The organism is Aquamicrobium terrae (genome assembly GCF_040545735.1).
Lineage (GTDB): Bacteria > Pseudomonadota > Alphaproteobacteria > Rhizobiales > Rhizobiaceae > Mesorhizobium > Mesorhizobium terrae_A.
This window is the reverse complement of record NZ_JBEPML010000024.1, coordinates 1-56736: the sequence shown is the minus strand read 5'-3', so window position 1 is coordinate 56736 and position 56736 is coordinate 1. Positions and strand designations below refer to the sequence as shown.

Here is a 56736-nt window from a genome sequence, read left to right as displayed (position 1 = left end):
CGTCGGCGACCGCCTGCTCGAAGCCATGTGGCGCGAGGCGCTGTGGCTGATCAAGGACGGCATCTGCACCGTCGAGGAACTCGACGACATCATGCGTTATTCCTTTGGCCTGCGCTGGGCGCAGATGGGCATGTTCCAGGTCTACCGCATCGCCGGCGGCGAGGCCGGCATGCGCCATTTCATGGCCCAGTTCGGCCCCTGCCTGAAATGGCCTTGGACCAAGCTGATGGACGTGCCCGAGTTCAACGACGAGCTGGTCGACCTGATCGCCGGCCAGTCCGACGAGCAGTCCAGCAAATGGTCGATCCGCGAACTGGAACAGATCCGCGACGACAATCTCGTCGCCATGATGCAGGCGCTCGGCCGGCAGAACGGCGGCAAGGGCTGGGGCGCCGGCGAGCTGCTCAACGACTACGCCGCGCGCCTGTCGCGGCAGGCTTCCGAACAGAAGGCGTAAAGCGATGGATTTCGGCCTGAGCGAGGAACAGCGCGCCATTGTCGAGACCACGCGCGCCTTTGTCGAGAACGAGCTTTATCCGCACGAAGCGGAGGTGGAGCGCACCGGTCATCTGCGCCCCGAACTGATCGGGGAGATCAAGCAGAAGGCCATCGCCGCCGGTCTCTACGCCGCCAACATGCCGGAGGAGGTGGGCGGCGCCGGGCTCGATACAGTCACCTGGCTGCTTTACGAAAAGGAGCTTGGCCGCGCCAATTACGCGCTGCACTGGACCTGCGTGGCGCGCCCGTCCAACATCCTGCTCGCCGGCACGGACGCGCAGAAGGAGAAATATCTCCACCCCTGCATTCGCGGCGAGAAATCCGATTGCCTGGCCATGACCGAGCCGGGCGCCGGCTCCGATCTGCGCGGCATGAAGGCGAGTGCCGTACAGGACGGCGATGACTGGGTGCTGAACGGCACCAAGCATTTCATCAGCCATGCCGACATTGCCGATTTCGCCATCGTCTTCATGGCGTCAGGCGAGGAGGACGGGCCGCGCGGCAAGCGCAAAAAGATCACCGCCTTCTTCGTCGACAAGGGCACGCCCGGCTTCACCGTGCGCGACGGCTACCGCAACGTCTCGCATCGCGGCTACACCAACTCCATCCTGGAGTTCGACAATTGCCGCCTGCCGAAGGAACAGGTGCTTGGCAAGGTGCACAAGGGCTTCGAGGTCGCCAATAGCTGGCTCGGCGCGACCCGCCTGCAAGTCGGTGCCACCTGTCTGGGCCGGGCCGAACGCGCGCTTTCGCATGCCATCGACTACGCCGCCCAGCGCGAGCAGTTCGGGCAACAGATCGGCAAGTTCCAGGGCATTTCCTTCAAGCTGGCCGATATGGCGACGGAATTGAAGGCGGCCGAGCTGATGATCATGGAGGCCGGCTGGAAATACGATCAGGGCACCGTCACCGATCAGGACATGGCCATGGCCAAGCTGAAGGCCACGGAAATGCTGGCCTTCGTCGCCGACGAGGCGATCCAGATCCACGGCGGCATGGGCCTGATGGACGACCTGCCGCTGGAGCGCATCTGGCGCGACGCCCGCGTCGAGCGCATCTGGGAAGGCACCTCCGAAATCCAGCGCCACATCATCTCGCGCGCCTTGCTGAGGGCGGTGGGGGGATGATGATGCAGCCTCTCGCGTTTCATACCTCCACCCCTGACCCCTCCCCAGGGGGAGGGGGACGACTTCGCCGCTGCTGGAGCCAGAACCATCAATGTGTGTGTGGCTCTGTGCAACCGTGTGTCCCCCTCCCCCTCGTGGGGAGGGGTCAGGGGTGCGGGTGCTGGGGGGCCGGAAAATGAACCGCCTCGAACGCCTTCTGCGCCCCGGATCCATCGCCGTCGTCGGCGGCGGGGCATTCGCGCCCAATGTGGTGGCGCAGTCGCTGAAGATGGGCTTTGCCGGTGAAGTCTGGCCCGTGCACCCCAGGCGTGCCGAGGTCGAGGGCGTCAGGGCCTATCCGTCCCTTGCCGACCTGCCTGGCGCGCCGGATGCCGTGTTCATCGGCGTCAACCGCTTCGCCACCATCGACATCGTGCGGGAACTGGCGGCGATGGGCGCGGGCGGGGCCATCTGCTTCGCCTCGGGCTTCCTGGAGGCCGGCGCTGACGACGAGGATGGCGCCCGCCTGCAAGGGGAACTGATCGCGGCAGCCGGCAGCATGCCGGTCATCGGGCCGAACTGCTACGGCCTCATCAACTATGCCGACGGTGCGCTTCTGTGGCCGGACCAGCATGGCGGCCGGCGTCTGAAGCCCGGCGAGCGCGGCGCGGCCATCATCACCCAGTCCTCCAACATCGCGATCAACATGACGATGCAGCAGCGCGGCCTGCCGCTCGCCTATCTGATGACGGCCGGCAACCAGGCGCAGACCGGCCTGTCGGAAATGGCGCTCGGCCTCATCGAGGACGAGCGTGTTTCCTGCCTCGGCCTCCACATCGAGGGTTTTGACTCGGTCGCCGGTTTCGAGTGGCTGGCGATGCGGGCACGCGAGCTGAACAAGCCGATCGTGGCCATGAAAGTCGGAAGATCGGAGCAGGCGCGGGCGGCCACCGTGTCGCATACGGCGTCCCTGGCCGGTTCCGACGCCGGCTCGGACGCCTTCCTCAAGCGGCTCGGCATCGCGCGCGTCAATTCCATCCCATCGCTGCTGGAAAGCCTGAAGCTGGTGCACGCCGTCGGGCCGTTGCCCGGCAGCCGCCTGTCCTCGATGAGTTGTTCGGGCGGCGAGGCCTCGGTGATGGCCGACACGGCCGAGGGCCGTAGCGTCGCCTTCCCGGCGCTTTCACCGGCGCATCAGGCGAGGGTCAAGGCCGTGCTTGGGCCGTTGGTGACGGCGTCCAACCCGCTCGACTACCACACCTTCATCTGGAACGATCGCGCGGCGATGACGGCGGCCTTCGATGCCTTTGTCGCCGGCGGCTTCGATCTCAATCTGCTGCTGCTGGATTTCCCGCGCACAGACCGCTGCTCGGATGCCGACTGGGCGGCGGCATGCGATGCCTTCGAGGCGGCCTTGCGGGCCAACGGTGCGCTGGGCGCCATCGTGGCCTCCCTACCGGAAAACCTGCCGGAACCGCATGCCGAGCGGCTGCTGGAGCGCGGCATTGTGCCCTTGCACGGCATTGTCGAGGCCCTCGATGCGGCCGATGCGGCCGCCTTCATCGGCAAGGCGTGGAGCCGGCCCCCTGCGTCCGCTCTTGGGGGAGTCCACGCCGGTTCTTCCGACAAGGGGGAGGGCAGGGTGGTTCTCGACGAGGCCGAGGCCAAGCGGCTGTTGCGCGGTGCCGGCCTCGCCGTGCCGCAAGGCGCGCGCGCCGCAAGCGTGGCCGAGGCCGTGGCCGCCGCCGAAAGCCTGGGCTTTCCCGTCGCGTTGAAGGCGCTGGGCGTCGCCCACAAGAGCGAACTGGGCGCGGTGCGGCTCAACCTGAAGTCCGCCGGCGAGGTGCGGGATGCGGCCGCGGCGCTGCTGCCGCTCGGGATCGGGCTTTATGTCGAACGCATGGTGGCGGGCGCGGCCGGCGAACTGATCGTCGGCTTCACCCGCGATCCCGTGTTCGGGCAGGCCATGACGCTCGGCAGCGGCGGCGTGCTGGTCGAACTGCTCAAGGACAGCGACACGCTTCTGCTGCCGGCCGCGCGTGCGGAAATCGAGACGGCCCTGCGTGGCCTCAAGCTGTTCCCGCTGCTCGATGGCTATCGCGGCCGGCCGAAGGCGGACATCTCCGCTGCGGTGGATGCCATCCTCGCCATCTCCCGTTTCGTGCTGGAGCATGCGGACCGGATCGAGGAACTCGACATCAATCCGCTGATCGTCTGCAATGAGGGCAGGGGCGCGTGGACCGCCGATGCGCTGCTGGTCTGCACCCCGACATCCCCACAGGAGGGAGACTAAGGCGCGTCATGTCCGATGTCATCAGAACCCGCCGCGAGGGCGGCATCCTCGAAGTCACGCTCGACCGGCCCAAGGCCAACGCCATCGATCTCGCCACCTCGCGGCTGATGGGCCAGACCTTCAAGGCGTTCCGCGACGATCCGGACCTGCGCGTCGCCATCCTCAGGACCGCCGGCGAAAAGTTCTTCTGCGCCGGCTGGGACCTCAAGGCGGCCGCCGAAGGCGACCCGATTGATGGCGACTATGGCGTCGGCGGTTTCGGCGGATTGCAGGAACTGCGCGACCTCAACAAGCCGGTGATTGCCTGCGTCAACGGCATGGCGGTGGGCGGCGGCTTCGAGCTGGCGCTCTCCTGCGACCTTATCTACGCGTCGGAGCATTCCTCCTTCGCCCTGCCTGAAATCCGCGCCGGCACGCTGGCCGACGCTGCCACGATCAAGCTGCCCAGGCGCATGCCCTATCACGTGGCCATGGACCTTCTGCTGACCGGCCGCTGGATGGATGCGGCCGAGGCACATCGCTGGGGCCTGGTCAACGAGGTGCTGCCGGCCGACGGGCTGGAGCAACGCGTGTGGGAGATCGCGCGCCTGCTGGAAAGCGGCCCGCCGCTGGTCTTCGCCGCCATCAAGGAGACGGCCCGCATGACAGAGGGGCTGCCCTTCCAGGAAGCCATGAACAAGGTCATGCGCAGGCAGTTGCCCACCGTCGATATCCTTTACGATTCCGAGGACTATCAGGAAGGCGCGCGGGCCTTCGCCGAAAAGCGCGATCCGGTGTGGAAGGGCAAATGACCACGTGAAGTGCCGGCCGGGTGCGGGAGAAGAGGAGAACCATGGCAGATTACGCAAAGCTCATCAACGCCGAAACCTGGGCCTTCATCGACCGAACCAACAGCTTCTATCCGCCGGACGCGGTCGACCACAGCGTCGAGGAGCAGCGACGAACCTATGACCGCATGTGCCGGGAATTCCACGCCGGCTATCCCGAGGGCGTGAGCGCCGAGACGACGGCCATCGAGACGCCAACCCATGCGATCCCGATCCGCATCTACCGCAATGCCAGGCCCGACGATGCGGCGCTGGTGCTCTATTTCCATGGTGGCGGTTTCATCCTCGGCGGGCTCGACAGCCATGACGATGTCTGCGCCGAAATCTGCCAGCGCACTGGCTATAAGGTCGTGTCGGTCGACTACCGGCTGGTGCCCGAACACACCCACCCCGCCGCCTATGAGGACAGCCGCGCCGCCTTCGAGTGGGCGGCGAGGACCTATGCGCGGCCGATCCTGCTGAGCGGCGATTCCGCCGGCGGCAACCTGGCTGCGGCCGTGGCGCACACCACGCGCGGCCATGAGCGCGCCGCCATCGGCCAGGTGCTTGTCTATCCCGGCCTCGGCGGCAAGCTGGGGCAGGGCTCCTACCTCACCCATGCCGATGCGCCGCTGCTCAGCGTGCGCGACATGGACTACTACCGGGACATGCGGGCCGGCGGGCGCGACATCTCCGGCGATGTCACCTTCGCTCCCTTCAATGACACCGACTATTCCGGCCTTCCCCCGACGGTGGTGATCACCGCCGAGTGCGATCCGCTTTCGGATGATGGCCGCGACTATCGCGACAGGATCGTCGCGGCCGGCGGCAAGGCGCGATGGATCGACGAGCCGGGGCTCGTGCACGGCTATCTGCGCGCCCGCCATACCGTGGCGCGCGCCCGTGACAGCTTCAGCCGCATCGTCGAAGCCATTCGCTCGCTCGGCAAGGGCGAGTGGCATCACCAGTCCTGAACGCAGAAGAAGGGGAACGCACATGTCGGACGAACTGGACTTCCTGAGCCGTTGCGTGGTGGCCAACCGCCTCAGCCGTCGCGCTTTTCTCGGCCGCGCGGCGGCTCTTGGCGTCGCCGCGCCCATGGCCTCGCTGCTTCTGTCGAACGCCGCGCGGGCGGGCGGCCCGGTGAAGGGCGGTGCGCTGAAGGCCGGGCTGGTCGGCGGCGAATCTACCGACGGCCTCGATCCCGCCGCCATCAACAATCAGGTCAAGGGCGCCTTTGCCCGCTGCTGGGGCGAGAAACTGCTGGATGTGGCGCCCGACGGCTCGCTGGTGCCGTTTCTGGCGACCGAATATGGAGCCTCGGCGGACGCCAGGACCTGGACCTTCAAGATCCGCAAGGGCGTCACCTTCCACAATGGCAAGGAGGTGACGGCCGAGGATGTGCGCGCGACGATCGAGCGCCATGCCGGCGAGGACACCAAGTCGGGCGCGCTCGGCGTGCTGCGCGGCATCGAGACGCTGAAGGCGGAAGGCGACGACTTCATCGTCACGCTCAAGGAGGCCAATGCCGACCTGCCCTATCTGATGACCGACTACCATCTCATCATCCAGCCGGACGGCGGCAAGGATGCGCCCGAGGCCGGCATCGGCACCGGACCCTACAGGATCGCCGCGCATGAGCCGGGCGTGCGTGAGATCGGCGAGCGCTATGACGGCTACTGGGCGCCGGATGCGCGGGGCCATGCCGAGCAGGTCGAGATCATCGTCATCAACGATTCGGCCGCGCGCATGGCCGCCTTGCGCTCCGGTCAGGTCCACATGATGAACCGGGTCGAGCCCAAGGTCGTGGAACTGGTCAAGCGGCTTCCCGGCGTCACCATCCAGAACATTACCGGCAGCGCCCACTATGTGTTTGCCATGCAGTGCATCACGCCGCCCTTCGACAACAACGACCTCAGGCTGGCGCTGAAATATGCCATCGATCGGCAGGAGATGGTCGACAAGATCCTTGCCGGCTACGGCACCGTCGGCAACGACATTCCGGTCAACAAGGCCTATCCGCTGTTTTCCGACGACATCGAGCAGCGCGGCTTCGACCCGGACAAGGCGGCGTTCCACTACAAGAAGTCGGGCCATGAAGGGCCGATCGTGCTGCAAACCTCGGATGTGGCCTTCCCCGGCGCGGTCGATGCCGCCCAGCTTTTCCAACAGAGCGCGGCCAGGGCCGGCATCACGCTCGATGTCCGGCGCGAGCCGGGCGACGGCTACTGGGCCGAGGTGTGGAACGTCTCGCCGTTCTCGGCGTCCTACTGGGTCGGGCGCCCCACCCAGGACCAGCAATATTCGACGGCCTACATCTCCAGCGCCGACTGGAACGAAACCCGCTTCCGCCGCGAGGATTTCGACAGGATGGTGGTTGCCGCGCGGGCGGAACTGGATGAAGGCAAGCGCAAGGCCATGTACCGGGACATCGCCATGATTGTGCATGACGAGGGTGGCGCCATCATCCCCGTCTTCAACGACTGGGTGGATGCCGTTTCCGACAAGGTGGGCGGTTACCAGCCGCACCCGGTCGGCGAGCTCATGTCCGGCCTGGCCCTGGCGTCCTGCTGGCTGCAGGAGTGACCCGCCCTTGCCGCCGCACCTATACGCGACGGGTGGGGCGGCTTAGGTCAAACCAGAAAGGGCTTGGCCTTCATGCTGGCCGGTGCGGCAAGGCCAAGCAGATTGAGCACTGTCGGTGCAAGCTGGAGCTGGTCCAGCAGCGCCGTATCGTCGGGCCCCTTGCCTTTGCCGAAATAGTAGAGGGCGAAATCCTGCTGGTCGTCTTCCCGGCCGCCGTGATGGCCGCGGTCGGTCTGGCCATGGTCGGCGGTGACGATCACCTCATAGCCCGCCTCGCGCCATTTCGGCAGGAAGGCTGCCAGCATGCCATCCATGGCATAGCAGGCATGGTCCATTTCCGTGCAGTCGTGGCCGAAGCGATGGCCCATGGAATCCAGCGTGCAGGTATGCAGGATACCGTAGTCGATGCCGTGGCGCCTTGTCAGCATGGTCAGCGTGGCGAACAGGTCGACATCGCTCGGCGTCATCTGGTTGGTGCCGTTGTAGCCGGTCATGGTGTGGAAGCGGCCATGGGTGATCGGCCCGCCCGGCTCGTCATATTCCATGTCCTCGACGAGATCGAAGGGATAGCGGTTGAAGAATTCCGACCAGTAGGAATGGGTCACCGCGCCGGTCTTGCCGCCGGCCTTCGAAATCTCGGAAAACAGGTCGGGCTGCTCGACCCGGAAACGGTTCTCGTTGGAAAGGATGCCGTGAATCTGGGGCGGCGTCCCGGTATGGATGGAGGCGTAGCAGCAGGCCGATGTGGACGGCAGCACCGAGCGCATCTTCCACACCCGCGCGTCCCCCGATTGCACCCAGCCTTCCAGATTGCCGAACAGCCGGCGCCAGTTGCGCCACGGCACGCCGTCGAGAATGATGAGCAGCAGCTTGGTGTTCAGCGCCATGGCAGGCTCCGCAAGTTTCCATGCCGGCTTTGCCGTCAGGAGGGGATTTCGGTGGGGCAGCCCGCCGGCGCCTGCCGACGGGCTCGTCAAGGTGGCGGTTTCTATGCGGCGAGCCAGCATTCGGCCAGCGCATAGCCGTCCATCAACTCGCCCTCGGTGTGCTTGTTGTAACCGCCGATTTTCGAGGTCAGGACCGCGTCGATGAACTGGTTGAAGAAGGGCACGATCAGCCCGCCCTCGTCGCGCATCATGACCGCCATGTCGCGATAGATCGCCTTGCGCTTGCCCTCGTCGAGTTCGGCGCGTGCCGCATAGAGCATCTTGTCGAACTCCGGCCGCTTGAAGCGGGTGTCGTTCCAGTCCGCATCCGAGGCGTAGCCGGTCGAATACATCTGGTCCTGGGTCGAACGTCCGCCCCAGTAGGAGAGGCAGAAGGGCTGCTTGTTCCACACTTCGGACCAGTAGCCGTCGCCCGGCTCGCGGCGGATCTCGATCTGGATGCCGGCCTTGGCGCAGCTTTGCTGGTAAAGCTGGGCGGCATCGACCGCGCCGGGAAAGGCGACCTCGGAGGTCCGCAGCACGATCGGGCCGCTATGGCCGGACTTCTTGTAGAACTCGGCCGCCTTGTCGGGATCGAAGACGCGCTGCTCGACGTCGTCCGAGAACAGCGGATAGGCCGCATTGATCGGAAAGTCGTTGCCGACGGTGCCGTAGCCGCGCAGGATCTGCTGCAGCATCTGCTCGCGGTCCATGGCGAGCTTCAGGGCCATGCGCAGGTCGTTGTTGTCGAAGGGTGCGGTGTCGCAGAACATGTTGAAGGGATAGTAGCCCTTGCCCGACACGTTCTCGATCGACACGCCCGGGACACGCTGGACCAGCTCGACGATCTTCGGCTCCACCCGGTTGATCATGTGCACCTGCCCGCTTTGCAGGGCGGAGATGCGCGCGGTCGGGTCGTTGATGACGATGATCTCGACCTGGTCGGCGAAGCCGAGGCGATCCGCGTCCCAGAAATTGGTGAAGCGTTCGCCGACATAGCGGATGCCGGGCTCGTTCGCCGCCACCTTGTAGGGGCCGGCGCTGATGCCGGCGGCCGGATCGTCCTTGCCGCCATTGGGCTGGATGACCAGATGGTAGTCGGCCATCAGATAGGGGAAGTCGGCGTCCGGCTCGGCCAGCGTGACGATCACCTCGCGCCCGTCCGCCTTCACGGCCTTGATGTTCTTAAGGATGCCGAGTGCGCCGGATTTCGACGTCTCGTCGGCATGGCGTTCGATGGTGGCGGCAACGTCTTCGGCGGTCACCGTCTTGCCGTTGTGGAACTCGATGCCGTCGCGGATCTTCATCGTCCATGTGCGGGCGTCGGCCGAGGCGCCGATATCCTCGGCAATCCGGTTTTCCAGCGAACCGTCGCGGTTCAGCCGGAACAGGAACTCGCCCCATTGCTTGCAGAAATTGAACGGAACCTGGCTGAGATTGAGCGCGGGGTCGAGCGTGTTGGTGGATTCGCCGCCTTGCAGGCCGGCCCTGAGAATGCCGCCGCGCACAGGGGTCTGCGCCAGCGCCTTGCCCATCAGGGCGTCGGCGGCGATGGCCGAGACGCCGAGCGCTGCGGCGCGGCCCAGGAATTCGCGACGGGACATGGCGCCCCGCGCCAATCTTGCGGCGTGATAGTTCAGTTCGTCAGACATGTTTTCCCTTCGGTTTTGCGAACGTCACGATAGCGTTTCCATCATGACGGCGGCGCGACACAAGGGCCCCGCGCCGGATAATGGCCGCCCTTCACATGGCGCGGCCTGTTCGAAACATCGTGCGGCGGCGGCTTCCGGAAGCAGGCGTCAGTTGCCGGCTGCCTCCATACGCCGGCTCGCGATCGCCGTCTCCAGCCAGCCGATCTCCATTTCCGGCACGGAGGACAGCAACAGGTCGGTATAGGCGTCGAACGGCGGCGTCAGCACCTTGCTCTTGGGGCCGTAGCGCACCAGTTCGCCGCGATACATCACCGCGATGGAATCGGCGATGGCCTTCACCGTGGCGAGGTCGTGGGTGATGAACAGATAGGCCACGTCCTCCTCGGCCTGCAGGTCGAGCAGCAGCTTGAGGATGCCGTGCGCCACCAGCGGGTCGAGCGCCGAGGTCACCTCGTCGCAGATGATCAGCTTCGGCCGCGCGGCGAGGGCACGCGCAATGCACACGCGCTGCTTCTGGCCGCCCGAAAGCTCGGCCGGATAGCGGTCGGCGAAGCCCTTGCCCATCTCGATCTTGTCGAGCAGTTCGGCCACGCGCCGGTTGCGCTCGGCACCGCGCATGCCGAAATAGAATTCCAGCGGCCGGCCGATGATGGTGCCCACCGTCTGGCGCGGGTTCATTGCTACGTCCGCCATCTGGTAGATCATCTGGAGCTGGCGCAGGTCCTCCTTGGGGCGGTCGGCCAGCCGGTTGGCAAGCACGCGCCCGTCGAAGCTGACGGTTCCGCTCTCCGGCGGCAGCAGGCCGGTGATGGCGCGCGCCAGCGTCGACTTGCCGGAGCCAGATTCGCCCACCACGGCCAGCGTCTGGCCGGGATGGATGTCGACGCTGACATTCTTCAGCACCTTGACCTTGCCGCCGCCATAGGAGGCGGTGACGTTGTCGACCGAGAGGATCGGCGTCGGGGTCGGCGTGTGCTCGTCATGGTCGATCGCATGAACCGAGACCAGAGCCCTTGTGTAATCCTGCTTCGGCTCCTTGATGATCTGGCGGGTTTCGCCCCATTCCACGGTCTTGCCGTGGCGCAGCACCATGATGTCATCGGCCACCTGGGCCACCACGGCGAGATCGTGGGTGATGTAGAGCGCCGCCACGCCGGTGTCCTGGATCGCCCTCTTGATCGCTGCCAGAACGTCGATCTGGGTGGTGACGTCGAGCGCGGTGGTCGGCTCGTCGAAGACGATGAGGTCGGGTTTCGAGCACAGCGCCATCGCCGTCATGACGCGCTGCAACTGCCCGCCGGACACCTGATGCGGATAGCGGTCGCCGATGTTCTCGGGATCGGGAAGGCTGAGCTGGCGGAACAGGTCGACGGCCCGCTTCTCGGCCTCCTCGCGGTTCGACACGCCATGTTCGAGCGTGGCTTCGACCACCTGCCGCATGAGCTTGTGGGCCGGATTGAAGGCCGCCGCCGCCGACTGGGCGACGTAGCACACCTCCTTGCCGCGCAGCTTGCGCAGGCCCCGCTCGCTCCTGAGGATGTCGCGGCCGTTGAGGATGACCTCGCCGCCGGTGATGCGCACGCCGCCGCGGCCATAGCCCATCGTCGACAGGCCGATGGTCGACTTGCCGGCGCCGGATTCGCCGATCAGGCCCAGCACCTTGCCGCGCTCGACCGTGAGCGACACGTCGTCGACGATGACCACGTTCTTCGGGTCTTCGCCGGGGGGATAGACCGTCGCCTCGATGCGCAGGTTGCGGATGTCGAGCAGCGTTCCGGTGCCGGGGCGCTGCGGGTTCGTCTTCGTCCGTTCAGCCATTGCCGCGGCCTCCCTTCAGGTCGGAGGTTCGGTTCAGCACCCAGTCGGCGACGAGGTTGACCGAGATTGCCAGGAGCGCGATGGCGCCGGCCGGGATCAGTGCCGCCGGGATGCCGAACACGATGCCGTCCTTGTTTTCCTTGACCATGCCGCCCCAGTCGGCATTCGGCGGTTGCACGCCGAGGCCGAGGAAGGAAAGCGCCGACAGGAACAGCACCGCGAAGATGAAGCGCAGGCCGAGCTCCGCCACCAGCGGCGACAGCGCATTAGGCAGGATCTCGCGGAAGATGATCCAGGACCGGCCTTCGCCGCGCAGCTTGGCCGCCTCCACGAAATCCATGACGTTGATGTCGACCGCCACGGCGCGCGCAAGGCGATAGACGCGGGTGGCGTCGAGAATGCCCATGACGAGGATGAGCGTGACCAGTGTCGACGGCAGCACCGAAAGCACCACCAGTGCGAAGATCAGCGTCGGGATCGACATCAGGAGGTCGACGAAGCGCGACATGGTCTGGTCGAGCCATCCGCCCACCACGGCGGCGGTGAAGCCGAGCACCGAGCCGAGGATGAAGGACAGCGCCGTCGCCGCCACCGCGATGAAGATGGTGATGCGCGCGCCGTAGATCATGCGTGAGAGCAGGTCGCGGCCGAGATTGTCGGTGCCGAGCAGATGCGTGGCCGAAATCGGCCCCCACACGTCGCCGACGATCTCGCCATTGCCATAGGGCGCAATCCACGGGGCGAACAGGGCCGCGAAGAGGAACAGTGCCGTCAGGAAGAGGCCGATCAGGGCGCTCACGGGAATGCGTTTCAGGTCAAGCACGCGCGGTCCTCACTTCGGATGCCTGAGGCGGGGATTGGCCAGGATGGCCACGATGTCCGCGATCATGTTGAGGCCGATATAGACGGCGGCGAAGATCAGGCCGACGGCCTGCACCACCGGCACGTCGCGCTTGGAAACGTGGTCGACCAGATACTGGCCCATGCCGGGATAGACGAAGATCACCTCCACGACGACGACGCCGACGATGAGATAGGCAAGGTTCAGCATCACCACATTGACGATGGGCGCCACCGCGTTGGGCATGGCGTGATTGCGGATGATCTCGAAGGCCGACAGGCCCTTCAGCTCGGCCGTCTCGATATAGGCCGATTGCATGACGTTGAGGATCGCCGCGCGCGTCATGCGCATCATGTGCGCCAGCACCACCAGCGTCAGGGTGATCGCCGGCAGGGCGATGGCCTGGATCCTGGCACCGAACGACATGGTGTCGAAGACGGTCGAACTGGCGGGAAACCATTGCAACTCGACGGCGAAGAACAGGATCAGCAGATAGCCGATGAAGAATTCCGGCAGCGAGGTCGAGGCCAGCGCGAAGCCGGAGATCGCCTTGTCGATGACGCCGTTGCGGTAGCGCACGGCCAGCAGCCCGAGCAGGATGGCCAGCGGCACCGAGATCACCGCCGCGCAGGCGGCAAGGAACAGGGTGTTCTTCAGCCGGCCGCCGAGCGCGTCGGCGATGTCGCGCCCGTTGGAGAGCGCGGTGCCGAAATCGCCGGTCAACACGCCGCCCAGCCAGCGGAAATAGCGGATATAGGCCGGGTCGTTGAGGCCGAGGTCGCGGCGCAGGTTCTCCAGCGCCTGCGGCGTCGCCGCCTGCCCGAGGATCGACTGGGCCACGTCTCCGGGCAGGATCTGGGTGCCCGCGAAGATCAGCACCGAGACGGCGAAAAGGAGGAGAACGCCCAGCGCGAGGCGCTGGGCGATCAGCCGCAGAATAAGCGTACTTCCCATCAGGCGCGTCTCAGCCCTGCTTCAGCCAGACGCGGGTGGCGGCCCTGAGGTTGGAGGTCTCGTGGTTCGGGTCGAGGACCCAGCCCTGCACCTCCTCGCGATGGGCATCGATGAAGTCGTTGAACATCGGCAGGATCAGGCCGCCGTCGTCACGCACGATCATCGCCGCCTCGCGATAGAGTTCGGTGCGCTTGGCGTTGTCCAGCTCGGCGCGCGCATCGAGAATGATCTTGTCGAACTTCTCGTTGAAGAAACGCGTGTCGTTCCAGTCGGCGCCGGTGATGTAGGCGGTCGAATACATGGAATCCTGCGTCGGCCGCCCGCCCCAGTAGGACGCGCAGAAGGGCTGTTTGTTCCACACCTCGGTCCAGTAGCCGTCGCCGGGCTCGCGCTGCACCTGGAGCTGGATTCCGGCCTTGGCGGCCTGCTGCTGGAAGAGCTGCGCCGCGTCCACCGCGCCGGGGAAGGCGACATCGGAGGTGCGCAGCAGGATCGGGCCGCTGTGCCCGGATTTCTCGAAGTGGAACTTCGCCTTGTCCGGATCGTAGGTGCGCTGCTCGATGCCTTCGGGATAGAGCGCGTAGCTCTTGCTGATCGGGAAATCGTTGCCGATCGAGGCGTAGCCCTGCATGATCTGCTGCACCATCTGCTCGCGGTCAACGGCGAGCTTGAGCGCCATGCGCAGGTCCGCATTGTCGAACGGCGCGGTGTTGCAGAACATCGGGAAGATGTAGTGGCCCTTCGACGGCACGTTGACGACGACGACGCCCGGTGCACGCTTGAGCAGGCCGACCGTCTTCGGCTCCACACGGTTGATGATATGGACCTGGCCCGATTGCAGCGCCGCCATGCGGGCGGTGGTGTCGTTCATGACGATCACCTCGACCGAATCGACATGGCCGACGTCGTCGCGCCAGTAGCCGTCATATTTCACCGACATGTGGCGCACGCCGGGCTCGTTGACCTCGACCTTGTAGGGGCCGGTGCCGATGCCCGCGGTCGGGTCGTCAAAGCCGCCGTTCGGCTGGATGATCAGATGGTAGTCGGTCAGCAGCAGCGGCAGGTCGGCATTGCCGCGCTTGAGCTTGAAGACGACGTTGTCGCCGTCGACCACGACCTCGTTGATGTCGCCCAGCACGCCCAGTGCGGCCGACTTGGTCTTTTCATCGGAATGGCGGCGGATGGTCTGCGCCACGTCCTCGGGCGTCAGGTCCTTGCCGTTGTGGAAGGTCACGCCCTTGCGGATCTTGAACGACCATTCGGCGGCGTCGTCGGAGGCGTCCCAGGATTCGGCCAGCACCGGCTGCGCGGTGCCGTCTTCCGGCGACTGGAGCACCAGAAGCTCGCCCCATGTGGAGCCGAAATTCTGCGGCACCTGGGTGAGGAACTGGGCAGGGTCGAGGCTGTTGGTGGATTCGCCGCCCACCAGGCCCATCTTCAGGGCGCCGCCCTTCTGCGGCGCCTGTGCACGGGCCGCGCCCGACAGCATCGTGTTGGCCAGCGCGGCGCCCACGCCCAGCGCCGCAGCGCGGCCGAGGAAATCACGCCGGCTAAGTTTTCCCGCAGCAACCGCCCGGCTCAGAAAATGCAGTTCGTCTGACATTTTAGTTTGAGCTCCCTTACTCTGTGGTTCGACCCCAATGGCCGTTTTTATTGGTCAATTACGGTGAATAATGCGGCCAAGGTCAAGCCGGAACCGGACGGAAAGCGACATGGGCTGGCGTAATTTGCATGCCGCTGCTGGAACAAGCCGGAGCTTTAAGAAGTTCGGCGAACTTGTCGCAATCAGACAAGAAACGCCATTTTCAGCGGTGTTGAGGTGGATATCGGCGGTACTCAAACGAAATTTCGCAGCCGGAACAGTCAAATTCCGGCTGCGTCACCACGCTTCGAAATGTCGCAAATAGAAAAGTGCTCAGTTGAGCGGGATATCGTTTTCGTGCTTTCCGGCCTGGTAGGTCGCCGAAAGATCGTCATAGCGGGCGGAAATCGCCGCTATGCGTTGTTCGAGCCGCCGGCGCTCGGCTTCGGGCGCTTCCCGCACCAGTTTGCGGATCGAAAAACTTTTCCAGTAGGCATTCTCGGCATTGTAGCCGCCCGGTTCGAGCGTGAAGACCTCCTTGAGGATCTTCAGGTCGTGGGGAATGGCGAAGCTGTCGCGTGAATCCTCGTGGCTGAACAGATAGTAGAAATTGTCGAACCCGGCCCAGGTGATGGCCGACAGGCACAGCGAGCAGGGTTCGTGGGTGGAAACGAAGATGGCCTCCTTCGTATCGACGCGCTCCGCCTTCGGCATCTCGTAAAAACGCTTCAGGCAGTGCATCTCGCCGTGCCAGAGCGGGTTCTCGACCTCGTTGTTGGTTTCGGCCAGCACCAGCGAACGGTCGGCCTTGCGCAGCAGCGCCGCGCCGAAAAGCTTGTTTCCCTTCTCCACGCCGGCTGCCGTCTTCGGCACGATGTCGTGCTCGATCACATCGAGCAGGCGGTCGATGAGGGACACGTCGCTCATGGCTGGAAACCCTCCGGCAGGCGAACCTCATAGGGATGGGAGAAGTAGAATTCCTCCAGGTTGGAGCCGTCGCCGCCGCGATCCACGATGACGAAGTCCTGCTCCTCGCCCACCGGCGTCAGGACGCCGTGCCACACATTGCGGCGGTAGTTCACGCCCTGTCCCGGTGCCGTCAGGAAGGCCTGCGGGGTGCCCGGCCCGTCCGGCCCGTCCGGGCACACCACCACTACGAAGGGGCGCGGCGACATGGGAATGAAGGCCTGGCTGCCGAGCGGGTGGCGCTCGACCATGGCGAGGGTGAGGGGAAAGCTGTAGGGAGTGCCGCGGGCAATCGAGATCAGCACATGGGCATTGTCGCCGCCCACTTCCGGGCGGGCCAGCGCGTGGTGGCGTTCGCATTTTCCCGCATTGATCGGGAAATGGTTGTCGCCATCGGTGTCGATGACGTCGCCGAAGGGCGCGAAGCTTTCGCGCGTCAGGGGCTGTGCGAGGATGATGCCGCTCATGTCTGCCTCCCGAAGCCGCCCAGCACCGCGTGCCGGTTCACGTCCTTGTAGAGCAGGTAGCGGAAATTGCCGGGCCCGCCGGCATAGCAGGCCTGGGGGCAGAAGGCGCGCAGCCACATGTAGTCGCCTGCCTGCACCTCGACCCAGTCCTGGTTGAGCCGGTAGACGGCCTGGCCTTCCAGCACATAGAGCCCGTGCTCCATGACGTGGGTTTCGGGGAAGGGGATGATGCCGCCCGGCTTGAAGGTGACGATGGTCACATGCATGTCGTGGCGGATGTCGGCCGGGTCGACGAAGCGTGTCGTGGCCCATTTTCCGTCCGTGTCGGGCATGGCGACCGGCTCGATGTCGTTCTCGTTGGCGAAGATCGGCTCCGGCGGCTCCAGCCCGTCGACGAACTCGTAGGCCTTGCGGATCCAGTGGAAACGGGCCGTGGCGGCGCCCGCGTTGCGCAAGGTCCATCCGCTGGCCGGCGGCAGGAAGGCATAGCCGCCGGGGGTGAGGCGGTGCGCCTCGCCGTCCAGCGTCACGGTGACCTCGCCCTCGACCACGAACAGGACGCCCTCGGCGTCGGCATCGGGTTCGGGCCGGTCGCTGCCGCCGCCGGGCTGCACTTCCATGATGTACTGGGAGAAGGTTTCGGCGAAGCCGGAAAGCGGGCGGGCGATCACCCACAGCCGCGTCTTGTCCCAGAACGGCAGATAGCTGGCGACGATGTCGCTGAATTCCCGCCGCGGGATCACCGCATAGGCTTCGGTGAAGACGGCGCGGTCCGTGATCAGGTCGCTCTGGGGCGGCAGGCCGCCGCGCGGTGCATAATAGGTGCGTTCGGGCATGGCGGTCATGTCCATTCTTGGATTCCTAGTGGGGCAGCACGTCTCTGAGCCGCAGCAGGGCGATGCGTTCCACCTGCTTGCAGGCCGTTTCGAATTCGGTGGCGCGGTCGCTGTCGATGCGCTTGCGGAAGGCGTCGAGGATGGTCGCCTTGGTGTTGTCCTTCACGGCGATGATGAAGGGGAAGCCGAACTTCTCCACATAGGCGGTGTTGAGGCGGGTGAAGGCCTCGCGCTCCTCGTCGGTCAGCGCATCGAGCCCGACCGACGCCTGTTCGGCGGTCGATTCGGGGGTGAGGCGCTTGGCCTGCGCCAGCTTGCCGGCAAGGTCGGGGTGGGCGGTCAGCACGCCGAGCCGTTCCGTCTCGCTGGCCGACCGGAAGGCGCGGCACAGTGCGTTGTGCAGTCCGCCGGCGCTGTCGTGGGCCGGGCCGAGCTCCAGCTTCCAGGCGCGTTCGGCGATCCACGGCGAGTGCTCGAATATGCCGCCGAAGGCCTTGACGAAGCTGGCCTCGTCCATGCGCGAAGGGCGCAGCGCCGGGGCCTTGTAGGGATGGTGCTCCTTCCAGTGGCGGGCGATGTCGACGCGGCGCGGCAGCCACACCTTGTCGTGGCTCTTGACGTAGTCGACGAAGCGCTTCAGCGCGGCCACGCGCCCGGGACGGCCGATCAGGCGGCAATGCAGGCCGATCGACATCATCTTGGCCTTGCCGGCCTTGCCCTCGGCGTAGAGCGTGTCGAAGGCGTCCTTCAGATAGGTGAAGAACTGCTCGCCTTCGGAGAAGCCCGCCTGGATGGCGAAGCGCATGTCGTTGGCGTCGAGCGTGTAGGGGATGACGAGCTGCGGCGCGATGGCGTTGCCATGGCCGTCATGGTCGAGCCAGTAGGGCAGGTCGTCGTCATAGGTGTCGGAAATATAGTCGAAACCGCCTTCGGCGGCCGCCAGCCGCACCGACCAGACCGAAGTGCGGCCCAGATACATGCCCTTCGGCCGTTCGCCCACCACTTCCGTATGCAGCCGGATCGCCTCCATCATGTCGGTGCGCTCGGCCTCCTCGTCATGGTCGCGATAGTCGATCCACTTCAGGCCGTGCGAGGCGATTTCCCAGTCCGCGGCCTGCATGGCGGCCACCTGGTCGGGCGAGCGCGCGAGAGCGGAGGCGACGCCGTAGACGGTGACCGGCACCTGTGCCCCGGTGAACAGGCGGTGCAGGCGCCAGAAGCCGGCGCGGGCCCCGTATTCGTAGATGGATTCCATGTTCCAATGGCGCAGGCCCGGCCATGGCGCAGCACCCGTGATCTCCGACAGGAAGGCCTCCGAGGCCTTGTCGCCGTGGAGGATGCAGTTCTCGCCGCCTTCCTCGTAGTTGACCACGAATTGCACGGCCACATGGGCGCCACCGGGCCAGGCCGCATCGGGTGGATTGGCTCCGTAACCACGCATGTCGCGCACATAACGCATCGTCGATAGCTCCAGGCTGGCAATTGCGAATGACAGATTATCGAAAGGGGAGGGCTGACATTCCCCTCAAAAAATTTGAAAGTGTTTTTGGGCCGTTTCCCGCCTGCAGCCCTTATGCCGCGCCGTTAAATGGCGCACAATCCGAGGCTGCAAATTCGACGTACCTGAACGGGAGGCGATCAAGTGGGAGCAAAGGCTGAGGCAGCCGGTGGCCGTCTGACGACGCACGTGCTCGATACGGCATCCGGGAGGCCCGCGGCGGGTCTTTCCATCGAGCTGTTTCGCATTGAAGGCGGCAAGCGCACGGCGCTCAAGACCGTCGTGACCAATTCCGACGGACGGTGCGACGCGCCGTTGCTCGCTGGCGAGGAATTCCGCGCCGGCGAATACGAGCTGGTCTTTGCCGCCGGCGATTATCTGCGCGGGCAGGGCGTGGCGCTTTCCGAGCCGGCCTTTCTCGATGTCGTGCCGATCCGTTTCGGCATGGCGGAACAGACGCACTATCACGTGCCCCTGCTGATTTCGCCATATGGTTACTCCACCTATCGGGGGAGCTGAGTGATGGCCGCAGCAATCCGCAACGAACTTCGCTTCATTCTCAACGACCGCGACGTGGTGCTGACCTCGGTCGCGCCCGACATGACCCTGCTGGACTGGCTGCGCCTGTCGCGGAACCTGCGCGGCACCAAGGAAGGCTGCGCCGAGGGCGACTGCGGCGCCTGCACGGTGCTCGTCGGCAAGCGGGTGGGCGACGAGCTCGTCTATGAGGGCGTCAACGCCTGCATCCGCTTCATGGGGTCGCTGGATTGCTGCCATGTCGTCACCGTGGAGCATCTGGCGCCGAACGAGGGCAGGCTGCATCCGGTGCAGCAGGCGATGGTCGATTTCCATGGCTCGCAATGCGGCTTCTGCACGCCGGGCTTCATCATGTCGCTCTACGGCCTGTGGATGAAGTCGCCGACCCCGTCCGATTTCGAGATCGAGAAGGCGCTGCAGGGCAATCTCTGCCGCTGCACCGGCTATGAGGCGATCATCCGCTCCGCCCGCGCCATTTCCAGCTACGGCCGGGTGGCCGAGGACCCGCTGGCGAAGGAGCGCGCGTCGATCGTGGCGCGGCTGGCGGCCCTTGATGACGGCGCACGCGTCGAGATCGGCGAAGGCGGCCAGCGCTTCGTCGTTCCGGCGAGCGTCGACGACCTGGGTGCCGTGCTGGAAGCGGAGCCCAAGGCCACCGTGGTCGCCGGCTCGACCGATGTCGGCCTGTGGGTGACCAAGATGATGCGCAACATCTCGCCGACCGTGTTCATCGGCGGCGTGAAGGAACTGCGCTCCATGTGCGACGAGGATGGCGTCATCACCATCGGCGCCGGCGTCACCTACAGCGAGGCGTTCGATTTCCTGTCGCGGCGCATTCCGGCGCTCGGCGCGCTGATCGCCCGCATCGGTGGCGAGCAGGTGCGCAACATGGGCACCATCGGCGGCAACATCGCCAACGGCTCGCCCATCGGCGACATGCCGCCGGCCCTGATCGCGCTGGGCTCGACGCTGACCCTGTGCAAGGGCACGACGCGGCGCACCATCCCGCTGGAAGAGTTCTTCATCGCCTATGGCAAGCAGGACCGGCAGCCGGGCGAGTTCGTGGAATCCGTCCAGGTGCCGGTGCCGGCTGAAGGCATCCGCTACGCCGTGCACAAGATTTCCAAGCGCCGCGAGGAGGACATCACCGCTACCCTTGGCGCCTTCCATCTGGAACTGGCCGGGGACGGCACGGTCGCTGCGATCCGCATCGCCTATGGCGGCATGGCGGCAACCCCGAAGCGGGCGAGCGCCGTGGAAGCGGCCCTGACCGGCAAGCCGTGGACGGAATCGACGGTGGAGGCCGCGATCCCGGCCTATGAGCAGGATTTCACGCCGCTGACCGATATGCGCGCCACGGCCGAATATCGTATGCTGGCGGCGAAGAACCTTCTGCGCCGTTTCTACCTGGAAACGTCCGGTGCCGAGGCGCCGGTGCTCGTGTCGAGATATGCCGCAGCCTAGCAGCCGGTTGAACGGCGCTTTTGCGGTGAGGAGGCAAGACCCATGACCAAGCACGCACCAAATCTGAAGGCCGAGAAGATCGTCGGCGGCGTCCATTCCACGCAGCGCCACGATTCCGCCCACAAGCACGTCACCGGCACGGCCGTCTATATCGACGACATGGTCGAGCCGGTCGGCACGCTGCATGCCGGCCTCGGCCTCTCCAATGTCGCGCATGGCATCATCAAGTCGGTGGACCTGTCGGCGGTGCGCGCCGCGCCCGGCGTCGTCGACGTGCTCACCTATGAGGACGTTCCCGGCGTCAACGAGATATCGCCTTCCTACATGGATGACGATCCGGTGCTGGCCGAGGGCAAGGTCGAGTTCCACGGCCAGCCGATCTTCTGCGTCATCGCCGAGACGCGCGAGCAGGCCCGCCGTGCCGCCCGGCTGGCAAAGATCGAGTATGAGGAACTGCCTGCGGTCATCGACATCTGGGACCTCGACGTCGCGACCCACAAGCAGGTCACCACGCCGCTGACGCTGAAGCGCGGCGATGCCGCGACGGCGCTCGCCAGCGCGCCGCGCCGCGTCAAGGGCCGCATGCGCCTTGGCGGGCAGGACCACTTCTACCTCGAAGGGCAGGTGTCGCTGGCCATTCCGGGCGAGGACGACGAGATCATCGTCTATTGCTCGACGCAAGGGCCGAGCGAAACCCAGCACATGGTTGCCCATGCGCTCGGCGTGCCGAGCCATGCGGTGACGGTGGAGGTACGCCGCATGGGCGGCGGCTTCGGCGGCAAGGAAACCCAGGCCAACCAGTGCGCGGCGCTGGCCGCCATCGCCGCCAAGAAGCTCAAGCGCGCCGTCAAGCTGCGCCTCGACCGCGACGAGGACATGACCGCCACCGGCAAGCGGCACGACTTCGCCATCGACTACGATGTCGGCTTCGACGACGAGGGCCGCATCCTCGGCATCGACTACACCTTCGCGCTGCGCTCCGGCTTTTCCGCCGACCTTTCCGGCCCGGTGGGCGACCGCGCGCTGTTCCATTGCGACAATGCCTATTTCTTCCCGCATGTGCATGCCAAGTCGGCGCCGCTCTACACCAACACCGTGTCGAACACGGCGTTCCGCGGCTTCGGCGGCCCGCAGGGCATGGTGGGCGCGGAGCGCGTCATCGACGAGGTGGCCTTCGCCGTCGGCAAGGACCCGCTGGAAATCCGCAAGCTCAACTTCTACGACGCGATGGGCGTGAAGGGCGAGCGCAACCTCACCCCCTACCACCAGAAGGTGGAGGACTGCATCATCCAGCGCATCGTGGCCGAGCTGGAGGAAAGCGCCGACTATGCCGGCCGCCGCAAGGCGATTGCCGAGTTCAACGCCACGAGCCCGGTGGTCAAGCGCGGCCTGGCGCTGACGCCGGTGAAATTCGGCATCTCCTTCACCAAGACGGAGTCCAACCAGGCCGGTGCGCTGGTTCATGTCTACACCGACGGTTCGGTGCACATGAACCATGGCGGCACCGAGATGGGGCAGGGCCTGCACCTCAAGGTGGCGCAGGTGGTGGCCGAGGAATTCCAGATCGATCTCGACCGGGTGAAGATCACCGCCACCACCACGGCCAAGGTGCCCAACACCTCGCCCACCGCCGCCTCGTCGGGCGCGGACCTCAACGGCATGGCGGCGCAGGACGCGGCGCGCCAGATCAAGGAGCGGCTGATCGACTTCGCCGCCGAAACCCACCAGATCCCGCGCGAACAGGTGGTGTTCCTGCCCAACCGGGTGCGGGTCGGCAATGAGGAGATCCCCTTCAACGACCTGGTCAAGCAGGCCTACATGAACCGCGTCCAGCTTTCGGCGGCCGGATTCTACAAGACGCCGAAAATCCACTGGGACCGCGCCAAGGGCCGTGGCCACGCCTTCTACTACTACGCCTATGGCGCGGCCTGCTCGGAAGTCTCCGTCGACACGCTGACCGGCGAATATGTGGTCGAGCGCACCGACATCCTGCACGATACCGGCCGTTCGCTGAACAAGGCCATCGACATCGGCCAGGTCGAGGGCGGCTTCATCCAGGGCATGGGCTGGCTGACCACCGAGGAATTGTGGTGGGACGACAAGGGCCGCCTGCGCACGCATGCGCCTTCCACCTACAAGATCCCGCTGGCCTCCGACCGGCCCAAGGTATTCAACGTGGCGCTGACCGACTGGTCCGAGGCCTATGAGCCGACCGTCCACCGCTCCAAGGCGGTGGGCGAGCCGCCGCTGCCGCTCGGCCTGTCCGTGCTCCACGCCTTGTCGGATGCCATCGCCAGCGTCGCGGATCACAAGATCTGCCCGCGCCTCGACGCCCCGGCCACGCCGGAGCGCGTGCTGATGGCGGTGGAGCGGCTAAAGGCACAGGCCGGAAAGTAGCGCAAGCTGCGTTGGGAACCTATCTTATGGGCATGAAAGGTTTGTCGCTTTGCCGGCTTGAGACGTGTTGGGAGGCATGAGATGGCCTCGACCGTTGACGATCTGAAATCCTTCCTTGCCGGCGCCGGCCGTTTCGCGCTGGTCAGCGTGGCCGGCACGAAGGGTTCCACGCCCCGCGAGACCGGGGCATGGATGCTGGTGTCGCCGGCGTCCAGCTATGGCACCATCGGCGGCGGCCAGCTCGAATACATGGCCATCGACAAGGCCCGGCAGGTGCTCGGCAAATCCGGTGACGGCTCGACCATGCTCGACGTGCCGCTCGGGCCGGAGATCGGCCAGTGCTGCGGCGGCCGGGTGGAAGTGGCGATCCGGCCGGGCGATGCCGCCCTGGCGGCTGCTCTTGTCGGCGCGGCCGAGCGGGAGGAGATGATGCTGCCGCATCTCTACATTTTCGGAGGAGGCCATGTCGGCAAGGCGCTGGCGGCTTCCGTCGCCCTGCTGCCCGTCCATGCCGTGGTGGTCGAGACGCGGGAGAACGAGCTGGAAGGCGTGGCGCCAGGCGTCGAGACGCTGCTGACGCCGGTTCCGGAAGAGGCGGTGCGCGCGGCGCCCGCCGGCTCCGCCTTCGCCGTGCTGACCCACGATCACGCGCTGGACTTCCTCATCGTTGCCGAGGCGCTGAAGCGCGGCGATGCCGCCTATGTCGGCATGATCGGCTCGAAAACCAAGAAGGCCACTTTCCGGAGCTGGTTCCTGAAGACGGCCGGCGGCACGGCAGCGGAATTCGCCCGGCTGGTTTCCCCCATCGGCGGCGAGGCGGTGAAGGACAAGCGACCGCCGGTGATCGCGGCGCTGGCCGCCGCCGAGATGATGTCGGCGCTGGCTTCGCATGCGGGGCCGGGCGTTTCCGAAACGCGCGCGGCGCGGAAAATTTCCTCGAAACAATGAGTTGAGTGATTCCGCGGTTCAAGAACGCGGAAACACTCTAACGGTGAGGGCTTATTCCTTTTCCTGGATGTGGGATTCCAGGAACCACAGGAACTTGTCGAGCGAACGCGAATAGCCGGTGAAGATGTCGGCCGTGTCGGCATCGCCCGCCTCGTCGGTCTCGTCGATGGCGTCGCGCGCGCCCTTGGCGGCGGCCGCATAGGCATCGATCAGCGCGGCGAGATGGTCCTTCGTCTTGTGGATATCGGTCGGATAGGGCTTGAGGGTGCTGTCCCGGGCGACGACCTGCGAGGTGCCGAGCGCGGTGCCGCCGAGCTGGGCCGCCCGTTCCGCGATCGTGTCGACATGGCCGTCGAGTTCGGTGCGGAAAGTGTCGAGCATCTCGTGGATGGCAATGAATTGCGGACCCTTCACGTTCCAGTGCGCCTGCTTGGTGATCAGTGCCAGGTCGATGGCGTCTGCCAGCCGCGCGTTCAGCACTTCGATGGACGACGCGCGCGTGTTGGACTTCAGGTCGTTACGGGTCTGGATCGTTGCCATGGGGAAACTCCATTCGATGGTTGGACGAGCGGCGCGGCAGGAACCGTGCCCCTCGTTCGACAATGTGCGCCTGCAAGATGGGTTCCTCAAGCACCCTGCGGCTATTTGGCCGACAGCGCCTCGCGGATCAGCCGCTGGCACCGCTCCGCCATGAAGTCGAGCAGCAGGCGCACCTTGGGGTCCTGCAGCTTCTTGTGCGGATAGACGGCGGCAAGCTGGACGGGCGTCGGCGGCGTCTGTTGCAGGATCACGCGCAGGCGCCCGTCGCGCAGATAGGGCTCGACCTCGAAGCGTGGCTTGTTGACGATGCCGCGCCCGGCCAGTGCCCAGCCGGTCAGCACATCGCCGTCATCGCTGTCATAGGGGCCGCGGAACTCGAATTTCTGCGGGCCGGTTGGCGTCTGCAAGATCCAGTAGAACTCGCGGGAACCCGGATAGCGCAGCATCAGGCAGTCGTGCTTCTTCTCGATCAGTTCATGCACATCGGCCGGCTCGCCGCGCCGTTCGATATATTCGGGCGAGGCCACCAGCACCCGCTCGCATTCGAGGATGCCGCGCATCCTGAGCGACGAATCCTCGATCACCCCCAGCCGGAACGCCACGTCGATGCCCTCTTTCAGGATATCGACATTGTGGTCGGAAAGCCGCAGCCGAACCTCGATATCGGGATATCTGTCGTGGAATTCGGGGATGCCGGAGGCAACCAGCCGTCGTCCCAGGCCCAGCGGGGCGGTGACGCGGATGGTGCCGCGCGGCTGGCCGGACAGGGTCGCGACCGAGGCTTCGGCTTCCGCCACCGCCTCCAGGATCTGTTTGGCGCCGGTGTAGAACACGGTGCCGTGCTCGGTCGGCATGAGCTGGCGCGTCGTGCGGTTGAACAGCCGCACGCCAAGGTGCTTCTCCAGTTCCTTGATGCGGTTGGAGGCGACGGCGGGGGAAATGCGCATGTCCCGGCCGGCCGCGGACAAATTCCCCAGTTCGACGACCCGAACGAAGACGGCAATATTGTCGAGATAGGCCATGCGATTCCGTGGCTGTATGTGGCTGCGTCGAAGGACAATAGTATTTTCCAAATTTTTTTGAAAGTCATCGGGCCAATGGCCTCTTTTCGTTTGGGAACGAGTCCGTAAAGTCGTTTTCTGCCGACAAGGGGTGGAGCATGCTGGATTTTGCGATTTTCTGGGATTGGTTGTCGTTCGGGGTGCGTTGGCTGCATGTCATCACCGCCATCGCCTGGATTGGTTCGTCGTTCTATTTCGTCGCGCTCGACCTGGGGCTGCGCCAGCGCCCCGGGCTGCCGGCCGGCGCCTTTGGCGAGGAGTGGCAGGTCCACGGCGGCGGTTTCTACCACATCCAGAAATATCTGGTGGCGCCGGAGGCGATGCCGGAACACCTGACCTGGTTCAAGTGGGAAAGCTACGCCACCTGGCTGTCGGGCTTCGCGCTTCTGTGCATTGTCTACTATGCCGGCGCCGACCTCTTCCTCATCGATCCCAGCGTTCTGGACGTCTCGGTGCCGGTCGGCATCGGCATTTCGCTGGCCACCATCGGCGTGGGCTGGCTGTTCTACGACACGCTGTGCAAGCTCTTCCTCGGCAAGAGCGACACCGGCCTGATGATCTTCCTCTATGTCATCTTGGTGTTCATCGCCTGGGGACTGACGCATCTGTTCACCGGCCGCGCCGCCTTCCTGCATCTTGGCGCCATCACCGCCACGATCATGTCGGCCAACGTCTTCATGGTCATCATTCCGAACCAGAAGGTGGTCGTCGCCGACCTCATCGCCGGCCGCAAGCCGGACCCGAAATACGGCAAGATCGCCAAGCAGCGCTCGGTGCACAACAACTACCTGACGCTGCCCGTGCTGTTCCTGATGCTGTCGAACCACTATCCGCTGGCGTTCGGTACCCAGTACAACTGGATCATCGCCTCGCTGGTGTTCCTCATCGGCGTGCTGATCCGCCACTATTTCAACACCGGCCACGCCCGCAAGGGCAACCCGACCTGGACCTGGCTGGTCGCCGCCATCCTGTTCGTCATCATCATCTGGCTGTCGACCGTGCCGAAGGTGCTGACCGGCGAGTCGAAGGCGGCTTCCGCCACCGGCGAGGTCTACATCGCCTCGACCCATTTCCCGGCGGTGCGCGACACGGTGATGGGGCGTTGCGCCATGTGCCATGCATCGGAGCCGTTCTATGACGGCATCTACCACGCCCCCAAGGGCGTGGTTCTCGATACCGACGAGGCCATCGCCTCCCATGCCCGCGAGATCTACCTGCAGGCCGGCAAGAGCCATGCCATGCCGCCCGCCAACGTGACCCAGATGACCGAAGAGGAGCGGGCGCTGCTCACCGCCTGGTTCGAGGACAAGCGCCAATAACCGCACTTCCGGCGGCAGGCACTTCCGACAGCCGCAGCCGCTACGCCCGTGCGCCGGACGATCGCCGGCAAGAGACTGCGAGGACCGATACCATGACCGATACCCTGCTGCGTGGACGCACGCTTTCCTTCGTGCGCTGGCCTGAGGCGATCGACGACCAGGGCGCGTGGAGCTACGAGGAAGACGGCGGCCTGCTTCTCAGGGGCGGCAAGATCGTCGCCGCCGGCGCCTATGCGGATGTCGAAAGGCAGGCCGGCGAGGGTGTGGCGAAGGTCGACCACCGGCCGCATCTTCTGGTTCCCGGCTTCATCGACGCGCACGCCCATTTCCCGCAGATGCAGATCATCGCCTCCTATGGCGCGGAACTGCTGGAATGGCTGAACACCTACACCTTCCCGGAAGAAACCAGGTTCCTCAACGCCCAGCACGGCCGCCGCATCGCGCGCCTGTTCCTCGACGAGATGATCCGCAACGGCACCACCACGGTCGCCGCCTATTGCTCGGTGCACAAGGAATCGGCGGAAGCCTTCTTCGCCGAATCGCATGACCGGAACATGCTCAACATCGCCGGCAAGGTGATGATGGACCGCAACGCGCCGGGTGAACTCACCGACACGCCGCAGTCCGGCTATGACGACACCAAGGCGCTGATTGCCGAATGGCACGGCAAGGGCCGCCAGCACTACGCCATCACGCCGCGCTTCGCCATCACCTCTACGCCGGAGCAGATGGAGATGGCGGGCGCGCTGGCGAAGGAGTTTCCCGAGCTGCACATCCAGACGCACCTGTCGGAGAACCATGACGAGATCGCCTTCACCCGCGAACTCTATCCGCAGGCCGAAGACTATGCCGGCGTCTACGAACATTATGGGCTGCTCGGGCCGCGCACCCTGCTTGGCCACTCGATCCACCTTGCCGAGCGCGAGGCCGATATTATTTCGGAAACCGGTTCGGTCGCTGTATTCTGCCCGACGTCCAACCTGTTCCTCGGTTCCGGCCTGTTCGACTATCAGCGCTTCCGCCGCCGCGAGAAGCCCCTGCGCATCGCGGCCGCGACCGATGTCGGCGGCGGCACCAACTATTCCATGCTGCGCACCATGGACGAGGGTTACAAGGTGATCGCCCTGCAGGGCGAGAAGCTGAACCCGTTCCAGTCCTTCTGGCAGATCACGCGCGGCAATGCCGAGGCGCTGTCCATCGCCGACCGGGTCGGCACGCTGGAAGCCGGCACCGAGGCCGACATCATCGTGCTGGACAGCCGCGCCACTCCGGTCATGGAACTGCGCATGGAGACCGTGAAGTCCCTGGCCGAGGAGCTGTTCCTATTGCAGACGCTGGGCGACGACCGCGCCGTGCGCGAGGTCTATGTCGCCGGCAAGCCTTCCAAGAGCATCGTCGCCGCCTGAGGCCGCCGCCCCTTGACTGTACAAGGCAAGCTGTCCAAAGGGTGCCCATGCCCTCAAACAGGCCGTGCCCTCAAACAGGCCAGTGTCCTCAAACAGGAAGGAACGCATGACCCTCGCGCCCAAGGCTTTCCTGACCTCCATTTTCGAAGCGGCAGTCGCTGCGGCGGACCCGGAACGGACGATCCGCGATCATCTGCCGGAACGGCCCAAGGGGCGCACCATCGTCATCGGCGCCGGCAAGGGCGCGGCGCAGATGGCGGCCGCCTTCGAGAAGGTCTGGGACGGTCCCATCGAGGGTCTTGTCGTCACCCGCTACGGCTACGGCGCGCCGACCAAGCGCATCGAGGTGATCGAGGCGGCCCATCCAGTGCCGGACAAGGCCGGGCTGGAGGCCGGGCAGCGCCTCTTGCGGCAGGTGGAGGGGCTCGGCGAGGACGATCTCGTGGTGGCGCTGGTTTGCGGCGGCGGCTCGGCGCTGCTGCCGGCCCCCGCCGGTTCGCTGACGCTGGAGGACGAAATCGCCGTCAACGAGGCGCTTCTGGCCTCGGGCGCGCCGATCTCCGTCATGAACGCCATCCGCAAGCATGTCTCGGCCATCAAGGGCGGGCGGCTCGCGGCGGCGGCTCATCCGGCCCGCGTGGTGTCGCTGATCGTCTCCGACATTCCGGGCGACAATCCGGCGCTGGTGGCGTCCGGCCCCACGGTGCCTGACGCGGCCAGCCGCGCCGATGCGCTGAAGGCCATCGAGGCTTACGGCATCGAGCTGCCGGAGCGTGTGATTGCGCATCTCAACTCGCCGGAAGCCGACGCGCCGCGCCCCGACGATAAGCGCTTCGCCCGCAACGAGGTGAAGCTGATCGCTTCGGCCGCCGTTTCGCTGGAGGCGGCCGCCGCGGAGGCGAAGCGGCTGGGCATCGAGGCCGTCATCCTGTCCGATTCCATCGAGGGCGAGGCGCGCGAGGTGGGTTCGGTCCACGCGGCCATCGCCCGCGAGATCGCCACCCGCAACCGGCCCTTCCAAAAACCGGTGCTGCTGCTGTCTGGCGGCGAAACCACGGTGACCTTGCGCGCCAAGGGCAAGGGCGGCCGCAACACCGAGTTCCTGCTTTCCTTCGCGCTCGGCATCGACGGCTTCGACGGCATCCATGCGCTGGCCGCCGACACCGACGGCATCGACGGTTCCGAGGACAATGCCGGCGCCTTCTGCGATGGCGAAACGGTGCGCCGCATGCGGGCCGCCGGCGTCGATGCGCGCGCCCTGCTGGCCGCCAACAATGCCTGGACGGCGTTCGATGCGGTGGACGATCTGTTCGTGCCCGGCCCGACCGGCACCAATGTCAACGACCTGCGCGCCATATTGGTGCGTTGAATTTCAGGTTTTGCCGGAAATAGCCCCTCTCCCTCTCCCCGCAAGCGGGGAGAGGGTCCCGGCAGGGGGATGAGGGCAATTTTGCCGGAGTATGAATTGCCCCAACCAATTCAGTAAGCGGATGCTTACATAATTCGCCTCACACCTCGTGCAAATAGAGGTGGTAGTCGAGTTCGCTCACCGTGCGCGCCACACGGAAATACTCGGCCTGCTTGATGGCGGTGAAGGTGTTGTGCAGGTCCGGCCCCAGCGCCCCGCGTAAAAACTCCGAAGCCTTCGCCGCGTCGATTGCGGCGCGCCAGTCGGTCGGCATGGTGCTGTCGCCACTGTCGGCCTCATAGCCGTTGCCGGTCGTCTCGGGGCCGGGGTCGAGCTGTTCCTCGATGCCCTTGGCAATGCCGGCCAGCACCGTTGCGGCGACCAGATAGGGATTGGCATCGACGCCGGAAGGCCGGTGTTCGATGCGGCGGTTCCGCGCATCCCCCGCCGGCACCCGCAAGGCTACCGAGCGATTGTTGACGCCCCATGTCGGCGCCACCGGCGCATAGGATTGCGAGACGAAGCGCCGCCAGGAATTGGCGTGCGGCGCGAACACAAGCATGGATTCGGCCATGGTGACGGCAAGCCCGCCCAGCGCATGAAGCAATAGCGGCGACCATGTCTCGCCGGGCTTTTCGGTGAAGGCGTTCTGCTCGTCGCGGTCGAGCAGCGAAACGTGGAGATGCATGCCCGAGCCGGCATATTGCTCGATGGGCTTGGCCATGAAGCAGGCGGTGACGCCATGGCGGCGCGCCTGCGCCCGCACGATGCGCTTCAGCATCACCAGGTCGTCGGCGGCGCGGAGCACGTCCTTGCGGTAGTTGAGCGTAAGCTCGTACTGACCGGGCGCATATTCCGAGATCACCGTCTCGGCGGGAATGCCCTGTTCCCTTGCGGTCGCATAGATGTCCGAAAACAGCGGCTCCATGCCGTGCAGATGGTCGACGGAATAGACCTCCGTCTTGGCCGAGCGGCGGCCGTCCAGCACCGCGCCGGCCGGCTGCACCTTGCCCTCGGCGTCGCGTTCATTGGCGAGGAGAAAGAATTCCAGCTCGAAGGCGCCGGCCGGATGCAGGCCCTTCTCGGCCAGCTTCGCCACCTGCCGCGCCAGCGCGTGGCGCGGGTCCGAGCTCATCGGCGCGCCGTCGAGATGATGCATGGCCATCAGCACCTGTCCGCGCGCCGGACTGGTGCCGTAGAGCGGCACCAGCGTGCCGGGGAGAGGCCATGCGCGCAGGTCGCCGTCGCCCGAATCCCAGATCAGCCCGGTTTCGTGCACGTCCTCGCCGGTGATGTCGAGGCCGAGGATCGAGATCGGCATGTGCCGGCCGCTTTTGTAGAGACCCATCAGCTCATGCCGGCGGATGATCTTGCCGCGCCCGACGCCGTTGGCGTCGGTCAGCACGATGTCGAAGGCTTCGACCTCCGGATGGGCGTCGAGAAAGGCCTGGGCTTCGCCGGGCGTCGAGCCCGAAGGGGAGGTCATGGTGGGTGGTCTCCAGAAGGAATGCCGTCTGACCGCAAGGGGTAATCGACGGCTGGAAGATGATCAATCGCTGAGCCGACTCACGACGTCGGCGAAGGCCGTGATCAGCCGGTTCACCTGCGCGGGCCGCGTGGCGGGGGAAATCAGCATCATGTTGTGGAAGGGCGCGATCAGCACGCCGCGGTTGACGAGCGCGACATGCAAGGCGGCTTCCAGTCCCGGCGCGTGGGCGGCTTCCGCCTCGCCGCCGTTCCTCAGCGGTCCGGACGCACAGATGAACTCGACGCGCGCGCCGACCCGTGCGACATGCCAGGGCAGGCCGAAACGGTCGATGACGGCTGTAAGGCCCGCATCGAGACGGCGCGCCAGATGCTCCATATGCGCGTAATTCTCAGCCGTCATCACCTCTTCGAGCGTGGCGCGCATGGCCGCGAATTGCAGCGGATTGGCCGACAGCGTGGTGCCCATGCCGGAATAGCCGGGCTCATGGGTGCGCCGGTAATCGGCGTAACGCGAGGCAACGTCCTCGCTCATCCCCCACACGCTGGCGGGCACGCCGCCGGCCACAGGCTTGCCGAGCACGAACAGGTCCGGTTCGAGCCCATGGGCGCGCGTGTAGCCGCCGGGGCCGGTCGAAATGGTATGCGTCTCGTCGATCAGAAGCAGCGTGCCGGCATCGCGGGTCAGGCGGCGCAGGGCGTCGTGGAAGCCCGGATCGGGCAGCACCATGCAGGAGTTGGTCAGCACCGGCTCGGTGATGACGCAGGCGACGTCCCTGTCGGCAAGGGCTGCCTCAAGGGCAGGAATGTCATTGAACTCCACGATCTTCGTCGCCCGCGTCAGGTCGCGGAACTCCCCGGCCAGCCCCGGCCGGTTGATCGGCTTGCCGCCCTTCAGCCGCACCATGGTCTCGTCCACCGCGCCATGATAGCAGCCGTTGAAGACGAGGATCTTTTTGCGGCCCGTGACGGCGCGCGCGACGCGCAGTGCGAAACGGTTGGCATCCGTGGCCGTGGTGGCGATCTGCCAGAAGGGCAGGCCGAATTTCTCCTGCAACAGCGGGCCGACGGCCAGCGCGTCTTCGGAAGGCAGCATGTAGGTGAGGCCGCGTCCGGCCTGCCTGCGTATGGCGCGCGCCACCGGCGGCGGCGAGTGGCCGAACATGGAGCCGGTGTCGCCGAGGCAGAAATCGTCCAGCCGGTTGCCGTCGACATCGGTGATGGTGGCGCCGCGCGCCTGGTCGACCAGGATGGGGAACGGTGTCGGCCAGTCCTTCATCCAGTGCATGGGCACGCCGTCGAGGAAGCCGGCAATGCCGTTGTCCAGCCTGGCGGCAGTCTTCGGCCGGGCCTTGCGGAATACTTCCGCTTCCCCCTCGCGCAGCGCCTCTATGCGTTCCTGCCCTATCCCGCCCTGCGCCTGTCCGCTGCCCGCCATGTCCTGCCCGTCATGAACAACCGGAGCCACTATAGAGGGGCGTTTTCGCGCGGCAACCGGCCGGACGGGGAATCTGCGTTGGCTCAGGCCGGGCTTGACCGGTCGACCTCGATGGCGATCATGCGCCGTTTCGGGAGCAGGTCGCGATGCGTGCAGTCATCTTGTTGATATCCGCGGTCCTGACGGCAGGGCCGGCAGCCGCTTCAGGCGGATTTTCGTGCAGCGCCGAAGACGAAGCCGTGTCGATCGAAGTGAATGGCGGCGTCACGCACGGCATGGGCAGCCCGGTGTTCAGCCTCCAGGGCGAAATCGGCATCCGCGACGATGCCGTGGCCGAGGACCTGCGCAACACAGGCTTCGAGCGCGCGCATCTGGCGCAATACTGGCTGGACGGTTCGGAACTGCGGCTGGTGCTCTATCGCGAACGCGAGGGCGACAAGCCGCATGGCTACGCCGAGCTTACGGTGAAAGCCGTGTCGGAGGGCGGGGCCTTTGCCGGGGACTACACGCTCGAAATGTTCGACATGACCGGGGCGACTTCCGGCGAGGGCAGGACGAAAACCTTCGACGGCAAGATTTCCTGTTCCGTGGAATAGGCGCGGCTCTTCCGGGCGGTTCAGCCAGGGCCACCGCAAGGGGCAAAGTCAATCGCGGGCGTGCGGCATCGCACCCCATCCCTGACCCCTCCTCACAAGGGGAGGGGGATTCCGCAATGTTGGAATCCGGCATCGAATGCCGAAGACTGGGACGGCAACGCCGGGGAAATCGTCCCCCTCCTCTTTGTGGGGGGGTCAGGGGTGGTGGTAATCCAGTCCGCCGCCGCCCATTCAGCCGGCGATGTCGATGACGCCGCAGTCGCCCGCCGCACTGCCGAAGACAATGCGGCGCTCCTCGCTGTCCCATGCCATGGCGGTGATGGCGCCCTTGCCGGGGCGGCGCAGCAGCACCTCCTTGGCATCGGCGAAGCGGGCGGCCAGCACCATGCCGTCATCGTAGCCGATGGCCACGACATCTTCGCTCGGATGGCAGGCGACGCAGGTCACCATGGAATTGCCGCGCGTGCCGAGTTCCAGCGGCGCCTTGCCCATCGGCCCATCCTTGCCCTGGAAGGGCCAGACGATGGCCGCCGGCGCACCCGAACTGGCCAGCCAACGGCCCTTGGGAGACCATGAAAGGCTTTTCACCTTGGCCGGATAGCCGGTCATGCGCATGTGCTTGCCGTCGGCCAGCTTCCAGCCGTGCAGGGCGTTTTCCTGCATGGTGGTGACAAGGAAATTGCCGTCCGGCGAGAAGGTGATGCCGGTATGGGCGCCCGCCCATTCCAGCTCGACAGGCTTGCCCTCGGCGGCGGCGAAATGCAGCGTCGCGCCGTTGTAGCGGGCGACGCCGATGCGCATGCCCTTCGGCGCGAAAGCGATGCCTTCGACCGAGCGCGGATGGGTGAACTCCTTCACCTTGCCGTCGGCGAAGCGCACATAGGCGGTGCGACCGGTTGCGTAGGCGATGGCGCCTTGCGGGCCTGCCGAAACGCTGGTGATCCATTTGCGGCCGGCCTCGGCCAGTGGCTCGACGGCGCCGCCCGCCTTGACGGCGAACACCTTGCCGTCCTCGCCCCCGGTGACGAGGCGGTCGTCGGCGCTGTCGTAAAAGGCGCACAGCAGCCCGTCATTGGCCTGTTCGGTTTTGTGGCCGTGGTCCAGCCGGTGGATGGAGCCGTCGGCGAGCGCGAAATGCGGCACATCGCCGAGAAAGACAGCGGCCACGCAATGGCCTTCGAGATCGAGCGGGGCGACTGTGGGCATGGGATTATCTGCTTGCCTGCTTCATGGCTGAAGATTGCGATGCCTGTCCGTCGCGGGGCGGAACCGGTCATCGGCCCCGGACCGCAGATGGCGGCAAATCGCGTCGGCAGCTTGATCGGCGGAAAGCCGCGTCACGTCAAGCACCAACAGGTCCGGCACGTCGGGCTTCTGGATGCTGTCGGCCGTCAGGAATGAGCGAAGGACAGCCGGATCGGCCAGCTTGCGGCCCGCCCGGTCCGGGCTGCGCAGCCTGCGGGCGTTCTCCTCGAAATCGGCTTCGAGCACGACGGGCACCAGCGGTGCATTGCGTGCTATGGCCAGATCGACGACATGGTTCCATGCCTGCCGTTCGCGCGCATCGTTGGCGCAAAGGGCATTCGTGATCACCAAGGTGTCTGCGTGCGGCCTGTCCTTCAGTGCTTCGTAGGCGGCGTGGCGCACCTTTTCATAGAGCGGCCATCGGCCGGGATCGGCAAGCCCGGTGCAGCGTATGGCGACGTCGTGCAGCAGATGGTTGTCGATCAGCCGCGCGCCGAGCCTGTCTGCCAGCGCGCGCCCGACCGTCAGCTTGCCAACGCCCGGCCAGCCGTTCAGGTGGACGATCAGGCCGCCTGGCACGCCTCGAAGCTCTTCTTCAGCCGTTCGGCATCGAGCTGGCGGCCGATGAACACCAGCCGGCTCTCGTGCTTTTCGCCGTCCTTCCAGGCGCGCTGGTGGTCGCCCTCGATGATCATGTGCACGCCCTGGATGACATAGCGCTCCGGATCGTCCTTGAAGGCGACGATGCCCTTGAGGCGCAGGATATTCGGACCTTCGATCTGCGTGATCTTCTCGATCCACGGGAAGAACTTCTTCGGGTCCATCTCGCCGCCGCGCAGCGATACGGACTGCACCGTCACGTCGTGGATCGGCGAGACGTGGTCATGCCCGTGGTGGCCATGATGATGATCGTGCCCATCGTGATCATGCCCATCGTGATCATGATGGTGGTGATGATCGTGATCGCAGTCGGGACCGCAGACATGGTCATGGTCGTGATCATGCGCCTCAAGGAAATGCGGATCGTTCTCCAGAGCCCGCGTGAGGTCGAAGGCGCCGCGGTCCAGCACCTCGGCCAGATCGACGCCGGAACGCTGGGTGCGGTGGATCTTCGCCGCCGGGTTGATGGCGCGCACCGTGGCTTCCACCGCGCGCAGCTCGTCCTCGCTGACGAGATCGGTCTTGTTGAGCACGATCACGTCGGCGAAGGCGATCTGGTCCTCGGCCTCCTTCGAGTCTTTGAGGCGAAGCGGCAGGTGCTTGGCGTCGACCAGCGCCACCACGGCGTCCAGCTTGGTCTTGGAGCGCACGTCGTCGTCCATGAAGAAGGTCTGCGCCACCGGCGCGGGGTCGGCGAGGCCGGTCGTCTCGACCACGATGGCGTCGAAGCGGCCGGGGCGGCGCATCAGGCCCTCGACCACGCGGATCAGGTCGCCGCGCACCGTGCAGCACACGCAGCCATTGTTCATCTCGTAGATTTCCTCGTCGGATTCCACGATGAGGTCGTTATCGATGCCGATCTCGCCGAATTCGTTGACGATGACCGCGTAGCGCTTGCCGTGGTTCTCCGACAGGATGCGGTTGAGCAGGGTGGTCTTGCCGGAACCGAGATAGCCGGTCAGCACGGTGACGGGGATTTGCGCCGCGGTTTCGCTCGCCCCGGTTTCACTTGTTCGTGTATCGCTCATCTGGGTGTCGCTCATGGGGCCCTCGGAAATGAAATGTGGGTTCCATATAGGATGTGCCGGCCCCGATTGCACGGGGCAAAGCGCAACCTGCCCGGCCTGCCGGCTCGATCTGTCGCAAGGTGAAGATCATTTGTCATCTAACTGAAATAAACATCTGCCATTAGCCGTCATGCGCGCAGCGAAACTTGCCGGCAAAGCTGTTTTGGGCGCGGGTTTTTGGAACCCCGATTGCCAACCGTCCCATGCCGGGCCATGGTTGCGATGCGGGTGCGGTCGAGAGGACGATCATGGCCAAGGCTGACAGAACGGCAACGATGAACCGGCTGCATTCGGCCGCGCGGCTGGCGCGGACCGCGCTTGCGGCGCGTCTGCTGGCACACGGCTTCTATGCAGGGCAGGACCAGATCATGCTGGCGCTGGACCGTGACGACGGGCAGACGCCCGGCGCACTGGCCGACCGGCTGGGCGTTCGCCCGCCCACCATCACCAAGACCATCAACCGCCTGCAGGCGCAGGGTTTCCTGGAAAAGCGGAACTCGAATTCCGATGCCAGGCAGGCTCACATCTTCCTTACCGATGCCGGCCGCGAGATGATCGTGGCCATCGAGAAATCGGTGAAGAAGACCGAGAAGCAGGCGCTCAAGGGCCTCGACAAGAAGGAGCAGAAGACGCTGGCCAAGCTTCTCGCCCGCATCGAGGCCAACCTGTCGAACGAAGAACTCGTCTTCATCGACGACGAGGCTGAGCCGGAGGCGGACGCCAAGCCGGATGCGAAGAGCGCCGCCAAGGCGGAGGCCGACGCGGACGCCTGAGCCCGAAGCCGGCCAAGCGGGGAACCGCGGCCGCAGGGCTGAATGGTGAGGCCAAGGGCCTGTTTCACGACAGGCCAGGCGCTTTTGGGCTTGCAGCACCGCGCCGGCTGGCCCAAAGCTCGGACAGCGGATCAGCTTTCCAGTCTCGGTGTGGTTATTTCCAGTCGTCAAGAAGACATTGCGGCGCCCGTCTCGGCCATTTTCTACATGGTCGCGGCCTATTTCCTGTTCAGCTTTCTCGACACGTCGATCAAATATCTGGCGGTGGCCGGTATCGCGCCCCTGTTCATCGCCTGGACCCGCTTCGCCGGCCATGCGGTGCTCGTGCCCGCCCTGTTCAGGGGCTGGCGCGATCCTGCCCGTTTTCGCGCTGTCAGCCCGATGGCCCATATCGTGCGCGGCGCCTTCCTGTGCGGCTCGACCATCTTCAACATATTGGCGTTGCGTTACCTGCAACTGGCGGAAACGACCTCGATCTATTTCTTCGGGCCGATGGTGATCACCGCGCTGGCCGGGCCGCTGCTCGGCGAATGGGCGGGCTGGCGGCGCTGGCTGGCCATCCTGACAGGCTTCGTCGGCGTCCTCGTCATCACGCGTCCGGGCGTCGGCGTGTTCGGCATCGGCCACGTGTTCGCGCTGTGCTCGATGCTGTCGAACTCGATCTACGTCATCATGACCCGGCGCATGTCGACCTCGGAAACGCCCGAGAGCCTGATCTTCTATTCGGCGCTGGCGCCGATGATCCTGCTGACGCCGACGCTGTGGTTCACCGAATGGCCGTCCATCGGTCCGTTTCACTGGCTGGTGCTGTTGCTGCTCGGCCTGTTCGGCGGGCTCGGCCATTGGTGCCTGATCCAGGCCTACCGGCAGGCGACCGCCACCGCGCTCGCCCCTTATCCCTACATGCAGATGGTATGGATGATCGCCTTCGGCTGGCTGGTCTTCGACCAGTTCCCCGACAACTGGACCCTCGCGGGCGCCGGCATCATCGTGGCCAGCGGCCTCTATATCCTGCATCGCGAGCACCGGCTGCGGGTGAAGAACCGGGCCGCCCCAGACGCCGAAACCGAGGCCGTGGCGAAAAAGCTTTGACTCGGGCTGCCGCGATGGCATAAGCCGCATTTAAAAAATTTAAATGTGACGCGGGGAGCACTAGCTCTGGCTCAGAAGGTCAAGCTTTCCACGATCGCCGACGCACTTGGCGTGTCGACGGCAACGGTGTCGCTGGCGTTGCGCGACAGCCCGCTGGTGGCCGGCTCTACCCGCGAGCGCATCAAGGAACACGCGCGCGAGATCGGCTATATCTACAATCGCCGCGCCGCTTCGCTGCGCACCCAGCGCTCCGGCATCGTCGGCGTCGTGGTGCACGACATCATGAACCCGTTCTATGCCGAGATCCTGCGCTCCATCGAGCATGAGCTGGACCGCTCGCGCCAGACCTTCCTGCTGTCCAACCATTACGACAAACTCGACAAGCAGCGCATCTTCATCGACACGCTGCTGCAACTGGGGGCCGATGGCGTCATCATGTCGCCGGCCATCGACACGCCGGCCGGCGACATCCGCATGGCCGAGGACAACGGGCTGCCGGCGGTGCTGATCGCCCGCGACGTCGAGGGCGCGCATGTGCCGGTGTTTCGCGGCGACGACGCCTATGGCACGGCGCTCGCCACCAATCACCTGATCTCGCTCGGCCACAAGCGCATCGCCATGGTCGGCGGCACCGACCAGACCTCGACCGGCCGCGACCGCTACCAGGGCTATCTGCGCGCCATGCGCGAGGCGGGGCTGGAAGTGCGCCCGTCATGGCGCATCGCAGGGCCGCGCACCAAGCAGGGCGGCTTCGAGGCGGCCAACCAGTTGCTGGCCCTCAAGGACAAGCCGACCGCCGCCTGCTGCTGGAACGACCTCGTCGCCATCGGCCTGATGAACGGCATCGCCCGCGCCGGGCTGACGCCGGGCATCGACATTTCGGTGACCGGCTATGACGATCTGGAGGAGGCGGCGATCGCCACGCCCGCCCTCACCACCGTCTGGAACGGCCAGCGCGAGGTCGGAAGGCGCGCCGCCAGCGCGCTGCTCGACAAACTCAACGGTCAGGCCGTCGGCCAGACCCAGGAACTCATCAAGCCGGAACTGCATGTGCGCCAGTCCACCGGCCGCCCCGTGGAGCGTTGAATTCATGCCTGCATCGACCGAGCCCGCAACGATCCTCGTCTCGGGAAAGGTGCACGACCACGTCGTCGCGCGCATCGATGAAGCCTTCCGGCTGATCCATATCGAGCGCCCGGACCCGTCGCTGCTGTCGCCGCAGGACATTGCGGCCGTGCGCGGCATTTCGGCCTTCGGCGGCATCGATGCCGCTTTCATCGACACCTTCCCCAATCTGGAGATCATCGCCAATTTCGGCGTCGGCTATGATTCGGTGGATGCCGCCCATGCCGGCGCCAAGGGCATCATGGTCACCAACACGCCGGATGTGCTGACCGAGGAGGTCGCCGATCTGACGGTCGCGCTGCTGCTCGCGACCCTGCGGGAAGTGCCGAAGGCCGAAGCGTGGCTGCGGCAGGGCAAATGGGTGAGCGAAGGCAACTATCGGTTCAGCCCGCTCAGCCTGCGTGGGCGGCACATCGGCATTTTCGGCCTCGGCCGCATCGGCCTTGCGGTGGCGAAGCGGCTGGAAGCCTTCGGCGTTTCAATCGCCTATCACAATCGCCGGCCGGCTGAGGGCGTCGCCTACAGCTATCATCCGACGCTCAAGGGGCTTGCCGCGGCTGTCGATACGCTGATCTGCATCGCGCCCGGCGGCGCGGCCACCGAAAAGGCGATCAACGCCGAGATACTGGCGGCGCTCGGGCCGGAAGGCGTTCTGATCAACACCGGCCGCGGCAGCACCGTCGACGAGGCGGCGCTGGCGGCCGCTCTTCGTGACGGCACCATCGCGGCCGCGGGCCTCGACGTGTTCGCCGACGAACCCAACGCGCCGCAGGCTCTGCTGGATGCTCCCAACACCGTGCTTCTGCCGCACGTGGCCTCGGCGTCCGTGGCAACGCGCCGGGCCATGGCGGACCTGTGCGTGGACAATCTGGTCTCGTGGTTCGGCGCGCGCCGGGCGCTGACCCCGGTGCCGGAAACCGCGCATGTGAAGGCGAAATAGGGCGCGCTACTCCGCAGCAGCCCGTGCAGCCAGCTTGGCGGCCGCGTGCTGGCGCACGGCATCGCCGAACGCCTTGAACACCTTCTGCGACACGCTGTCCGATTTCACCCAGTATTCGGGATGCCATTGCACGCCGACGGCAAAGGCCCGCGCACCCTTCACCGAAACGGCTTCCACCGTCCCGTCCTCGGCCACGGCCTCGACCTCGAGCTTCGAACCCAGCCGTTCGACTGCCTGACGGTGCACCGAGTTGACGTCGATGTCGCCGGCGCCGAACACGTTTGCGAGGCAGGTGCCGGGCTTGATCCTGACCTTCTGGCGAATGGCGAAGCGCTCGTCCTGATCCTCGCTCACCGGCGCGCGGTGGTCGAGAATGCCGTCGCGCTCCTGGATTTCGGTGGCCAGCGTGCCGCCGAGCGCCACGTTCAGCTCCTGAATGCCCCGGCAGATGGCCAGCAGCGGCACGCCGTGCTCGATCGCCTTGCGGATCAGCGGCATGGTGGTGGAGTCGCGGGCGGTGTCGTAGGGGCCGTTCTCCTCGCCGGCGTCGCCGCCGTAGAGGGCCGGATGCACATTCGACTTGGAGCCGGTCAGCATCACCCCGTCCACGGCCGAAAGCAGCGCGTCGAGGTCGAGCCGTTCGCCGAAGGAGGGCACCAGCACGGGCAGGGCGCCGGCTCCCGAAATCACGGCTTCCAGATATTGCTGGGGCGCTGCATGCCAGGTGTAGTTTTCGAACTGCTTCACGTCTGTCGAGACGGCGATCAGCGGCTGCGTCATGATGGTGTGGTTCCAGTCTGAATGAAAATCCGTTGGGCGTAAAATAGAGGCTGCGCGCCCGATTTGCCATGGCCGGTTTCGACTTTGCGCCGGCCAACCGTTGGCCCAGCCCCGAAGCCTATTGCGTCCGGCTTCAGGATCGATGCATCCTGTACAGGGACAATTTGAATCGGGGAAACCGGGACGGCATCGTGTATGTATGTCCTTCGACGCTTGCCTTCTAAAAGTTTTTTAATGCGAATGTGTCATCACATTCGCATGAGTGAGTGCCGGATGTGACCGCCATCAAGCGAAAAGAGCTGCCTGACGACGTGTACATTCCGTTCGTGGAAACTCTTTTCCGCGACGGCTTCACGCTTGCCATCGGCATTTCCGCGCAGACGGCGTTGATGGGCCTCGTATGGGGTAAGTCCGGAAACCACGCCTATCTGGTGCTCGCCGCCGTGCTGGTCATGGTCGGCGTGGTCCGCGTTCTCAACATGCGCCGCTATTCGGCGCTGCCGGTCGCCGAAAACCGCGAGGAAGCCCGCCGGCGCGAGAATCGCTACATCATCTATGGTTCCATGCACGGCCTGGTGCTGGGCACCTTCTGCCTTGTCGCCATCTATACCGGCAAGGACGCCTTCTCCGAGACGGCCGCCGTCTGCATCGTGCTGGCCACGGCGACCGGCATCGCCGGGCGCAACTACGGCTCGCCGAGGATGGTCAACATCCTCATCCTGACGCTGGCATGCCCGATGGCGCTGGGGTTCATCCTGCGCGGCGACTTCTACCACGTCACGCTGGGGCTCCTGTCCATTCCCTTCCTGCTGGCGATCCATCGCTACGCCGATACGGTGCGTGACGTGCTGTTCTCGGCGATTTCGGCCGACAAGCTCGCCAGTCGCCTCGCTCAGCGCTTCAACCGGGCGCTCAACACGATGCCGCACGGCCTCATCATGCTCGACCCCGACGGCAAGGTCGTGGTGGCCAATGCCGAGTCCGCACGCCTGCTGTCGATCCCGTCGCCCGACGATCTGCTCGGGCGCTCGGTGCATTCCTTGCTGATGCGCGGGGTGGTCGGCGGCATGCTGACCCGAAAGGACTGCCGATATATCGAGGCGCAACTGACAAGGGCATTGCGAGAGGGCAGGGACCGCAAGGTCCTTGTCGGCTTTTCGAACGGCCAGCACTACGAGTTCTCGGCCCGCGAAGGCAGCCAGGAGCTCGGCGTCATCACCTTCGAGGACGTCACCGCCCGCGTCGAGGCGGAAGAGCGCATCCGCTTCATGGCCCGTTATGACAGCCTGACCGGTCTGCTCAACCGGGCCTATTTTCACGAACTGGTCGAGGAGAGCATGGCTTCCGGCGATCAGGGCCGCTATTGCGCCATCGCCACCATCGACCTCGACGACTTCAAGAGCGTCAACGACACCGTCGGCCATCCCGTCGGCGATGGGCTGATCTATGCGGTGGCGGAACGGCTTGCCACCTTTTCGGCGCCGGGCATCAAGATCAGTCGTTTCGGTGGCGACGAATTCATGGTTTTTTTCGACCGGGTGGAGAGCGAAAGCGATCTCGCCCGGATGCTCGACGAGATCTTCGCCGGCCTCAAGGGCGAGGTCGATGTCGCCGGCCATGTGCTGCGCATCCAGATCAGCGCCGGCGCGGTGCTGGCGCGGGTCGAGGCGAGCGATGTCGACGAGATGATCGTCAAGGCCGACCTTGCCCTCTACAAGGCCAAGGAACTCGGCAAGAACGGCTGGCAATTGTTCGAATCGTCGATGGACGCGGCTTTCCGCGACCGGCAGCGGATGAAGGCCGACCTGCGCAGCGCCGTGGAAGCCGGCACCTTGCGCGTCGTCTACCAGCCGATCGTGGCCATGGCCACGATGCGCATTTCCGGCTGCGAGGCGCTGTGCCGCTGGGATCACCCCGAACTGGGACCGGTGTCGCCCGGCGTGTTCATTCCTCTGGCGGAGGAGATGGGCATCATTTCGCAGATCAGCACCTTCATGCTGAACGCTGCCTGCGCCGAATGCGCCAAATGGCCCAAGCACACCAATGTTTCGGTCAATCTGTCGGCCAAGGATTTCCGCAACAGCGAGATCATCCAGAAAGTGCGCGATGCGCTGGAGGCGGCCGGCTTGCCGCCGCACCGGCTTGAGGTCGAGGTGACGGAAACGGCGCTTCTGGACGACAAGTCCGAGACGCGCCAGGTGCTGAAGGAACTCAAGGCGCTTGGCGTGCGCATCGCGCTGGACGACTTCGGCACCGGCTATTCCAGCCTCAGCTATCTGCACAAGCTGCCGCTGGACAAGGTCAAGATCGACCGTTCCTTCCTGTCGGACGTGACCCAGAGCCCGCGCTCGCTGGAACTGCTCAGGGGCATCGTGGCGCTGTCGCGCTCCCTGGGGCTTTCCATCACCATCGAGGGCGTGGAAACGTTCGAGCAGCTTCGCGTGCTGTCGCGGCAGGTCGAGCCGGACCTGGTGCAGGGCTTCCTGTTCGGCGCGGCGCTGAGCGCATCCGGCATCGAAACCATGTCGACGGCGCGCTGGCCGTTCGCCCATGACGAAGTGGTCGCTTCGGGCGCAACCCGCACATAAGCCGTTTCACGGATTTTCCCCTGTCTCCGCTTTTCCACCCCGGCGTGCACCCTCCGGATGAAAAAAGCGATTTGTTAAGGTTAATTTTGAGTGAAGCTGGATTTCTTTAATTAAAACTTTACTTAACTGATCCAACGCTTACCCTTGATTAGCGGCGGCGGAATAGAGGGTAAGCCGATGGCAACTCGGCAATTGAAGCTGGATGCGGAAACCGAACCGGCACGGTCCGGCCTGTCCGGCTCGAGCTTTGCGAGCAAGGTGTTCGAACTGCTCGACCGTTCCGAGTACCGCCGCTGCGACAAGGGCGAGGACCTCGAGGACATCTACCGGTTGCGCTACAAGGCCTACCGGTTCAACGACATGGTGCCGGATGCCGAGAACCATGTCATCAGCGACGCGCTGGACGAGGTGCCGAACGTCTATCGCTTCGGCGTCTATGTGGACCAGACCCTGGTATCCACCATGCGCATCCACCACGTCACGCTGGAAACGCCCATGTCGCCCTCGGTGCAGGCGTTCGGCGACATCGTCTATCCGATGCTGGAAGCCGGCGACACCTTCGTGTGCATGAGCCGCTTCGCCTCGGACCCCGAGTGGACCCGCGTCTATCCGCACCTGCTCTATGTGACGCTGCGGCTGGCGGGCATGGCCTGCATCTATTTCAACGCGCCATACGGGCTTTCGACGGTGCGCGAGGACCATGCCGGCTTTTATCGCCGCATCTACTATTCCGAGCAGATCAGCGAGCCGCGCGCCTATCCGGGCGTGTTCAACAAGGTCGTGCTGTTCCGCACCAATGCCGTGGCCAACCGCGAGCGCTTCTATGCGCGTTTTCCCTTCTTCCGCTCGACGGAATGGGAGCGGCGCCTGCTGTTCGCCAAGGTCGGGGCCGGCGACGTGCAGCCTCTGACCATACTGCCGAGCGCCCGGTATATGGGCGACGCGGCTTGACGCCCCTCGCCAGCCTCCGGTTCAGCGCAGCATGCGCGAGACGAGCTGGGCGGTGTAGTCGACCATCGGCACGATGCGCGCATAGTTGAGCCGGGTCGGGCCGATGACGCCGAGCGCGCCGACCACGCGCGCCTCCGCATCGCGGTAAGGCGCCACCACCAGCGACGAGCCCGACAGCGAGAACAGCTTGTTCTCCGAGCCGATGAAGATGCGCACGCCGGGGCCTTCCTCGGCAAGGTCGAGCAGTTGCAGCAGGCCGTCCTGCGTTTCCAGATCGTCGAACAGGTTCTTCAACAGCTCCATGTCGGCCTGGGCGGTGATGTTCTCGAGCAGGTTCGCCCGGCCGCGCACGATCAGCCGCGCCGGCAGGCCGCTTTCGGCCCCGGCCCATACGGCAAGCCCCTGTTCCACCAGTTCCTGCGACAGCGAATCCAGTGCCGCGCGCGTTTCCTCCTTGATGCGCGAGATTTCTGCCCGTGCCTCGGCCAGCGTCCGCCCGCGTATGTGGGCGTTGAGGAAGTTGGAGGCTTCGTGGAGCTGCGAGACGGTGACCCCGGCCGGCAGGTCGATGATGCGGTTCTCGACGTCGCCGTTCTGCGAAACCAGCACGGCCAGCGCCTTGGTCGGCTCGAGCTGGATGAATTCGATATGTTTCAGCGACGCCTCGTTCTTGGCCGCCAGCACCAGCCCGGCGCCGCGCGACATGCCCGACAGAAGCTGGCTGGCCTCGGTCAGCATGTGTTCCAGCGAGGTGTCGTTGCCGGAAGCCTTGATCTGCGTCTCGATGCTGCGCCGCTCCTCGTCGCCGAGGTCGCCGATCTCCATGAAGGCATCGACGAAGAAGCGCAGGCCCGCCTGCGTCGGCAGGCGCCCGGCCGAGACGTGCGGCGCATAGACCAGCCCGAGGTGCTCCAGGTCGCTCATCACGTTGCGGATCGTCGCCGGCGAGAGCGAGGAGGGCAGGATGCGCGACAGGCTGCGCGAGCCCACCGGCTCGCCGTCCCTCAGGTAGGAATCGACGATGCGCCGGAAGATGTCGCGCGAACGCGCATCCAGCGATTGCCATTGCGAAACGGGAACCGGCGGTGTGGGAGCGGAACTGTGCTTTGTCATCGCGAACCTCTGCCCAAGGATATAGACGCGCCTCGCCCCAGTGCAAGCAACCCGTTTTCCTTTGCACACCGCGCCGTGGGGGGCTACAAGCCGGGCAAAATCAGGACAGACCAGAGAGACAAGACATGCGCCCCTCCAAACGCCAGCCCGACGAAATGCGCGCCATCTCCTTCGAGCGCGGCTTTTCCAAGCACGCCGAAGGTTCCTGCCTGGTCAAGTTCGGCGACACGCATGTGCTGTGCACGGCAAGCCTCGAAGAGCGGGTGCCGGGCTGGATGCGCAATTCCGGCAAGGGGTGGGTGACCGCGGAATACGGCATGCTGCCGCGCTCGACCGGCGAGCGCATGCGCCGCGAGGCGTCCAGCGGCAAGCAGGGCGGCCGTACGCTGGAAATCCAGCGGCTGATCGGGCGCTCGCTGCGCGCCGTGGTCGATATGCAGGCGCTGGGCGAACAGCAGATCACGGTGGATTGCGACGTGCTTCAGGCCGACGGCGGCACCCGCACCGCCTCGATCACCGGCGCATGGATCGCGCTGCATGATTGCCTGCGCTGGATGGAAGCCCGCCAGATGGTGAGCGTGCAGCGGGTGCTGAAGGATCACGTCGCCGCCATTTCCTGCGGCATCCATGACGGCGAGCCGGTCATCGACCTCGATTATCTGGAGGACTCCTCGGCCGGCACCGACGCCAATTTCGTCATGACCGGCAAGGGCGGCATCGTCGAGATCCAGGGCACCGCCGAGGGCGAGCCGTTTTCCGAGGCGCAGTTCGACGAGCTGATGGGGCTGGCGCGGCAGGGCATCGCCCGGCTGGTGGAGTTGCAGAAACTGGCCGTGGCTTGACGCAGGAAGAGACATGAAACCAGCCGCCATCCTCGAATCCGCGCTCTACGTCACCGATCTCGACGCCGCCGAAACCTTCTACGGCGACGTGCTGGGGCTGGAGCGCATCGTCAAGGTCGAGGGGCGGCACCTGTTCTTCCGCTGCGGGCAGGGCGTGCTGTTGCTGTTCGTTGCCGAAGCGACGAAGCAGCCGCCACGCCCCGATGCGCGCCTGCCGGTGCCGCCGCACGGCACGGTCGGGGAGGGGCATCTGTGCTTTTCGGCAAGCGCCGAGGAAATCGTCGCCTGGAAGGGCCGGCTGGAAGCGGCGGGCGTTGCAATCGAAGCCGATTTCGAGTGGCCGAATGGCGGCCGTTCGATCTACATCCGCGATCCTTCCGGCAATTCGCTGGAATTCGCCGAACCGCGCATCTGGGGCCTGTAATGCATCCTTTGGACAAGAAGATCGTCGTCGCCAGCCATAATGAAGGCAAGCTGCGCGAGTTCGCGGACCTGATGGGGCCGTTCGGATTCGAGGCGAAGTCGGCGCGCGAGTTCGGCCTGCCGGAGCCGGACGAGACCGGCACCACCTTCGAGGAGAATGCCTATATCAAGGCCTTCGCGGCTACCAAAGCCACCGGCCTGCCGGCGCTTTCCGACGATTCCGGCCTGTGCATCGATGCGCTGGACGGCGATCCGGGCGTCTATACCGCCAACTGGGCCGAGAAGCCGGACGGCACGCGCGATTTCGGCATGGCCATGGAAAAGGCTGAGACGGCCATGCAGAAGGCGGGGGCCGTGAAGCCGCAACAGCGCACCGGCCGCTTCGTTGCCGTGATCTGCCTGGCTTTTCCCGATGGAGAGGCGGAGTATTATCGCGGCGAGGTCGAAGGCCATCTCGTCTGGCCGCCGCGCGGCGAGCTTGGCTTCGGCTACGACCCGGTGTTCCTGCCCGATGGCTATGACAGGACCTTTGGTGAGATGACGGCTGAGCAAAAGCACGGCTGGAAGCCCGGCGCGACCGAGGCACTTTCGCACCGCGCCCGCGCCTTCCGGAAATTCGCCGAGGCGCGGCTGGGAGTGGTGGGAGCAAAGTGACCGTGCCGGCCACAATGGCAATGGCAACCTTCCGCCGTCATCCCGGCCAAGGGAGCGATGGCGACCGCGAGCCGGGATCCATTCCGGTTGTCGGCCGCCTTCCGCTCGGGCTTGGCCCAGATGACGTGGGGATGCGGGACAGATGACCGTCGACCGCTCTCCCGGTTTCGGGGTCTATCTCCACTGGCCGTTCTGCGCGGCCAAGTGCCCCTATTGCGACTTCAACAGCCATGTCCGCCACCAGAAGGTCGATCAAGAGCGTTTCGTGCGCGCCTTCGCCGCCGAAATGGCGTCGATGCGGGCGCGCACCGGGCCGCGCCAGGTGACGTCGATCTTCATCGGCGGCGGCACGCCTTCGCTGATGGAACCCACGACGGTCGGCGCGATCCTGGATGAGGTGGCGCGCAACTGGAGCGTGCCGGCCGGCATCGAAATAACGATGGAGGCCAATCCGTCCTCGGTGGAGGCCGAACGCTTCCGTGGCTACCGCGCCGCCGGCGTCAACCGCGTCTCGCTGGGCGTTCAGGCGCTCAACGACGCCGATCTGCGCTTTCTCGGCCGCCTCCACGACGTTTCCGAGGCCCTGCAGGCGATCCGGCTGGCCCGTGAAATCTTCCCGCGCCTGTCCTTCGACCTGATCTATGCCCGCCCCGGCCAGACACCGGAAGCGTGGGAGGCGGAACTGAACGAGGCGATCGGCCATGCCGCCGACCACCTGTCCCTCTATCAGTTGACCATCGAGGAAGGCACGGCCTTCCATAAGCTCCACGCCGCCCGCAAGTTCGAGATGCCGGTGCCTGGCCTTGCCGCCGATCTCTACCAGCTCACGCAGGAAGTGACCGCCGCGCGCGGCCTGCCGGCCTATGAGGTGTCCAACCACGCCCGTCCCGGCGCGGAAAGCCGGCACAACCTGGTCTACTGGCGCTATGGCGAATATGTCGGCATCGGCCCGGGCGCGCATGGCCGGTTTCTGGAAGACGGCATCCGGGTCGTCACCATTGCCGAACGGCACCCGGAGACATGGGCGGAACTGGTGGAACGGCAGGGCCACGGCATCGTCGACGGGGAACGGCTGACGCGCGATGAGGAAGCCGACGAGTTCCTGATGATGGGCCTGCGTCTGGTTGAGGGCATCGACCTTGCCCGTTTCGAAACCCTGTCAGGGCGCACGCTGCCGGCGCGGCAATTGTCCATTCTTCAGGAGGAAGGGCTGGTCGCGCCGGTCGGCAATTCGCGCCTGCGCGCCACGCCCTCCGGCATGATCGTGCTGAACTCGCTGGTGGCCGAACTGGCTCGCTGACGGCTTTTCTTTTGCTGGCGGCGGAGCCGGTATGGCCGCCCACAACATGGCGGGGCTTGGCGTGAATCTCTCCTTTTCCTCATGGCAATTCTGGGCGCTGCTTTCGGCTGCCTTTGCCGCGCTTACGGCCATCTTCGCCAAGGTGGGCGTGGAAAATGTCGATTCCGACTTCGCCACCCTGATCCGCACCGCCGTCATCCTGCTGGTGATCGCCGCAATCGTCATGGCGACCGGGCAGGCGCAGCCGCTTGGCTCCATATCGGGCAAGACCTACACATTTCTCGTGCTTTCAGGTCTGGCGACCGGCGCGTCATGGCTGTGCTACTTCCGCGCCCTGAAGCTCGGACAGGTGGCGCAGGTGGCGCCCATCGACAAGCTGAGCGTCGTTCTGGTGGCCGTGTTCGGCATGATCTTTCTGGGCGAGCGCCTGTCGGCCGCGAACTGGCTGGGTGTCACTCTCATCGGTGCTGGCGCGGTGCTGGTGGCTTATCGATAGGCGAGCCCACAACAGCATTTGCCGCTCAGCGCGAGATCGAGAAGACGGTGAGCCCCTCGACGCCTTCCTCGATGCAGCGCCATCCCATCTTTTCGTAGAAAGGCGCGAGATGCGGTTCGGCGCAGAGATAGACCGTGTCGGACCCTCGCCAAAATCCCTGCTCGACGGCGGCGAGCACGAGCTTCGTGCCAAGGCCGCTCTTGCGCGTCTTTTCCTCGACCCAGACGGCGGCGACCCATGGCGTGTATTGCGGGCGCTCGTCAAGATCGCTGGCGATCAGATGCGCACAGCCGTAAAAATCCGGGCCCTCATGGGCAACCAGCGAAAGCGGGATGTCCGGTCCATCCATGCATTCCGTTACCATGGCCTCGATCTCACCGAGGGCGACGCCCTGTTCACGCCACCATGCCTGCCACACACGGTCGGCAATCGTGCCGGCAAACTCCGGACGATCGCGCAGATCGGAAATCACGGGGAGGGAGGCTGTCATGGAGGTCTTTCCGCAGGCTTTGGTTGTGGCGGCTTGTGGCACGGGCTTTGCAAGGCACGCAAGCCATGCCAAACCGTGCTTCTGAAAAAGGACATGGCATGGATTCCGGAACTTCCAGACGCTCATTCCTGATCGGGCAGGCCGAATTTCCGGCGCGGCCGCTGGAGCCGGCGCTCTATCTGGTGGCGACGCCGATCGGCAATCTGGGCGACATCACCATACGGGCGCTGGAAACGCTGGCCGCCGCCGATGTGCTGGCCTGCGAGGACACGCGCGTGTCGCGCGTCCTGCTGGAGCGCTACGGTATCCGCCGCCGCACCACCGCCTACCATGAGCACAATGCCGCCGAGGCCGGGCCGCGGCTGCTCGCGGCGCTGGAGGAGGGCAGGAGCGTCGCGCTGATCTCGGATGCCGGCACGCCGCTGGTTTCCGATCCCGGCTACCGGCTGGTCGGCGAGGCACTTGAACGCGGGCTGCGCGTCGTGCCCGTGCCGGGGCCTTCGGCGGCGCTTGCCGCGCTCACCGTTTCCGGCCTGCCTTCGGACGCCTTCCTGTTCGCCGGCTTCCTGCCGGTCAAGGCCGGCCAGCGGCGCAGCCGGCTGGAACAGTGGCAGGCGGTGCCGGCCACGCTGATCTTCTTCGAATCGCCGCGCCGCGTGGCCGAGACGCTTGCCGCGATGGCTGAAGTGCTGGGCGGTGCGCGCCCGGCGGTCGTATGCCGCGAATTGACCAAGGCTTTCGAGGAGGCCCGTCATGGTTCCTTGCAGGAACTGGCGGCGCACTATGCCGCCGCCGACACGCCGAAGGGTGAAGTCGTCATCTGCGTCGGCCCTCCGGTGGAGGAAGAGGCGGCCCCCGCCGATGTCGACGCGCTGCTCATTGGTCTCGCGGCGGAGATGCCGGCATCGAAGGCTGCGGCCGAGGCGGCACGCATGACCGGTCAGCCCAAGCAGGAGCTTTACCGCAGGCTGCTCGCGCTGAAGGAGGAAAGCGGTGGCTGATGCCTCGACGCGGCGCCGCAAGGCCTATCGGCGCGGCCACCACAGCGAATGGTTGGCTGCGCTGGCGCTGATGGCCAAGGGCTATCGCATCCTTGCCCGCCGCTACCGCACGCGGCTTGGCGAAATCGACCTGATCGCCCGGCGCGGCGATCTGGTGCTGATCGTCGAGGTCAAGGCGCGGCGCTCGCTGGTCGAGGCGATGGAGGCCATTGCGCGCCAGTCCGAACGCCGCATCGAAGCCGCCGCCGACATCTGGCTGTCGCGCCAGCCGGACTTTGGCCGGTTTTCCGTGCGCTTCGACATGGTGGCCGTGCTGCCCTGGCGCTGGCCGGTGCATGTGGAGAACGTGTTCTATGGACGATAGCTCTTTGGCGAGCACTCCTCATCCGACCTCCCTTCGCGAGGTCGGATGAGGGGTCCTCAGCGCAGGATGCGAAAATCGGCCGGCACGTCCTGAACGCCCGGCGGCAGCATCTCGACCTCGCTGACCACCGCGCCCCGAGGTCCTTCACGCAGTCGTTCCAGCATTTCCGCAACCGCCTCGTCCGCGCCGCTCAGCAGCGCCTTGACCGAACCGCCCGGCTCGTTGCGCACCCAGCCGGCAAGGCCCAACCGCTCGGCCTCGTCCTGCGCCCAGTAGCGGAAGCCGACGCCCTGCACACGGCCCCTGATGCGCACCATGACCGTGCGGGCGCTCATCGGCGGCTCACCCGCATCGGCAGGCCTCCCTGCGGCTGCGTGGTCAGCTTCTGCACCGGCCATGGCCTGGTTTCGCTGACGGTTTCGAAGCGGAAGCGCGACAGCATGACGGCCAGCGCGATGATCGCCTCCTGCATGGCAAAGCTGGCGCCAATGCACACGCGCGGCCCCGCGCCGAACGGCAGGTACTGGTAGCGGTCGATGCGGTCGCGGTTTTCAGGGTGGAAACGCTCCGGCATGAAGGCGTCCGGCGCCTCCCACAGCTTGCGGTGGCGATGCACCGTCCACGGCATCACCAGCACCTGTGCGCCCTTGCGCAGTTCGAGGTCCTTGTAGTGGTCGGTCTCGATCGGCTCGCGGTTGATGGAGGGCGCCGGCGGGTAGAGCCGCAGCGCCTCCTCGAAGGCGGCGCGCGTCAGCGGCATGGCGTCCAGCCATTTCACCGGATCGGGCTCCCGCGCCAGAACCGCGTCGATCTCCCGCTCGATCTTTTCGCGTTCCCACGGCGCTTCGGCGAGGCAGTAGAGCGTCCAGCCGAGCGCCCGCGCGGTGGTCTCGTGGCCGGCGCCGATGAAGGTGACGATGTTATCCCCGATCTCGGCGCGGGTCAGCCCGTCCGGCCCTTCGGCGCGCAGCAGAAGGGTGAGGAAGTCGTTCGGCACCTTGTCGCCGTCGCGGTCCATGCGCGCGCGACGCATGGCCATGGTGTCGGCCACGATCTGGCGGAAATAGGCCATGGTGCGGCGGCCCCTTATGCGGGTGAGGCGCGGCAGCCAGTCCGGCGCGCGCAGCAGGTCGAGCGGATCGACCCGGCCCATGGTCTCGAACAGGTGGTCGATCTGTTGTGCGAAACTGCCCGGTTCGCCCGCGATCTCGCCCGAGAACAGCGTTTCGGCCAGGATCTCGTAGGTCAGCATCGTCATGTCGTTGGCGATGTCGGAGACGCGGCCGTCTTCGTAGCGCTCCACGAAGGCGTTGGTGCAGGCCAGCATGGGCGCGGCGAAGCCGAAGATGTGGCGCGGCGTGAACACCGGCGCCATGGCCTTGCGCGAGCGCTTCCACACCGCGCCCTCGGCCGTCAGCAGCCCGTCGCGCAGGATCGGCCGCAGCACCTTCTGGCGCACCGTCGCCATCTTGTAGTTCTTCGCATTGTCGACCAGCACGTGGCGGATGAGGCCGGGATCGTTGGCGATCACCAGCGGCCCGCCGATGCCGCTGATCGAGATCCACGGCTCGTTGTAGGAGGGCTCGCCCCACAATTCGAGCGGGTTGCGGTAGACGATGCGCATCATCTCCAGCGTCGAGGGCGGACTGCTGCGCGGCTTCGGCGCCGGCGGCACGAACGGGTCAGGGGTGGCTTCGACGGAGGGGGCCATCGCAGATATGTAGGTGAGGGGTGCGCCAGCGTCCACCGCCGGGGCCGGATGGCTGGCGGTGTTCATGAATCGTGAACGCACTGTCACCCCTGCCATCGCACCGGTCAGCAAAAATCTTCTCTTGCCGATCGCCGGGGGAAGGCCCATTTGGGGCCAGTCACTTTTAGTGACCGAGATCAAGGGAACCCTACATTGACACAAAAACTCAACATCATCGTCGGCAGCACCCGGCCGGGCCGTGTCGGTCCGATCTTCGCCAAGTGGTTCACCGACTTCGCCCGCGAGCACGGCAAGTTCGAGCCGGTGCTGGTCGACATCGCCGAATTCGACCTGCCGCTGTTCGACGAGCCGAAGCATCCCCGCCTCGGCCAGTACGAGAACGCCCACACCAGGCGCTGGTCGCAGGTCATCGCCGAAGGCGACGCCTTCGTCTTCGTGACGCCGGAATACAACTATTTCATCCCCGCGCCGCTGGTGAACGCCATCACCTACCTGTCGACGGAATGGAACTACAAGCCGGCCGGCTTCCTCTCCTATGGCGGGGTTTCCGGCGGCCTGCGCGCCGTGGAATCGGCCAAGCCGCTGCTCAACACGGTCAAGGTTGTGCCGATCCCCGAAGGCGTGCCGGTGCCGAACTACCCGCAGCTTCTGGTCGACGGCGAGTTCAAGCCGAACGATCTCATCACCGCCGGCGCCAAGACCATGCTGGACGAACTGGACCGCTGGGCCGGTGCCCTGAAGGCGCTTCGTCCGCAGGCCAAGGCCGCCGCGGCGGCCTGACCACGTTCCTGTTGCGCAAGGGGCCGCTTCGACGGCCGCTGAACGGCCCTGCCGGAGGATCTCCGGCAGGGCCGTTTTTCAGTGGCAAACTCCTTGGAAAACTTGGAAAAATGGCCCGAAACGCCTATATCTGGTGGATCGGCGGGCGCTCGATTCGGGACGGTTTCATGCGCCCGCCCCCGCGACAGAGAGACGAAAGTATTTCATGAGCGATACGACCGAGAACCAGGCCGGCGCACAGGCCGAGTACGGTGCGGATTCCATCAAGGTTTTGAAGGGGTTGGATGCCGTGCGCAAGCGGCCGGGCATGTATATCGGCGACACCGACGACGGTTCGGGTCTGCACCACATGGTCTACGAGGTGGTGGACAACGCCATCGACGAGGCGCTGGCCGGCCATGCCGATCTCGTTTCGGTCACGCTGAATGCCGATGGTTCATGCACCGTGGCCGACAACGGACGCGGCATTCCCACCGACCTGCACCCGACCGAAGGCGTGTCCGCGGCCGAAGTGATCATGACCCAGCTTCATGCGGGCGGAAAGTTCGACCAGAATTCCTACAAGGTTTCCGGCGGCCTGCACGGCGTGGGCGTGTCGGTGGTCAACGCGCTGTCGGTGTGGCTGAAGCTGCGCATCCGTCGCAACGGCAAGGTCCATGAGGTGAGTTTCACGCACGGCACGGTGGACGCGCCGCTGGCCGTGGTCGGTGATTATGAATCCGCCAACCAGCCCGGCACCTATGAGGGACGCAGCGGCACCGCCGTCACCTTCCTGCCGTCGCCGGATACCTTCAAGGGCGTCACCGAATTCGACTATGGCACGCTGGAGCACAGGCTGCGCGAGCTGGCCTTCCTCAATTCCGGCGTGCGCATCATCCTGACCGACAACCGCCATGCCGACGTGAAGCAGCAGGAACTGCATTACGAGGGCGGGCTGGAAGAGTTCGTGAAGTATCTCGACCGGGCCAAGAAGCCGCTGATCGACAAGCCGATCGCCATCCGCGCCGAGCGTGACGGCATCGGCGTCGAGGTGGCCATGTGGTGGAACGACAGCTACCACGAGAACGTGCTGGCCTTTACCAACAACATTCCCCAGCGTGACGGCGGCACCCATCTGGCCGGCTTCCGTGGGGCACTGACGCGCCAGGTCACCGGCTATGCCGAAACCTCCGGCATTTCCAAGAAGGAAAAGGTATCGCTGACCGGCGACGATTGCCGCGAGGGGCTGACGGCCGTACTTTCTGTGAAGGTGCCGGACCCGAAATTCTCCTCGCAGACCAAGGACAAGCTGGTGTCCTCCGAGGTGCGCCCGGTGGTCGAAAGCCTCGTCAACGAGGCGCTCGGCACCTGGCTGGAGGAGCATCCGTCCGAGGCCAAGACGCTGGTCGGCAAGGTGGTCGAGGCCGCCGCCGCGCGCGAGGCCGCGCGCAAGGCGCGCGAGCTGACCCGCCGCAAGGGGGTGCTCGACATCACCTCCTTGCCCGGCAAGCTGGCCGACTGCCAGGAGCGCGACCCGGCCAAGTCCGAACTGTTCATCGTCGAGGGTGACTCGGCCGGCGGCTCCGCCAAGGGCGGGCGCGAGCGCAAGAACCAGGCGATCCTGCCGCTGCGCGGCAAGATTCTCAACGTCGAGCGTGCCCGCTTCGACCGCATGCTGTCGTCCGATATGATCGGCACGCTGATCACGGCGCTCGGCACCTCGATCGGCAAGGACGAGTTCAACCCGGACAAGCTGCGCTACCACAAGATCATCATCATGACGGACGCCGACGTCGACGGCGCCCATATCCGCACGCTGCTGCTCACCTTCTTCTTCCGCCAGATGCCGGAACTGATCGAGCGCGGCCACCTCTACATCGCCCAGCCGCCGCTCTATAAGGTGACGCGCGGCAAGAGCTCGCAATATCTCAAGGACGAGGCGGCCTTCGAGGACTATCTCATCGGCACCGGCCTCGAAGACGCGTCCCTGACGCTGGGTTCGGGCGAGGTGCGCGCCGGGCAGGACCTGCGCGCGGCGGTGGACGACGCGCTGGCCGTGCGCCACCTCCTGAACGGGCTGCACACGCGCTACAGCCATGCCGTGGTCGAGCAGGCGACCATCGCCGGCGGCCTCAATCCGGGGGTCTTCGACGATCTCGGCAAGGCCAATGCCATGGCCGAGCGGATCGCCGAGCGGCTGGACCTGATCTCGGAAGAAACCGAACGTGGCTGGAAGGGCTCGACCTCGCGCTCCAACGAGGGGCCGGGCGGCTACCTGTTCGAGCGCACCGTGCGCGGCGTCCGCGAGGCGGTGCATCTCGACATGGCGCTGATCAACTCGGCCGACGCACGCCAGCTCGACCGCCTTGCGCCGCGCCTTGGCGAGGTCTACGCCCGGCAGCCGGTGCTGCGCCGCAAGGAAGGCAGCCAGACGCTCTCCGGGCCGCTGGCCCTGCTCGACGCCGTCTTCGCCATTGGCCGCAAGGGGCTGACCATGCAGCGCTACAAGGGCCTTGGCGAGATGAACGCCGAACAGCTCTGGGAAACCACGCTGGACCCCAATGCGCGTTCGCTTCTGCAGGTCAAGGTCAACGACGCCTCCGGCGCCGACGAGCTGTTCGCGCGCCTGATGGGCGACGAGGTGGAACCGCGCCGCGAGTTCATCCAGGAGAACGCGCTGAGCGTCGCCAATCTGGATATCTGATGGCCAATTAGGTGTCTGAGCGACCGCGCGGGCAGCAATTGCCTGCGCGGTTTTTTTTTACACCCAACCGTCATCCACCTCGCTCGTCCCAATCTTCATCCACCTCGCTCGTGTAGACGCGTTCCGCTTATCTCGTCGTCGTCATCAACTCTGATGGTTTTGATTGTCTCTGAGCCTTGCGTTGAGGGTTATGATGATCTTTCGCATGGTCGCTGCGATTGCGAGGATCG

Annotated in this window: 51 protein-coding genes (1 of these 51 only partly in view); 29 read left to right on the top strand and 22 right to left on the bottom strand. The window is 65.6% G+C overall.

What is annotated here, in order from left to right:
• The 6 genes from ABID37_RS23345 to ABID37_RS23320 form a co-directional block, all read left to right on the top strand.
• Window positions 1–457: the final stretch of a carnitine 3-dehydrogenase gene (locus tag ABID37_RS23345; RefSeq protein ID WP_354199224.1), read on the top strand. 557 nt of this gene lie to the left of the window's left edge; 457 of the gene's 1014 nt are visible here — the last part of the coding sequence; its start codon lies off the left edge, out of view; the stop codon is at window positions 455–457.
• Between the two features lie 4 nt (window positions 458–461).
• The gene (locus ABID37_RS23340) at window positions 462–1625 is read left to right on the top strand and encodes an acyl-CoA dehydrogenase family protein (protein ID WP_354199222.1); all 1164 of its coding nucleotides are present in this window, start codon (window positions 462–464) and stop codon (window positions 1623–1625) included.
• Between the two features lie 175 nt (window positions 1626–1800).
• The gene (locus ABID37_RS23335; protein ID WP_354199220.1) at window positions 1801–3897 is read left to right on the top strand and encodes an acetate--CoA ligase family protein; all 2097 of its coding nucleotides are present in this window, start codon (window positions 1801–1803) and stop codon (window positions 3895–3897) included.
• Window positions 3898–3905: 8 nt separating this feature from the next.
• The gene (locus ABID37_RS23330; protein WP_354199218.1) at window positions 3906–4688 is read left to right on the top strand and encodes a carnitinyl-CoA dehydratase; all 783 of its coding nucleotides are present in this window, start codon (window positions 3906–3908) and stop codon (window positions 4686–4688) included.
• Between the two features lie 41 nt (window positions 4689–4729).
• Window positions 4730–5677: an alpha/beta hydrolase gene (locus ABID37_RS23325; RefSeq protein ID WP_354199216.1), complete on the top strand. Its 948-nt coding sequence runs from the start codon at window positions 4730–4732 to the stop codon at window positions 5675–5677.
• Window positions 5678–5699: 22 nt separating this feature from the next.
• Window positions 5700–7289, top strand: coding sequence for an ABC transporter substrate-binding protein (locus tag ABID37_RS23320; RefSeq protein WP_354199214.1), 1590 nt, complete (start codon window positions 5700–5702; stop codon window positions 7287–7289).
• 47 nt (window positions 7290–7336) lie between these two features.
• Here the strand turns inward: ABID37_RS23320 and ABID37_RS23315 are convergent, their stop codons facing one another.
• From ABID37_RS23315 to puuE, 10 genes are all read right to left on the bottom strand, one after another.
• Complete coding sequence (locus ABID37_RS23315; RefSeq protein ID WP_354199212.1) at window positions 7337–8176, bottom strand: alkaline phosphatase family protein; 840 nt, start codon at window positions 8174–8176, stop codon at window positions 7337–7339.
• Between the two features lie 101 nt (window positions 8177–8277).
• Window positions 8278–9867, bottom strand: coding sequence for an ABC transporter substrate-binding protein (locus tag ABID37_RS23310; RefSeq protein ID WP_354199210.1), 1590 nt, complete (start codon window positions 9865–9867; stop codon window positions 8278–8280).
• 147 nt (window positions 9868–10014) lie between these two features.
• Window positions 10015–11685 (bottom strand): ABC transporter ATP-binding protein, encoded by a 1671-nt coding sequence (locus ABID37_RS23305; protein WP_354199208.1) that lies wholly within the window; start codon window positions 11683–11685, stop codon window positions 10015–10017.
• The gene (locus ABID37_RS23300; RefSeq protein ID WP_354199206.1) at window positions 11678–12508 is read right to left on the bottom strand and encodes an ABC transporter permease; all 831 of its coding nucleotides are present in this window, start codon (window positions 12506–12508) and stop codon (window positions 11678–11680) included. The genes ABID37_RS23305 and ABID37_RS23300 overlap by 8 nt, the downstream gene beginning before the upstream one ends.
• 9 nt (window positions 12509–12517) lie before the next feature.
• On the bottom strand, window positions 12518–13480 hold the full coding sequence (locus ABID37_RS23295) for an ABC transporter permease (RefSeq protein WP_354199204.1): 963 nt from the start codon (window positions 13478–13480) through the stop codon (window positions 12518–12520).
• Between the two features lie 10 nt (window positions 13481–13490).
• Window positions 13491–15083, bottom strand: coding sequence for an ABC transporter substrate-binding protein (locus tag ABID37_RS23290; RefSeq protein ID WP_354199202.1), 1593 nt, complete (start codon window positions 15081–15083; stop codon window positions 13491–13493).
• Window positions 15084–15395: 312 nt separating this feature from the next.
• The gene (locus ABID37_RS23285; RefSeq protein ID WP_354199200.1) at window positions 15396–15989 is read right to left on the bottom strand and encodes a nucleoside deaminase; all 594 of its coding nucleotides are present in this window, start codon (window positions 15987–15989) and stop codon (window positions 15396–15398) included.
• The gene (locus ABID37_RS23280) at window positions 15986–16495 is read right to left on the bottom strand and encodes an ureidoglycolate lyase (protein ID WP_354199198.1); all 510 of its coding nucleotides are present in this window, start codon (window positions 16493–16495) and stop codon (window positions 15986–15988) included. Before ABID37_RS23280 ends, ABID37_RS23285 begins: the two co-directional genes overlap by 4 nt.
• Window positions 16492–17331 carry a bifunctional allantoicase/(S)-ureidoglycine aminohydrolase gene (locus ABID37_RS23275; protein WP_354199263.1) on the bottom strand — a complete coding sequence of 280 codons (840 nt, stop codon included), beginning with the start codon at window positions 17329–17331 and terminating at the stop codon, window positions 16492–16494. Before ABID37_RS23275 ends, ABID37_RS23280 begins: the two co-directional genes overlap by 4 nt.
• 25 nt (window positions 17332–17356) lie before the next feature.
• On the bottom strand, window positions 17357–18790 hold the full coding sequence (gene puuE / locus ABID37_RS23270) for an allantoinase PuuE (RefSeq protein WP_354199196.1): 1434 nt from the start codon (window positions 18788–18790) through the stop codon (window positions 17357–17359).
• Window positions 18791–18973: 183 nt separating this feature from the next.
• Between puuE and uraH the strand changes: the two genes are divergently transcribed.
• From uraH to xdhC, 4 genes are all read left to right on the top strand, one after another.
• The gene (uraH, locus tag ABID37_RS23265) at window positions 18974–19348 is read left to right on the top strand and encodes a hydroxyisourate hydrolase (protein WP_354199194.1); all 375 of its coding nucleotides are present in this window, start codon (window positions 18974–18976) and stop codon (window positions 19346–19348) included.
• A gap of 3 nt (window positions 19349–19351) precedes the next feature.
• Complete coding sequence (xdhA, locus tag ABID37_RS23260; RefSeq protein WP_354199192.1) at window positions 19352–20830, top strand: xanthine dehydrogenase small subunit; 1479 nt, start codon at window positions 19352–19354, stop codon at window positions 20828–20830.
• A 42-nt stretch (window positions 20831–20872) separates the two neighbouring features.
• Window positions 20873–23227 carry a xanthine dehydrogenase molybdopterin binding subunit gene (gene xdhB, locus ABID37_RS23255; RefSeq protein ID WP_354199190.1) on the top strand — a complete coding sequence of 785 codons (2355 nt, stop codon included), beginning with the start codon at window positions 20873–20875 and terminating at the stop codon, window positions 23225–23227.
• 81 nt (window positions 23228–23308) lie between these two features.
• The gene (gene xdhC / locus ABID37_RS23250; protein WP_354199189.1) at window positions 23309–24175 is read left to right on the top strand and encodes a xanthine dehydrogenase accessory protein XdhC; all 867 of its coding nucleotides are present in this window, start codon (window positions 23309–23311) and stop codon (window positions 24173–24175) included.
• Window positions 24176–24226: 51 nt separating this feature from the next.
• On the opposite strand, the gene dps is transcribed toward xdhC, so the two are convergent.
• Window positions 24227–24715, bottom strand: a complete 489-nt coding sequence (gene dps / locus ABID37_RS23245) for a DNA starvation/stationary phase protection protein Dps (protein WP_354199187.1) — start codon at window positions 24713–24715, stop codon at window positions 24227–24229.
• Window positions 24716–24816: 101 nt separating this feature from the next.
• The gene (locus ABID37_RS23240; RefSeq protein WP_354199185.1) at window positions 24817–25737 is read right to left on the bottom strand and encodes a LysR family transcriptional regulator; all 921 of its coding nucleotides are present in this window, start codon (window positions 25735–25737) and stop codon (window positions 24817–24819) included.
• A 137-nt stretch (window positions 25738–25874) separates the two neighbouring features.
• On the opposite strand from ABID37_RS23240, the gene ABID37_RS23235 reads away from it, so the two are divergent.
• From ABID37_RS23235 to ABID37_RS23225, 3 genes are all read left to right on the top strand, one after another.
• Window positions 25875–27095 carry a urate hydroxylase PuuD gene (locus ABID37_RS23235; protein ID WP_354199183.1) on the top strand — a complete coding sequence of 407 codons (1221 nt, stop codon included), beginning with the start codon at window positions 25875–25877 and terminating at the stop codon, window positions 27093–27095.
• Between the two features lie 92 nt (window positions 27096–27187).
• A complete protein-coding gene (guaD, locus tag ABID37_RS23230; protein ID WP_354199181.1) occupies window positions 27188–28501 on the top strand; it encodes a guanine deaminase in 1314 nt (437 codons plus the stop codon).
• Window positions 28502–28607: 106 nt separating this feature from the next.
• On the top strand, window positions 28608–29870 hold the full coding sequence (locus tag ABID37_RS23225; protein WP_354199179.1) for a glycerate kinase type-2 family protein: 1263 nt from the start codon (window positions 28608–28610) through the stop codon (window positions 29868–29870).
• 139 nt (window positions 29871–30009) lie between these two features.
• Here ABID37_RS23225 and ABID37_RS23220 read toward each other — a convergent pair whose 3' ends face one another.
• Together ABID37_RS23220 and ABID37_RS23215 are read right to left on the bottom strand one after the other, a co-directional pair.
• Window positions 30010–31395 (bottom strand): glutamine synthetase family protein, encoded by a 1386-nt coding sequence (locus tag ABID37_RS23220; protein ID WP_354199177.1) that lies wholly within the window; start codon window positions 31393–31395, stop codon window positions 30010–30012.
• A gap of 63 nt (window positions 31396–31458) precedes the next feature.
• Window positions 31459–32832 carry an aspartate aminotransferase family protein gene (locus ABID37_RS23215; protein ID WP_354199175.1) on the bottom strand — a complete coding sequence of 458 codons (1374 nt, stop codon included), beginning with the start codon at window positions 32830–32832 and terminating at the stop codon, window positions 31459–31461.
• Window positions 32833–33071: 239 nt separating this feature from the next.
• Between ABID37_RS23215 and ABID37_RS23210 the strand changes: the two genes are divergently transcribed.
• On the top strand, window positions 33072–33428 hold the full coding sequence (locus ABID37_RS23210) for a hypothetical protein (protein WP_354199173.1): 357 nt from the start codon (window positions 33072–33074) through the stop codon (window positions 33426–33428).
• Window positions 33429–33659: 231 nt separating this feature from the next.
• Here ABID37_RS23210 and ABID37_RS23205 read toward each other — a convergent pair whose 3' ends face one another.
• Genes ABID37_RS23205 through ABID37_RS23195 form a run of 3 tightly spaced genes read right to left on the bottom strand, consistent with a single transcriptional unit; the run spans window position 33660 to window position 36361 of the window.
• A complete protein-coding gene (locus tag ABID37_RS23205; protein ID WP_354199171.1) occupies window positions 33660–34634 on the bottom strand; it encodes a WD40 repeat domain-containing protein in 975 nt (324 codons plus the stop codon).
• A 21-nt stretch (window positions 34635–34655) separates the two neighbouring features.
• A complete protein-coding gene (locus tag ABID37_RS23200; RefSeq protein ID WP_354199169.1) occupies window positions 34656–35252 on the bottom strand; it encodes an AAA family ATPase in 597 nt (198 codons plus the stop codon).
• Entirely contained in the window at window positions 35237–36361 is a 1125-nt protein-coding gene (locus ABID37_RS23195) for a CobW family GTP-binding protein (RefSeq protein ID WP_354199261.1), read from the bottom strand. The genes ABID37_RS23200 and ABID37_RS23195 overlap by 16 nt, the downstream gene beginning before the upstream one ends.
• 287 nt (window positions 36362–36648) lie before the next feature.
• Here ABID37_RS23195 and ABID37_RS23190 point away from each other — a divergent pair, with 287 nt between their 5' ends.
• The 4 genes from ABID37_RS23190 to ABID37_RS23175 all read left to right on the top strand — a co-directional run bounded on the left by ABID37_RS23190 (window position 36649) and on the right by ABID37_RS23175 (window position 40330).
• On the top strand, window positions 36649–37173 hold the full coding sequence (locus ABID37_RS23190) for a MarR family winged helix-turn-helix transcriptional regulator (RefSeq protein ID WP_354199167.1): 525 nt from the start codon (window positions 36649–36651) through the stop codon (window positions 37171–37173).
• Window positions 37174–37323: 150 nt separating this feature from the next.
• Window positions 37324–38265, top strand: a complete 942-nt coding sequence (locus tag ABID37_RS23185) for a DMT family transporter (RefSeq protein WP_435521626.1) — start codon at window positions 37324–37326, stop codon at window positions 38263–38265.
• A gap of 66 nt (window positions 38266–38331) precedes the next feature.
• Window positions 38332–39351, top strand: coding sequence for a LacI family DNA-binding transcriptional regulator (locus tag ABID37_RS23180; protein ID WP_354199257.1), 1020 nt, complete (start codon window positions 38332–38334; stop codon window positions 39349–39351).
• Between the two features lie 4 nt (window positions 39352–39355).
• Window positions 39356–40330: a 2-hydroxyacid dehydrogenase gene (locus ABID37_RS23175; RefSeq protein ID WP_354199166.1), complete on the top strand. Its 975-nt coding sequence runs from the start codon at window positions 39356–39358 to the stop codon at window positions 40328–40330.
• Window positions 40331–40336: 6 nt separating this feature from the next.
• Here ABID37_RS23175 and ABID37_RS23170 read toward each other — a convergent pair whose 3' ends face one another.
• The gene (locus tag ABID37_RS23170; protein WP_354199164.1) at window positions 40337–41110 is read right to left on the bottom strand and encodes a gamma-glutamyl-gamma-aminobutyrate hydrolase family protein; all 774 of its coding nucleotides are present in this window, start codon (window positions 41108–41110) and stop codon (window positions 40337–40339) included.
• A 275-nt stretch (window positions 41111–41385) separates the two neighbouring features.
• On the opposite strand from ABID37_RS23170, the gene ABID37_RS23165 reads away from it, so the two are divergent.
• A complete protein-coding gene (locus ABID37_RS23165) occupies window positions 41386–43698 on the top strand; it encodes a putative bifunctional diguanylate cyclase/phosphodiesterase (protein ID WP_354199162.1) in 2313 nt (770 codons plus the stop codon).
• A 177-nt stretch (window positions 43699–43875) separates the two neighbouring features.
• Window positions 43876–44649 (top strand): N-acyl amino acid synthase FeeM domain-containing protein, encoded by a 774-nt coding sequence (locus tag ABID37_RS23160; protein WP_354199160.1) that lies wholly within the window; start codon window positions 43876–43878, stop codon window positions 44647–44649.
• 21 nt (window positions 44650–44670) lie between these two features.
• On the opposite strand, the gene hrcA is transcribed toward ABID37_RS23160, so the two are convergent.
• Complete coding sequence (gene hrcA / locus ABID37_RS23155) at window positions 44671–45762, bottom strand: heat-inducible transcriptional repressor HrcA (RefSeq protein WP_354199158.1); 1092 nt, start codon at window positions 45760–45762, stop codon at window positions 44671–44673.
• 125 nt (window positions 45763–45887) lie between these two features.
• On the opposite strand from hrcA, the gene rph reads away from it, so the two are divergent.
• The 5 genes from rph to ABID37_RS23130 all read left to right on the top strand — a co-directional run bounded on the left by rph (window position 45888) and on the right by ABID37_RS23130 (window position 49477).
• A complete protein-coding gene (gene rph, locus ABID37_RS23150) occupies window positions 45888–46604 on the top strand; it encodes a ribonuclease PH (protein ID WP_354199156.1) in 717 nt (238 codons plus the stop codon).
• Between the two features lie 13 nt (window positions 46605–46617).
• Window positions 46618–47028, top strand: a complete 411-nt coding sequence (locus ABID37_RS23145) for a VOC family protein (protein ID WP_354199154.1) — start codon at window positions 46618–46620, stop codon at window positions 47026–47028.
• Window positions 47028–47681 carry an RdgB/HAM1 family non-canonical purine NTP pyrophosphatase gene (gene rdgB / locus ABID37_RS23140; protein WP_354199152.1) on the top strand — a complete coding sequence of 218 codons (654 nt, stop codon included), beginning with the start codon at window positions 47028–47030 and terminating at the stop codon, window positions 47679–47681. Before ABID37_RS23145 ends, rdgB begins: the two co-directional genes overlap by 1 nt.
• Before the next feature lie 142 nt (window positions 47682–47823).
• A complete protein-coding gene (gene hemW / locus ABID37_RS23135; RefSeq protein WP_354199150.1) occupies window positions 47824–48981 on the top strand; it encodes a radical SAM family heme chaperone HemW in 1158 nt (385 codons plus the stop codon).
• Between the two features lie 31 nt (window positions 48982–49012).
• Window positions 49013–49477, top strand: a complete 465-nt coding sequence (locus ABID37_RS23130; RefSeq protein WP_354199148.1) for an EamA family transporter — start codon at window positions 49013–49015, stop codon at window positions 49475–49477.
• Window positions 49478–49502: 25 nt separating this feature from the next.
• Here ABID37_RS23130 and ABID37_RS23125 read toward each other — a convergent pair whose 3' ends face one another.
• On the bottom strand, window positions 49503–49967 hold the full coding sequence (locus ABID37_RS23125; protein WP_354199147.1) for a GNAT family N-acetyltransferase: 465 nt from the start codon (window positions 49965–49967) through the stop codon (window positions 49503–49505).
• Between the two features lie 98 nt (window positions 49968–50065).
• Here ABID37_RS23125 and rsmI point away from each other — a divergent pair, with 98 nt between their 5' ends.
• Window positions 50066–50968 carry a 16S rRNA (cytidine(1402)-2'-O)-methyltransferase gene (rsmI, locus tag ABID37_RS23120; protein ID WP_354199145.1) on the top strand — a complete coding sequence of 301 codons (903 nt, stop codon included), beginning with the start codon at window positions 50066–50068 and terminating at the stop codon, window positions 50966–50968.
• A complete protein-coding gene (locus ABID37_RS23115; protein WP_354199143.1) occupies window positions 50961–51332 on the top strand; it encodes a YraN family protein in 372 nt (123 codons plus the stop codon). The genes rsmI and ABID37_RS23115 overlap by 8 nt, the downstream gene beginning before the upstream one ends.
• 56 nt (window positions 51333–51388) lie before the next feature.
• On the opposite strand, the gene ABID37_RS23110 is transcribed toward ABID37_RS23115, so the two are convergent.
• Together ABID37_RS23110 and ABID37_RS23105 are read right to left on the bottom strand one after the other, a co-directional pair.
• Window positions 51389–51667: an acylphosphatase gene (locus ABID37_RS23110; protein ID WP_354199141.1), complete on the bottom strand. Its 279-nt coding sequence runs from the start codon at window positions 51665–51667 to the stop codon at window positions 51389–51391.
• Window positions 51664–53043, bottom strand: coding sequence for a cytochrome P450 (locus ABID37_RS23105; protein WP_354199255.1), 1380 nt, complete (start codon window positions 53041–53043; stop codon window positions 51664–51666). The genes ABID37_RS23110 and ABID37_RS23105 overlap by 4 nt, the downstream gene beginning before the upstream one ends.
• 192 nt (window positions 53044–53235) lie before the next feature.
• On the opposite strand from ABID37_RS23105, the gene ABID37_RS23100 reads away from it, so the two are divergent.
• Complete coding sequence (locus ABID37_RS23100) at window positions 53236–53823, top strand: NADPH-dependent FMN reductase (RefSeq protein ID WP_354199139.1); 588 nt, start codon at window positions 53236–53238, stop codon at window positions 53821–53823.
• Window positions 53824–54028: 205 nt separating this feature from the next.
• A complete protein-coding gene (gyrB, locus tag ABID37_RS23095) occupies window positions 54029–56506 on the top strand; it encodes a DNA topoisomerase (ATP-hydrolyzing) subunit B (RefSeq protein WP_354199137.1) in 2478 nt (825 codons plus the stop codon).
• Window positions 56507–56736 lie beyond the last annotated feature (230 nt).

What these genes read in the sequence shown, in the direction of transcription:
- rdgB (WP_354199152.1), top strand. Translation starts at nt 47,028, where the DNA reads ATGCATCCTTTGGACAAGAAGATCGTCGTCGCCAGCCATAATGAAGGC.
- ABID37_RS23295 (WP_354199204.1), bottom strand. Translation starts at nt 13,480, where the DNA reads ATGGGAAGTACGCTTATTCTGCGGCTGATCGCCCAGCGCCTCGCGCTG.
- ABID37_RS23305 (WP_354199208.1), bottom strand. Translation starts at nt 11,685, where the DNA reads ATGGCTGAACGGACGAAGACGAACCCGCAGCGCCCCGGCACCGGAACG.
- ABID37_RS23125 (WP_354199147.1), bottom strand. Translation starts at nt 49,967, where the DNA reads ATGACAGCCTCCCTCCCCGTGATTTCCGATCTGCGCGATCGTCCGGAG.
- hemW (WP_354199150.1), top strand. Translation starts at nt 47,824, where the DNA reads ATGACCGTCGACCGCTCTCCCGGTTTCGGGGTCTATCTCCACTGGCCG.
- ABID37_RS23280 (WP_354199198.1), bottom strand. Translation starts at nt 16,495, where the DNA reads ATGAGCGGCATCATCCTCGCACAGCCCCTGACGCGCGAAAGCTTCGCG.
- xdhB (WP_354199190.1), top strand. Translation starts at nt 20,873, where the DNA reads ATGACCAAGCACGCACCAAATCTGAAGGCCGAGAAGATCGTCGGCGGC.
- ABID37_RS23275 (WP_354199263.1), bottom strand. Translation starts at nt 17,331, where the DNA reads ATGCCCGAACGCACCTATTATGCACCGCGCGGCGGCCTGCCGCCCCAG.
- ABID37_RS23190 (WP_354199167.1), top strand. Translation starts at nt 36,649, where the DNA reads ATGGCCAAGGCTGACAGAACGGCAACGATGAACCGGCTGCATTCGGCC.
- ABID37_RS23175 (WP_354199166.1), top strand. Translation starts at nt 39,356, where the DNA reads ATGCCTGCATCGACCGAGCCCGCAACGATCCTCGTCTCGGGAAAGGTG.
- ABID37_RS23110 (WP_354199141.1), bottom strand. Translation starts at nt 51,667, where the DNA reads ATGAGCGCCCGCACGGTCATGGTGCGCATCAGGGGCCGTGTGCAGGGC.
- puuE (WP_354199196.1), bottom strand. Translation starts at nt 18,790, where the DNA reads ATGCGTTATGTGCGCGACATGCGTGGTTACGGAGCCAATCCACCCGAT.
- ABID37_RS23340 (WP_354199222.1), top strand. Translation starts at nt 462, where the DNA reads ATGGATTTCGGCCTGAGCGAGGAACAGCGCGCCATTGTCGAGACCACG.
- ABID37_RS23335 (WP_354199220.1), top strand. Translation starts at nt 1,801, where the DNA reads ATGAACCGCCTCGAACGCCTTCTGCGCCCCGGATCCATCGCCGTCGTC.
- xdhA (WP_354199192.1), top strand. Translation starts at nt 19,352, where the DNA reads ATGGCCGCAGCAATCCGCAACGAACTTCGCTTCATTCTCAACGACCGC.
- rsmI (WP_354199145.1), top strand. Translation starts at nt 50,066, where the DNA reads ATGGATTCCGGAACTTCCAGACGCTCATTCCTGATCGGGCAGGCCGAA.
- dps (WP_354199187.1), bottom strand. Translation starts at nt 24,715, where the DNA reads ATGGCAACGATCCAGACCCGTAACGACCTGAAGTCCAACACGCGCGCG.
- ABID37_RS23285 (WP_354199200.1), bottom strand. Translation starts at nt 15,989, where the DNA reads ATGAGCGACGTGTCCCTCATCGACCGCCTGCTCGATGTGATCGAGCAC.
- xdhC (WP_354199189.1), top strand. Translation starts at nt 23,309, where the DNA reads ATGGCCTCGACCGTTGACGATCTGAAATCCTTCCTTGCCGGCGCCGGC.
- ABID37_RS23130 (WP_354199148.1), top strand. Translation starts at nt 49,013, where the DNA reads ATGGCCGCCCACAACATGGCGGGGCTTGGCGTGAATCTCTCCTTTTCC.
- ABID37_RS23170 (WP_354199164.1), bottom strand. Translation starts at nt 41,110, where the DNA reads ATGACGCAGCCGCTGATCGCCGTCTCGACAGACGTGAAGCAGTTCGAA.
- ABID37_RS23310 (WP_354199210.1), bottom strand. Translation starts at nt 9,867, where the DNA reads ATGTCTGACGAACTGAACTATCACGCCGCAAGATTGGCGCGGGGCGCC.
- rph (WP_354199156.1), top strand. Translation starts at nt 45,888, where the DNA reads ATGCGCCCCTCCAAACGCCAGCCCGACGAAATGCGCGCCATCTCCTTC.
- ABID37_RS23320 (WP_354199214.1), top strand. Translation starts at nt 5,700, where the DNA reads ATGTCGGACGAACTGGACTTCCTGAGCCGTTGCGTGGTGGCCAACCGC.
- ABID37_RS23225 (WP_354199179.1), top strand. Translation starts at nt 28,608, where the DNA reads ATGACCCTCGCGCCCAAGGCTTTCCTGACCTCCATTTTCGAAGCGGCA.
- guaD (WP_354199181.1), top strand. Translation starts at nt 27,188, where the DNA reads ATGACCGATACCCTGCTGCGTGGACGCACGCTTTCCTTCGTGCGCTGG.
- ABID37_RS23330 (WP_354199218.1), top strand. Translation starts at nt 3,906, where the DNA reads ATGTCCGATGTCATCAGAACCCGCCGCGAGGGCGGCATCCTCGAAGTC.
- hrcA (WP_354199158.1), bottom strand. Translation starts at nt 45,762, where the DNA reads ATGACAAAGCACAGTTCCGCTCCCACACCGCCGGTTCCCGTTTCGCAA.
- ABID37_RS23105 (WP_354199255.1), bottom strand. Translation starts at nt 53,043, where the DNA reads ATGGCCCCCTCCGTCGAAGCCACCCCTGACCCGTTCGTGCCGCCGGCG.
- ABID37_RS23215 (WP_354199175.1), bottom strand. Translation starts at nt 32,832, where the DNA reads ATGGCGGGCAGCGGACAGGCGCAGGGCGGGATAGGGCAGGAACGCATA.
- ABID37_RS23205 (WP_354199171.1), bottom strand. Translation starts at nt 34,634, where the DNA reads ATGCCCACAGTCGCCCCGCTCGATCTCGAAGGCCATTGCGTGGCCGCT.
- ABID37_RS23145 (WP_354199154.1), top strand. Translation starts at nt 46,618, where the DNA reads ATGAAACCAGCCGCCATCCTCGAATCCGCGCTCTACGTCACCGATCTC.
- ABID37_RS23160 (WP_354199160.1), top strand. Translation starts at nt 43,876, where the DNA reads ATGGCAACTCGGCAATTGAAGCTGGATGCGGAAACCGAACCGGCACGG.
- ABID37_RS23235 (WP_354199183.1), top strand. Translation starts at nt 25,875, where the DNA reads ATGCTGGATTTTGCGATTTTCTGGGATTGGTTGTCGTTCGGGGTGCGT.
- ABID37_RS23220 (WP_354199177.1), bottom strand. Translation starts at nt 31,395, where the DNA reads ATGACCTCCCCTTCGGGCTCGACGCCCGGCGAAGCCCAGGCCTTTCTC.
- ABID37_RS23315 (WP_354199212.1), bottom strand. Translation starts at nt 8,176, where the DNA reads ATGGCGCTGAACACCAAGCTGCTGCTCATCATTCTCGACGGCGTGCCG.
- ABID37_RS23290 (WP_354199202.1), bottom strand. Translation starts at nt 15,083, where the DNA reads ATGTCAGACGAACTGCATTTTCTGAGCCGGGCGGTTGCTGCGGGAAAA.
- gyrB (WP_354199137.1), top strand. Translation starts at nt 54,029, where the DNA reads ATGAGCGATACGACCGAGAACCAGGCCGGCGCACAGGCCGAGTACGGT.
- ABID37_RS23240 (WP_354199185.1), bottom strand. Translation starts at nt 25,737, where the DNA reads ATGGCCTATCTCGACAATATTGCCGTCTTCGTTCGGGTCGTCGAACTG.
- ABID37_RS23195 (WP_354199261.1), bottom strand. Translation starts at nt 36,361, where the DNA reads ATGAGCGATACACGAACAAGTGAAACCGGGGCGAGCGAAACCGCGGCG.
- ABID37_RS23325 (WP_354199216.1), top strand. Translation starts at nt 4,730, where the DNA reads ATGGCAGATTACGCAAAGCTCATCAACGCCGAAACCTGGGCCTTCATC.